Below are 57,671 nucleotides of genomic sequence, written 5' to 3'. Positions count from 1 at the left end.
CGCTGCCGCAGCGTGACGATATCCAGTTCCCCGTCAACGAGCAGCTGATTGTCGAACTTTACTCGAAATAAGCGGGGGTTCGCATGCTTATAAAACAGGGCGAACGCCTTATAAATGCACGCAACTGGTCAGAGCTCGTAAAGCCCGATCAGATCATGCGCGAAGAAGAAACCGCCAGCATCACGCATGGCAAATTCATTTGCGAACCGCTGGAACGGGGCTATGGCACCACCATCGGCAATGCAATGCGCCGGGTTCTTTTGTCGTCCCTTCAGGGTGCGGCCTTCGTATCGGTGAAGATCATCGGTGTGCAGCATGAATTCACCACGGTGCACGGTGTTCTTGAAGACATCACTGATGTCATCCTGAACATCAAGCAGGTTCGTCTGCGCATGGACACCGATGAACCGCAGCGCATTACCCTGCGCGTTGACCAGAAGGGCCCGGTGACTGCCGGACACATCATGGGCAACCAGCATGTTGAAGTGCTCAATCCTGACCAGCACATCGCCACCCTCACTGAGGATGTCGTGCTTGAGATGGAATTTGAGGCTCGCATGGGCAAAGGCTATGTGCCTGCTGACATGCACGAGGGACTGAACGAGGAAATCGGCGTTATCAAGCTGGATTCCAGTTTCTCCCCTGTGCGTAAGGTGGCCTACACCGTGGAGCAGGCTCGTGTTGGCCAGATGACCAACTATGACCGCCTGCTGCTGGAAGTATGGACCGACGGCTCCCTCACACCCGAGGATGCCATTGCCTACAGTGCCAAGATCATCAAGGACCAGATTTCTGTGTTCATCAACTTTGATGAACGCGTGTCTGGCGACATGCGGCACGGCAGCGGCGAGAGCGGCGAAATCAATGAGCATCTGTACAAGAGCATTGACGATCTTGAATTGTCGGTGCGCGCCACCAACTGCCTGCGCGGCGCCAACATTGCCCTTGTGGGTGAACTGGTGCAGCGTTCGGAAGGTGAGATGCTCAAGACCAAGAATTTTGGTCGCAAGTCGTTGGATGAAATCAAGGGTGTTCTTTTGGACATGGGCCTTGACTTCGGTATGAAGGTCGATTCCTTCGACAAGAAATATCAGGAATGGAAAAGGAAGCAGCAAAATGAGGCATAGCAATTCCGGCAGGAAACTCTCGCGTACGCCTGCGCACCGTAAGGCCCTGTTGCAAAATCTCGCTAAGGCCCTGCTGATCCACGGCAAAATCCGCACCACGGAAATTAAGGCCAAGGAGCTGCGCCGGGTGGTGGAACCCCTGATCACCCTTGCCAAGCGCAATGACCTGCACGCCCGCCGTCAGGCTTACCGTGTGTTGAACGATCACGCTTTGGTTAAGCGCCTTTTTGATGAGATCGGTCCTGTTTTCGCCGGCGTTCCCGGCGGTTACACCCGTATCCTTAAGCTGGCCATGCCCCGTAAGGGCGACAACGCCCCCATGGCCATCATTGAGCTTTCTCGCGCTCTTGAAGCTGCTCCCGCTACGGAAGCCGCCGTTGAAGAAGCGCCTGCCAAGCCCAAGCGTACCCGCAAGCCCAAGGCTGAAGAAACCGCCGAAGCGTAACCGCTTTGTTGGTTTGACGAATACTGACGAAGGGGCGCTTTGCGCCCCTTCGTCGTTTTGCGCTGCATGCATTCTAGGCTGAATGAGGATAGTTGCAGTGCAAAATCCCCTGAGCGCATTTCCAAAATACGCCGCATAGATGTCCTGCTCAGACTTTTTGCCCCATTTATCAAATCCTGATTCTGCCTATCAATAAAGTCGGCTGCTCTATCATTCGCGAATTACTGCGCAGAGTCTGCCCTTTTTCCCTATCGTTGCCCTCAAGTAAATTCAGAGATGCGCTTCATGGCCCTTAAAAGCGTCTCAATTGATCTCATTCCCCTTTTTAGGGGGCGGGGGACAATAGCCATCATCTGTTGTAAGCGTGTTCAATGGCAGTTTCAATTTGAGCATTTCTGCTCAATGAAGCCAAATCAAAAGCTCACTTCCTTACTCGCAGTGGATTGGAATATCGTAAGGAAAACTTCGATGGAGGGCCTTAATATTTGTCGCGGAAAGAGCTCGATCTCTTTGGCTGGATGCTCACCAGTGGCTCATTTTGGGGCTGTACCCAGGGATCATGTGATCTGTTCAAAAAAGTCAGAACAAGCCTGCATAAAGCGAGAAGCAGGGAGTAAAGAACAGGGACCCCCCCGCATGGGGCAGGTTGTCTGTTGAATCAGAAGGAATAGAGGATAGTTAGTGTCATTTTCCAGGCTTCTCTGTAGTTAAGGCTGTCATCAGATATTTTTTGGTAGCCACCCCAGACGTCCTTGTCCAGCCACAAGTGAATATAGCCAAGCTCCAGCACAAAATCCTGATTTTTAGCAGACTTGTAGGTGCTATTCAGATTTAGCACAAAACCGGTGTCGCTGGTGGTGAGGTACGTGCCCAGTGGTGCGTTAAAGTCCGTCATGTTGTGGTAAACGGCACGCCCAGATTGTCCGTAGTCTGGCGTCCTGTAATGTATGAGGCCATTTTGATGTTGTTGGTGCGGCTGAAATAGTTAAGCCGGATTATATGGCACAGGCCAGCAACAAAACTGATGTCTTTCAGGCGAGTGCCTGCACCCCACGTTCCAGAGGGGTTGGTGCCCAGAACTCCCTTGCCCCCTGCGTACAGCACACTGCCACGGCAACCGAATGATGATAGGGAATTAGTAGCGTTTGGTGGTGGCAATATACGGCAAGTGTTCAGAGCCGTTGTGCGGGCTATCGTCGTCACCGCTGAAAAACCAGCCATAGAAGCCTGGCACGCCCCAATCAAAGGCATATTCGGTCAGAAGCATCCCAAACCAGCCGGATCGGTTCAGGTATTCCCTACCGTGATCAACTGCGCCGTAACGGAACTTGCGCCATCCGCACCGAGTGCGCCACCCTGATTGGCCATGCCCCAGCGCTGCTCGCCGATTTCAAAAAAAGCAGTACCGGACAAATTTTCGGAAGCGACCGTATCGAGCTGTCAATGCATGCGGTTATACGCTTCAAAATAGCCTCTCGGCTGGTGTATGGATGACCATTGCTGGCCATTGACTGTCTCACCCGCGCGGCTTTTGTTCATAAAGTTGCCACCGTTGACGTGGTCAAAAGCAAAATGCCATGCCCCTTTGACTTTTACGTCGACAGCCAAGCTTTGTCCGCTCATTGCAAAAAAAACAGCAGACTTCCGCAATAAATGATACAAAACCCTTCATTAGAACCGCCGTCTATTCAGTATTCAATGTCCCTCCCTCTCCCCTCAAGAAACAATCCTTTCCGCGGTGAACCTGCTGCGTTTTTTTGTTGTGCTCCTTTTCTGGGCTTAAACGTTTCAGACATCCTTTGCTGAAGAGGGAGCATATTGATGCTCATTTATTAACGCTCGTTAACTATTTAATCACGTTTCCGAACCTGCAACGAGGCTCACCCCCGCGATTGTGATTTATATAACGTAAAAAAAGATCGTTTTTGCAATAGATTAAGTGCATCCTTTCAAATTTTTTAATCGAATTTATTGCATGGCATGTCTTTTGCTTCAATTGATACATATTTGGACTGTTGCAGAAACTGTTTGCTTGATGAATGATCACTGTTTTTCTGATTATTGTTTTTACTATTAAATCCTTATGCTCATGAAATAACATGAAATGCATGCGGATTTGATAAAAATAACAGACTAAATGGAGGATGACATGGCTACAGCAACTACAGCTCTTGAAAATGCACTCGCGCAACTGGAACAAGCGGCAGCCCTCGCCGGACTCGAACCCCATGTTCATGAATTTCTCAAGCGTCCCATGCGTGAACTTACAGTGCGCATCCCCCTTAAAATGGATAATGGTACTGTAAAAATTATCGAAGCCTACCGTTTTCATCACAATTGGGCCAACGGCCCCATCCGTGGCGGCACGCGTTTTCATAAGGATGAAACGCCCGATGACGTGCGCGCGCTGAGCATGTGGATGACCATCAAAAACGCCTGCAACAACATCCCCAACGGCGGCGGCAAAGGCGGCATTGCCGTTGACCCAACCACCTTGTCTCTCAACGAACTGGAGCGGTTGTGCCGTGGTTATATCCGCGCCATCTCTTCCATCACCGGCCCCTGGATGGACTTTCCCGGCGCTGACATCGGCACCGATGCCCGCACCCAAAGCTGGATGCTGGACGAATGGGAAGCCATGCACCAGCGGCTTGAACCGGCTGCCGTGAGCGGCAAGGCCATACCCCTTGGCGGTTCTGCCGGGCGCGCTCTGGCCACCAGCCGTGGCGTGCAGTACGCCACCCGTGCAGTTGCGGCCTCTGTGGGCAAGCCCATGTCGAGCTTGCGCGCAGTTGTGCAGGGTTTTGGCAAGGTGGGCGGAAACCTCGTGTCGCTGTACAATGAAGACAATGTGACCATCTGCGGTGTAAGCGACGTGAACGGCGGCATCTACAATGCCGATGGTCTGGATGTGAAGGACGTGTTCGCTTGGTTTGAGGAAAAGGGCACCCTGACCGGGTATCCCAAGGCCAAGGCCGTGACCAACGCGGAGCTGCTGGTGCAGGATTGCGATGTGCTGGCCCCCTGCGCCGTACAGAGCGTTATCACCCCTGAAAATGCGGCTGGCGTTAAGGCTTGGGCCATTATGGAAGGCGCCAACGGCCCTGTGACTGTTGAAGCCGAAAAAATTCTGCGCGACCGCAAGATTATCGACTGCCCCGATGTGTACGCCAACTCTGGCGGCACCCAGGTGGCGCATTTTGAGCGCATTCAGAACCTCAATAACGACTGCTGGACTGAAGAATTCGTCAACAAGAAGCTCGAAGGCGTGTTCCTCGACGTATTCAATGAAATATATGCGGTCTCCAACGAGAAAAACATTACCATGCGCATGGCCTGCTGGGTCAAGGCGTTGAACCATACAGTGGCTTCCATGAAGTGGCGCAGCTGGGTATAGGCGTTTTAGAAGCATAAGCTCAACGCCGTATCAAGGGGGGCAGCCGAGATTTGTGCCTCTGAACCAGAAATGGCGACCTCCCTGTTTTACCTCAAGCAACTGCACGTATGCAGGTTACCCAAAGTGCGCCCAACGGGGTGCGCAATGCAGGCCGCCCGCCTGAACACCAACAGGCGGGCGGCAGTCATTGCTGGGGCCTTTATGCTGGCATTACAATCATCGGGTGAGGTCATATGGAAGTCAGTTTTGTTCATTATCTGGGCATGTTTCTGGTGGTCGGCATTACCCTTGGATACTCAATTTATTCCGCGCGCAGCGTAAAATCTGCGGACGGGTTCAGCCTTGTGGGCCGCGCCGCTTCTTCTCCTCTGGTGGCGGGCGGTATCGTGGGCGTTATTATCGGCGGCGGCGCAACGGTGGGCACGGCGCAGCTGGCCTATCAGGCCGGTCTTTGCGCCTGGTCGTATTCTCTTGGTGCAGGGTTGGGGTTTTTGGTGCAGGGCATTTTTTACGCCCGCGCCCTACGGCGCACCAATCTTGAAACCGTTCCCGAATTTTTTGGCCTGCATTATGGCAAATACGCCGCCCCGGTCATCAGCATATGCGGTACCTTGAGCATGCTGTGCGGCTGCGTGGCCGGCGTTATTGCGGGCATAAATATTCTGGCCGCAATCCTTAAAATCAGCCCGCTTGCGGCAACCTTTCTGCTTGCGGCGCTTGTGCTTATGACCGTGTTTTTCAGCGGTCAGAAAGGCAGCAGCGTTACTGGCATTATAAAAATGAGCGTGCTGTGGGTGGGCCTGCTGGTAGGCAGCGCGGTGGCTGTGGTATCGCTGTACGAACTTCCTGATTTTTCCACGGTATTTCCGCATGAGCCTTGGCTGAATCTTTTCAGCACCGGTACCGGGCAGGTGCTGGGCAACATATTCTCTACCGTAGTGGGCATCTGCTGCTCGCAGAACTACATTCAGGCCCTGTACTCGGCCAGTGACGCCCGCACGGCTTCTCGCGGGGCCATCATGGCTGGCTTGGTGGTTATCCCCGTTGGGCTGCCTATTGTGGCCATTGGCATGTTCATGCATGCGCAAAATCCGGCATTGCCTCCCATTTTGGCCCTGCCTACGTTTTTCTTCACCTATTTGCCCGACTGGTTTGGCGGCATAGCCATCTCGGGGGTGCTGCTGGCCATCATCGGTTCTACCGCAGGGCAGGCTTTGGGCATTGGCACCATGATTTCGCGCGACTTTGTGGGCAACGTGTTCAAGGTTACATCGAGCGAGGGGATTCTGAAGGCCAACCGGATTACCCTTGTCATCGTGACCACGATTTTTTCGACTCTGGCCTATACGTATCTTCATTCCACCGTGCTGTACTGGAATTTCTTCTCCTTCCTGCTGCGCGGCGGCGGTGTTTTTGTGCCGCTGACACTGGCGATTTTCAAGCCCGGCTGGCTCTCGCCTTTCTGGGCTCTGACCTCCATCATTTGCAGCACCACGGCAGCTATTGTTGCCAAGCTGGCTTTCGATGTGAGCCAGCCGCTGTTCCTTGCCTTGGGCATCAGCCTTGCCATTGTGGCCTTGGGGGTTGTGGTTTCCGGCAAGAGCTACCGGGCTGCCTACATTAACGCGCAGGCCGAAAAGCAGGCAGACACTGTGTAGCAGGGCAGCGGCGAAAAGTTGCTGAGGCAGAATTTGTAGTCTGGATGCGTCATACCGCTGTGACTTGTGCCGGCAATACGGCAGGGAGTCCAACGTGCGGCTTTGGAATGCCAAGGTCCGCGTAAACAACCCGCTGTGTTTTTAAACAGATCTGCCCTCACAAGGCGGCTTGCATTCAAAGGGCATTATGCCCGAACATGCAGGCCGCTTTTTTGTATGTAGAAAACCCCCGCTAGTGGTATGCCCCCCATCATGTTTTCAAAGTTTAAGCCTAGTGGGGCTTTTTTACTTTGTCTACCTGATGGGGGGCATACCACTATGCCGGGGGATATTTATTGAACTCTCTTGGAGTTCAAGATGGTGCCGAAACGGTACACTCTGCCGCTAGAAGAACATCCCAAAAGGGCCTTCAAATCAGCAGGGTGGACATTTCATCCGCTTACATGTGCGCAATGTAGGGTTCTCTTTCAAGTGAATTCGCTCTGTTCGCTAGTGGTTCTACACCAGATTCTTCCGATGCAGAATTCATGGAGGCAGAGCGAACCGAAGCGTTGTTGGTCGTCTACCAACTCCAGTATCCGGATACGCAAGAGATGATTACGATCACCGGATGCTGGCCAACATGCCTATCGGGCTGCGATCACTTCAATTTCAACTTTTGCTCCGAGAGGTAGCTCTTTTACGGCAAAGCAGCTCCGCGCGGGATAGGGTTGGGAAAAAAAGGTGGAATACACTTCGTTAACGGCGGCAAAGTCTTTCATATCTGTCAAGAAAACCGTTGTCTTGAGCACCTTGCTCAGGGAGGAACCAGCTTCCTCGAGAATGGCCTTGACGTTTGCAAGCGAGGCCGTGGCCTGGGCCTTGATGTCATCCGGTATGGTTTTACTGCCGGGGGCGAGAGGCAACTGCCCGGAAGTGAAGATGAGAGAGCCGTTGGTGAGGGCCTGGGAATAGGGGCCGATTGCGGCGGGAGCATTGTTGGTGTTGATCATAGTAATGGTGTTCATGAGTAATCCTTAACGTTATGGTTGCTGTTGTTGCTTTGCCAATGATTGCCCTTGCCGTGGATACGGTCGGCCTATGCCAGCGGTGCTGGGGCCTTGGGGCTAACACTGTTAACAAAAAAACGCTCCGCCTCTCTGTGCGCGCGGATCTCGGTCTGCTGGGCTTCCACCGCTGCACATGCCGGGTGCAGCACAATGCCGTTCAGTCTGGCAAGGTAGAGGCAGGCTTCCAGCACCGCGCCACCAAGGGAGCGTGCCTTGTCGGAAATAGAATGCCAGTTCACAGTGTGTGGAGGCCTTGGGTCCACATCCGCGCATTTGAGTCCGGCGGTCACTTCCATGCCGTCGGCGATGAGCCCTCGCAGAATGCCGTCCAGCGGTGAAGGCACCGGGATACCGCCCACCAGAAACAATATCTCACCCTTGCGCACTTGAGCGCCGATGTGTCGCAAGTGCCTTACCATGCCGGTTGCGGGTGCGCGCACCACGCGTTCCGCGCTTTTGCCCCCCAGTTCGCCCGGCACCCCCGTATTGGGCAGGGCAGCGCCCGTGAGTATGAGGCGGCCCAGATCGTGTCCGCGCATGGTTTCAATTACTGCGTCCACGTCTTCCGGCGCGCTGAACCCTGGCCCCAGAGCCAGGGTTATAGGAGCCATACCCCGGTGGGTGCCGAGGTTGCGCTTGGCGATGGTTGCGTCCACAAGAGCTGCTGGCCTGAGCTGCGCAAGGCTGGCGCAATGGGGATCAACCAGCACGGGAACAGCATTACATTGCCATATGCTCGTGCAGGAGGCGGCGTCCACGGCCAGATGGGCGTGCAGGTCTTCAATCTGAACACTGCCCTCTGTCACGGCTGAGCAAACAGCGACATTACGGCGTATGGCCAGCGGGCGGGGCACTTCCAGCACTGCAACCCTGAAGCCTCCGCGCCAGAGTTTCTGCACAATACCGGTTGCCAGATCCCCGCCTCCACGAACGACAATGACATCTGTTGAGTATTTCATGGTTGTTCCTCTGTATTTCAGGCAACCTCTGGAGCAGATCGACATTGAAAATGTTTATCTGCGTCACGTGGCCAGTTATCGCAGGCGGGCGGCCCTGCCCAGCAGGGCGCTGCCTGCCACGACTCGATCCAGACGTTGCAAAAAAGTTTCGGGCAGGGTTCGCAACACCTCGCGGGCCAGATCAAGGGCAGCAGCGCCCTCAACCTGACTGAAAAAGAGCGTCAGCCGCCCTCTTGCCCGGGCAAATATTCCCCTGGGGCCACTGATGGCGGAAGCAACGTGTTCCGCCCGCAAAATTTGTCCCACGCTCGCACAGGTCAGTGCGCAAAATTCCTCTTGGCGATGTACATCCTCGGCTTTGAGGACTTTGCCAATCTGTCGTAGGGGTATGACCCCTATGCTGCAGGTGGCCCAGTCAGGGATCACCGGTTCATGACTTTTCCACCCTTTGAGGGGCCGCATGCGCGAGCCGTCGGCCTCAAGCAGCAACAGCCTGAAATGGCCGTCCGGCAGGCTCATCCGGGCGTACATGCCTTCGGGAAGCCCTTGCAGTTTGAACGCGGCCATGGCGGTTTCCGCTTCTTCAGCCGTCAGGGTGCTGCCTGGCTGTCCAGCCAAGGCGGACGCGAATTGCTTCAGCTCCATTGCTGACGGTGTTTTCGGCTTGGGGGATTCCTCTGCGCCAGCCCTCTGTTCCGACTGGTGGCGGTGATTCTGGCGCGTACCCGCCAGATAAATGCCGGGTCCCAAAGGCGATATTTTAGCGCCGTTTGCGGGCAACGCCCATGTGCGCAAGAGGTTTGCAGACGCTTCTTCATCCAGAAAAGCCAGATACGTCTCCGGGCTGGGAGGAAAAATTTTGGTCGTGGTGCCGCAGAGTATGGGGATATCTGGAAAACACACGGCCAGAGCGTTTATGAGGGTACTCTTGCCCCCGCTGCCCACAACGCAGACCCTGTCGCCAGGCCGCACACCCAGGGCGGAAGCCATATCTGTCCAGTGTTCGCAGGGGAGTGGCGCTGTCATGGAGTCTCCTTGAGGCTTTTGGCATACTTGCACGCCAGCTCGGCCTGTTTCATAGTAGCAGGGACACTCTGGTGCGACCCGCTCGGTTGTTTGTGCCGCAACCTTTTGCCAACCATAACTTTTTCGGTTCAGCCATATGAATATCGCCGCCGTCATTCTTGCCGCGGGGCTGTCCCGCCGCATGGGGCAAAACAAACTTCTGCTGCCTTTTCGTGGGGGCAGCATGCTGGGTCGCACCCTGCAGCTGACTGCCGCGTTGCCTTTCAGTCAGCGCATCCTTGTAACCAGCGAACAGGTACAAACTGCTTTGCAGCAGGGCGATGAACTGTCCCCGGATTTTCAGATTGTGCTTAACCACGCTGCCGAACAGGGCCAATCCGTCAGTTTGCGGCTGGGTACGGCTGCCGCGAGAGGTGATGGTTACCTGTTTTTTACGGGTGATCAGCCCTTATTGGATTCATCCGTGGTGCTCTCCGTGCTGGAACACGCCGCCCCTGATCGCATCGTGGTGCCGCGCGCCCTTGGCAGGCCAGGCAACCCTGTATTTTTTGGGGCGCACTTTCGCGACGCCCTGCTGGACTGCCGGGGCGACAGAGGCGGCAGGGGGGTGCGCGATGCCTACCCCCACTGCTGCATCTATGTGGATGTGTCCGATGCCCGCTACCTTGCGGATATCGACACTCCGGAACAGTATGCGGCCCTGCTTCAGACGGAAGCTGAACAGGCCTGAACGCCAGCCTGTTCTGGCCGCATAATCCATCTTCGGGCTATTTGCCCGCGCCGCCTCCCTTGGCGGCCTTTTTGTAAAAGGTGTTTTCCATGGGCAGCTTGGTGCGGAAAACTCCATCCAGATGAAAATAGGCTCCCTGCAAGGCTGGAGTGATGGGGATGGAGGCCAGCTCGCCCACGCCTTTGCCGCCCTTGCCGTGTGGCCCCCACTGCTTGTTGTCCACAAACTCGGCGTAGATATCCACGGGCACATCCGTGGCGCGCAATAGACCGAGGGTGCCATATTTGCTCTTGGGGTAGCCGTTTTCCAGCTTGTAATCTTCGGTAAGCGCATAGCCCATGCCCATGACAATGCCGCCTTCCAGCTGGCCCTGAGCCGCCTTGGGATTGGCCACGCGTCCGGCATCGTACGCGCCATGAACGGATACAAGCCTGCCTTCATCGTCCAGGTCAGCCACAATGGCGGCAAAGCCGTAGGCCACATGGCTCACGGGGTTGGGTTTGTCGCTGCCCATGGGGTCGGTATCGCTGGCAAATTCGCCATAAAATTCCTTCCCTTCCAGCTTTTGCAGGCCCGCGAGCCAATCGCAGCCGCAGGCGCTGCAAATTTTGTCCAGCTCTTCCTTGAGGGCAGTGGTGGCCCGCACAGTGGCCTCACCGGTAAAGACAGTCTGACGCGAGGCCGTTGTTGTGCCAGAATTGGGAGTACGGACGGTGTCTGGCGGCTCCACGACAAACATGTCTGGCGGCAGGCCGGTAGCTTCGCAGGCCATTTGCAGCATGACAGTACCCATGCCCTGACCAATGCAGGCCGCGCTGCTGCGCAAGTGGATTTTTCCCTGTTCCACCGACGCGATGCAGCGCCCGATGTCGGGAATGCCAACGCCCACGCCAGAGTTTTTAAAGCTACAGGCAATGCCAGGGTGGCGGGCCTTGTGGAATGAGTCCCTCACGGCTTCCAGGCATTGCACCACAGCGGTGCTGGGGTCTGCTATCTGACCGTTGGGCAAGGCCTGACCTGGCCGCACGGCGTTGCGGTAGCGTATTTCCCACGGTGAGATGCCGATTTTGTGGGCCATGAGCGTGAGCACGCTCTCCATGCAAAAGGCCGACTGGGTGACGCCAAAGCCTCTGAATGCCCCGGCTGGCGGATTGTTGGTATACATGGCGCGGCCGCGCACCCTGAAATTCTGGAAATTGTATGGCCCGCCGGCATGGGTGCATGCGCGCTGCAACACAGGCCCACCCAGCGAAGCAAAGGAGCCGGTGTCTGAAACGATATCGAATTCAGCGCCCTGTATGATGCCGTTCTCGTCGCAGCCCAGCGATACAGTAATCTCCATGGCGTGCCGCTTGGGATGAAAGTTCACGCTCTCCTGACGTGAAAACTTCACTTTGACAGGCTGTTTCAGCAGCCATGCCGCAAGAGCTGCGTGGTGCTGCACGCTCATATCTTCCTTGCCGCCAAAACCGCCGCCCACCAGCATGGAGTGAATGTGTACCTTTTCTGCGGGCAACCCCAGCATGTTGGCCAGCTCGTGCTGCTCGTCATAAATGCCCTGCGCGCCGGTATAGACCAGAACGCCGTCTTGACCTTCAGGCACGGCAACGGCGCATTCAGGTTCCATAAAGGCATGTTCAGTAGGCGGGAGCGAAAAATGTTGCTGTATTACATGTTTTGCATTGGCGATGGCTTGCGCGGCATTTCCTCTGTCCACAATTTCTTCCCGCAGCAAATTTCCCTTGTCGTGAACCTTGGGTGCATCGGGATGAAGCGCCTGATCAATGCTGGTAACCGCGGGCAGTTCGTCCCACGCGACCTCCACAAGCGCCGCCGCCTCACGCAGGGACTCTTTTTTGCTGGTAACCACCAGAGCAACGGCATCGCCGATGTAGTGGGTTATTTCGCCCACACCCACAAGCACGGGCTGATCCTTGACCAGATGCCCGATGATTCTGTCCCCAGGGATGTCTTGTGCCGTGATGACGCGTACCACGTCCGGGTGTTCCAGCGCCTTTGATGCGTCTATATGTACAACGCGGGCGCGGGGGTATCTGCTGCGTACGCCTGTGGCATAGAGCATGCCTGCAAGGCCGGGGTAGTCCGGCCCCAGATCATCCACATACAGCCCAGTGCCCAGTGTTTTTTCCTCCGCGTCCAGACGGGGAAAATCCTCGCCAAGTTTGCCGGTAAAGGTTTCCTGCGGCAGAGGTGTGTCTTCGCGCAGCAATCGTCCTGCAAGCAGAATGGCCTCCTCAATCTTTGCATAACCGGTGCAACGGCAGATGTTGCCCCGGATGGCTTTTTTAACGTCGGTGCGCTGCGGGTCAGGATTACCATCCAGCAAACCCTTGGCGCTCATAACCATGCCGGGAATGCAGTAGCCGCACTGAACAGCGCCCGTTTTGGCAAAGCTGTAAGCATAGACGTCCTTTTCGCGTTGTGAGAGGCCCTCAATGGTGACAACGCTCTTTCCTTCCAGCTTTGCCAGAGTGGGTACGCAGGCTCTGGTAGGCTTGCCGTCCACAAGCACGGTGCAGGCCCCGCAGGCCCCTTCGCTACAACCGTCCTTGGTGCCAGACAGGCCCAGCTCTTCCCGCAGAAAGTCCAGCAGCTTGCGGGTGGGGGAAGCTGTGGTGATTTCTTGTCCGTTGATACTGAATGAGGGCATGGTTCCTCCTCTGCAAAGGGATGTCTGATGGCGTCAGCACTGCTTCTTGTCGGCATTGCCTTCCGGGCAGGTGGGCTCGGGGATGTACAGTTCCTGCGAGGGCGAGCATTCTTCGGGTTCATCTCCTTCGTTTGCGCAGCATGGGGGTGCCGGGGGCAGGATCTGGTGCACGATCATTGCCGTGACGCCGCCGGAAACCACGGGTGAATCAAAGAAAATTTTAAAAAAGTTCGGCATCTTGTCGAATATCTCAGGGGTGAGCATGGAAACAAGTCCAACACCCATGGATGCGGCAATAACAATGCTTTCCCGGCGGTTGACTCCGTTTTCAGCCAGAATGCGGATGCCGGAGGTGGCGATGGTGCCAAAAAGCATGACCAGTGCGCCGCCCAGCACGGGCCGGGGCAGCAGTTCAAAAAACACCACTACCACCGGGAAAAGGGCAAACAGGATAAAGAGTACCCCGCAGTAGCGGCCGACCTTGCGGCTGGCTACCCCGGAAAGCTGGATGACGCCGTTGTTCTGGGCAAAGGTAATCTGGGGGAAACAGCCGAAGATAGCCGCAACAGCGCTGAACACGCCGCCGCAGAGTATGCCGCCCTTGAGCCGTGAGCGGTACAGGGGGCCACTGGTGGGCTGCTCCGAAACCGAGGCAGTCGCCGTGATGTCGCCGATGGCCTCAATAATGAGCACCAGAAAGATGAAGGACAGCAGGATAAAGGCCTGCCAGTCAAAGCCGAAAAAACCGAACTTGAAGGGCACGGGCAGCATGAACAGCTCTCTGGGCTTGTCCAGCACAGTCCAGTCCACCTTGCCCATTATAATGGCCGCCACAAAGCCCAAGGTCATGCCGATGACCAGGGAACACATGCGGAAAATGGGTATTTTGATGCGGTTGATGGCCACGATGGAAAGGATGACCACTGCGCCCAGAAACAGGTTGTCCAGATCGCCGAACGTGCCTTTGGCCTTGGCGGCAAAGCCGCCCGCAAGATCCATCGCGCCCACGCGTACAAGCGACGCGCCGATCATCAACACCGTGATGCCAGCGACCGTATGGGTAATAACCTTGCGCAAATGCTGCACAGTGTAGCTGCCAAGCACCAGCCAGAAAGATCCCAGGAAACAGACCCCAAGCAGAGTGCAGAGGGACTGATCCCAACTGTAACCGCGTTGCCGCATGAATGCGATGCCGATGGAGCATAAAGTAGCTGGAAAGGCAAAGCTGGTGGCCTGCACGTTGAGCATGCCGGAACCAATGCCCAGTGGGCGCGTAACCTGAACGATAATGCTTATGCCTGCAAAAAGCAGAGACATGCTGATAAGATAGGCAATGGCCTCCTGCGGCGCGCCGAGAGCCGTGCCCACAATGGCTGGGGGCGTCATGACGCCCAGAATCATGGCCAGGATGTGCTGAAAGGCCGCAAGAACAGTAATGGTAAAAGGCGGCTTGGAATCAAGTGCGTAAATAAGGTCGCTTTTGCCGGGCTGGTGCGGCTCATTCTTGGATGTCATTCTAGTCTTCTCCTTCGGGGTGAGTACCTTGAGAATACATTCTTGCATCTTAAGCTGTGCCGCGGCATGCGACACGTTACGCAAAGCAAAGCGGTTCTTTTATTGCGGCAATCCTCAGCAGAAAGCTCTCATTATGGATTGCAATATGATTTTTGCATTGGTTAAAACGAATATCTGAAAGACACACTGGCGCGCCATGCGTCTGTGGCGTTAAGGCCATGACTGTTGCCTTTCTTGTTATATCCCCCCCACATATCTTGGCTGTCGTCCAGCCACAGGTGGATGTAGCCAAGGTGCACCCACATATCCAAATTTTTGTAGATGTCATAATGGGTGTCAAAGTTGACTTCCATCCCTGAGTCCATGGTGGTGAGGTATGTTCCGTACGAGTTGAAATCGCTCAGGCCAGTGGCTTTGCCTTGCCCCCTGTAGCTGCGGGTGCCGGTGATGTATCCGGCCATGGTGGGGTCGTTGGTGCCCTGGAAGTAGTTGACGCGAACGTTGTGTTTCAGGTCTTCCAAAAAGGAAATATCCATCACCCTTGCGCCTAAGCCCCAGGTGCCTACGGCGTTGTAGCCCATGATGCCGTCGTTCGAGAGCCACGGCTCGCCCCACGTGCCCAGAGTGGAGATGTTGTAGCCGCCGCTGCCGATGGAAACGAAGGGCATGACTTCGGAACCATTTTTGATGTTGCCGTCATCGCCGCTGCCCCACCAGCCCACAAGGCCGGGGGTGCCCCAATCCGTCTTGTATTCGGCAATGGCGCTGAGCATCCAGCCTGAACGGTCATATTCCTGCCTGCCGGTTTTCACGCTTCCGTAGTTGAAATCCCATGAAAAGCGGAAGGGATCGGCAACAGTAACCTGGCCGGTAAGGCCAGCCCAGATGGCGCTGGAGTACGGGTCGGCCCGCTGAAGATGCCTGGCGTTGTCGTCCAGAGCGCCGGGGGGAGCCACAAGGGCGGTGGTGTTGCGGCGCACGTCAATGGGGCTCGCACCATTGTATGCTTTGGAGCCTCCGGCGATTTCAGTGGCGAAGTTCACGCTGGTTCTGTTGAAGCTCTCGCCAATGGCGCCGCCCATAACCCATGGAGTGATCTTGACTCCGCCAAAGTCGAGGGGCGCAACCAGACCGACGAAATCAACGTTGTCCAGAAAGCCGTTGGCAATGCCGCTGTGCCCGTTGGCGGCATCCGCAGTATTGCTGGTAGTGGCGTTGTCGTTATAGGCCCGCAGCCAGAAAGCAGAGAGCGATACATTGTTGCTGATCTTGTAGCTGGCGGTGATGCCCGCGCCGTCTTCCATAAGAATGGCGTTGCCAAAGGTGTAGCTGGGCAGATAGAAGCCCTGGATGCCCATGCGCAGCTTGAGGTCTGTGTTGGGTACCATCCAGTCAATATAGGCGCGTTTGAGCTCAACAATGTTGCCGTCGGCGCCAAGAGCTCCGCCGCCGCCATAGAGCGAATTGGAGGCACCCCACACGCTGTCGCCCATTTCAAAGTAAACGGTGCCGGAAAGAGATTCGGAAGCGACGGCCTCAAGTTCAAGACGCACGCGCTGGCGGGCTTCGAAATTGTCTTCGCTGCCGTGACCGACTGCGCGGTAGTTGCCCGGACTGTTGTTGCCGTCACGCCCCCGGCTCACGAATTTGCCGCCCCCGCCCAGATCAAAGTTTACAATCCATTCGCCCTTGGCCTTGAAGTCAATGGCTGAAGCACCCTCGGCCACTGCCAGCACAAGGCTGGCTGCAAGAATAAACGTAGTAAGTTTTTTCATGTATCCTTCCGACATCATTACTTGCGCATTAAATGATAATGGAAGCCAGGGCTGGATCAGCCGAGACAAGACCGCAGAAGACCGAGGCCTCCACTGCGGGCAACAGGGATGTTGGCGTCAGGCCGTCGCGCAGCGTTACCTTTGTCGCTATCAGAGTGCTGCGGTCCAGTACTGTCCGCTGCGAATCGTCTTCATACGTGAGGATTTCACCTTCCAGACGCAGGCTCCATGGTTTGCCGTGGCGCTTGCCGTAAAACAGCGTTGCGTCGGGACTCCAGAAGCCGTTGGCATCCGCGTCGAAAGAAGTACGGCTGAGGTGCAGGCGCATTTTGTCCTTGTAGGGCGCGCCGGAAGAAGGACAGAAAGCACGGCAGTTGCCGCATTCATTGCAGAAGTCGCCTATGTTCACTATCTGGGCAGGCTGCTGGATTCCGCTAAAGCCCAGAGTGCGTATGTGGGTGGTTTGACCATCGTGGAACGCTTCCTGTATGGGCCATGAAAGCGCGGTGGTGCTGAGCAGCACGTTGGCCCTGTTGGGGCACAAGGCCACGCATGCGCCGCAGTACTGGTCGCAATGCAGGCAGCGGGCCGCCTCCTTCCGTGCAGCTTCTTCTGCATCTGGTGCGGTGGGCAAAAGGGATGCCCTGGATGCGCCATTGAGGCGGAAAGCCTGCTTGCGGCGCAGCCCGGCAAGATCGGTTGGTTCAGGGTAAGCTTGCTTCTGGTTCATCCCGGCCCGCCCGGAGTTGCTGGCGGGCAGTATGCCCAGACGGGCCAGGATGGTGGAGGAGGTGCAGCTTCCTTCCCCAACGCCAGCAACAAGCGTCGAGGCAGGGCCACGGCTTCCGGAAGGGGTTGACCGGAAGATATTGCGGGCGTCGGCGGAGGCAAGTCCTTCCACGCCCGAAGAAATATATACAGCGTCCGTTTTACCAGCCAGATCGGCCAGCGCCTTGTCATCTATGGGCTTGCCCCGACGCAGTCGCACGCCAAGGGCCAGTATTGCGTCCACATCCTGCCGGACATGCTCCGCCGCCTTGCCCCCCTTTTCCAGAATGGGGGCTAACGTGCGGCCGCCTTCAGTCTGAGCGCCTTCATAAACGTCCACACTGCACCCGGCCAAAGCCAGATAATATGCGCAACTGAGTCCGGCTGGGCCTGCGCCGATAACCGCAACAGAGCGCCCGTTGGCCGTAGCTGGCGAGCGCGTCCGATTGCCAAGCCGCGCCACGCAACCCTTCACAGCCCTTATTTGCAGGCCATCGTCATACTGCCCACGCATGCATTTTTCACGGCAGGCTTGATTGCACATGGCCCCAAGAACGGCAGGGAAGGGATTGGTCGCCGTGATGGTGCTCGCCGCACCGTCCATATCCGCTGCCGCGCAGCGTTCCATGTAGGCCGGAATGTTCTGCCCCGCAGGGCACTGACTCATACAGGGCGCATCGGCGCAATCCAGAGCTGGCAACGGGCGGGATGTTTTGACATCGCTATGGCGCCCTGCCTGCTTGGCATAGCGGGAGCCGTGCGCGGCAGCGGCCCTGGCGCAGGCGGCGAGGTTATGCAGAACAGCGGCAGCCCGGTCGGCCCGGTCGGGGAGGGCGGCTACAGCAGCCGGAAAATCTGCCAGGCTGGCGGCTCCTGCTGCGCGCATGGCCGTGCGCAGGTTTTCCACATACTGGGCAAGCCTGCCGTAGCCGCCGGGTTTGAGCAGGTCTGAACAGACGGTGACAGGAGCCAGTCCACAGGCCAGGGTATCTGCCACATTAAAGGCATCCACCCCGGCGCAGAAGGAAATGTCCAGCCCGCCGTTAAAGTCTTTTTGCAGCTTTTCGGCCACTGCGATGGAAATGGGGTAGAGCGACCGGCCGCTCATGTAGACCATGTTTTCTTTTTCGGGCAGCCTCTGGCCCGAATTAATCGTTTCCAGCGTATTGGTGAGCTTGACGGAGAAGGCGAGTCCCAGATCGCTGGCGGCGCTGCAACAGTTGCGCACGATGCGCAGGGCAGTTTCGTAGGAAATGTCGTGTTCAAAGGCGATGTCTGGCACAGTGGTCTCATAGCCCAGACTTTCGTTAAGGATACCGCGCACTCGATCTGCGCCCAGCAGGGTGGGATTCATCTTGAGCGTTGTATTGAGCCTGCGCTGCTGTAAAAAGTAGAGGGATATCTTTTCCACTTCTTCTGGCGGGCAGCCGTGCATGCAGGAGATGGTCAGGCTGTTGCTCATGCAGCCGGGTATATCCAGCTGCGCCGCACGTGGGTATACGGAGGCAAGGCGGTTCTGCATGGCGCGCACATCGTCGCCGCAGTTTTGCATACGGTTCAGAAAGTTCTGCACCCCAGGGCTCAGGATGCCTTCCATGCTGTAGCCCGCGCTCATGTTGAAAATGACGCCAGGCGTACCGGCAAAGCCGAGGCGGTCATGCAGCACGTGTATCAGCATCCAGGCCTTAAGATATTCCTCATAGCTTTGCTCAAGACTCAGCTCCTGCGACCATTCGCAGTTGTAGCCTTCGTCGTGCATGTCGATGCAGGGCTTGGTCACTGAAATCTGGTCCAGCACCTGCACGGTTTTAAGTTCCATGTAGCGCGCGCCGCAAAGCCACGCGGCCACGATGTTCTGGGCCATCTGCGTGTGCGGGCCAGCAGCCACGCCCAGAGGGTTTTCAAGTGCTACGCCGTAGCGCTGCAAGCGAAAGGGGTCATCCTGCTGCGGTATGAAAAAAAGATCCTTGACGATTCCCAGGGCCGAACCCCGGTTGAGGTCTTCCAGTATCCAGCGCAGAAGCCTGACGGGGTCAAGGCCGTGCATGTGATCAGAAACCATAAATCCTCCTCGGAGATGCGGGACCTAGGCAAGCCTGTTCCAGAGCCGTTCTGCCTGTTGACGTGCGAAGGTCAGTATTTCGTTTTCGTCGCAACGGGTAAGCCGCCCGTCTTCCACAATCACCCGTCCCTGGCTGATAACCGTGTGCACATGCCCTGCCGTGAGCCCGTAAAAAAAATGCCCCAGCGCATTATTGGGGCGCAGGGGCGTGGGCGTGTCGTATTCAAGGATAACGAGGTTGTTGGGGGCGTCGCCGCAGGGGCCGTGCAGGGACGTATGGTTGTGGACGTTGCGAAGCCTCGCGTAAGCCCCGGCTGGCGAGAGGCCTTCAACCCGCACACCCGCAAAAAAGGAGCTTTGGGCAGAGCGGATCATGTCGGAATGCATGCCGTCCGTGCCCAGCATGACGCGGTTGCTGTAGCCGTATGAAGCCAGGCCCACATTGTTGTTCTGGTTGGATTCGGTGTTCTGCGCGATCCAGCAGGGGGCCTTGGAGAGGATATCCCTGTCTTCGGAGACAATGTGGACGCAATGGCCCAGAATTGTTTGCGGCAGTTCCAGCGCGCCAAAGTCCGCGAGACGCTGCACAACGGTTTTTCCATAAGTATGCAGGCAGTGCTGCTGATCTGAGGCGGCCTCGGCCACATGAATGTGCACGCCCGTGCCGTGGCGGCGGGCTATGTCCACTGCGGCCTGCAGCGTTTCGTCGCTTACAGTGAACGAGGCGTGCAGGCCCACATGCCCCTTGCCCCCGGCGGAAAGATAGCGCTCGTGTTCCTCAAGGCCCTTGAGGGCAATGTCGCGCCCGTCGCGGTCAGAGGTTTCATAACAGAGCAGATGCCCCACGCCGATGCGATCCATGGCGTCTGCAATCACCGAGAGGCTGCCCTCCACTGCATTGGGCGAGGCGTGGTGGTCTATGCAGAATGCCACGCCGTTTTTGGCAAGATACATGGCTGTGGCCAGAGCCGAGGCTTCAGTCATGTCGCGGTCGAGGCATTTGTCGAGCCGCCACCACACGAGGGCAAGCATGTCGGCAAAATCTTTCGGGCTTCGGAGGGCAGGCGGCATACCGCGCGAAAGGCAGGAATAGATGTGGTGGTGCCCGCAGCTCAGGGCGCGGGTTACAAAGCGCCCTTTACAGTCCAGCACGCGGTTGCCTGCAGTAAGCGTGGCGGCAGGAGGGATTTCTGCGATGGGCTTTACCGAACCTGCGGGCCCTTCCTCCACGGCAAAGTGGCCGCTGGCAAGCTCGAAAGTTTCAGCATCAATCATAACCGCGTTGCGTAAGTATAACATGGAATGGCTCCTTATTATCCTGCCGTTGGCCGTTGTCAGTTGTACTTCAGGCCGCATGCGCCGCCCCAGAAAATTCACCAGATCAATGCGCCTCCATGAAGCGTTGACGGCACAGCAGACTTCCATCACCGCGCTGACCCAGAAAAAATCCATTGTGAACCACGCATGTTCCACGGAGAAAAACCATTTCTACCGAACCCTTGACGGGCACGCCTTCGTAAAGGGTATAGCCCCACGGGCCGTGCAGATTGCTGGCGCTCAAGATGCCGTCCTCTTGTGGGTCAAGCATGATGATATCCGCGTCCGCGCCGGGTTGGAGCGCTCCTTTGCGTGGATAGAGGCCCATAAGTTTTGCCGGGTTGGCGGACATGACTTCCACAAAGCGTTGGAGGCTCAGCCGCCCCTTGCCGACCCCCTCGCTGAACAGAAGGGCGACGCGTTCTTCAATGCCCGGGGCGCCGCCAGGGCAGCGGGTAAAGTCGCCCAACCCCCGGTTTTTTTCGGCCAGGGAGAACGAGCAATGATCCGTGGCAACAGTCTGGATGTGCCCATCGCGCAATCCGGCCCAAAGGGCGTCCACATCTTCCTGTTTGCGCAAGGGAGGCGACAGGATGTACTGCACACCGGAAACGGGATCAGAATAACGGTCTTCTGTGAGGGTGAGGTACTGGGTGCATGTCTCCACAAAGATGTTGCGTTGCCCCGCCTCACGTGCCTTGCGTATGATTGAGAGGGCGGATGCGGTGGAAAGATGCACGATGTACACGGGAGCCTCGCCCGCATCTGCGGCAATGCGCAGCAGGCGTTGCACGGCAGCGGCTTCGCACTCCGGGGGACGGCTTCTGGCATGCCATATGGGGTCGCCGTGACCGGGCGAGGAGCAGGCCGCCAGACCATTTTGTATGCAATGATGGTCTTCGGCATGCACGGCCAGCAGGATTCCCTGTTCGGCGCAGGCTTTCAGCAGGGCAGAGAGTTGACCGTCGCAGCAGCGCTGGGCGTAGGTCATGTAGGCTTTGACCGAGGTCATGCCGCGTTCGGCAAAGGCGCGCAGCAGAGGGAAAAAATTGTTGTCCGAACTCTGGATCAGTCCGTGGAATCCGTAGTCTGCGGAGGACTGTCCGGCAGCCAGGTTTTCGTAGAGGTACATTTGTTCGGTTACGCTACGTCCCTGCGGCGTAAAGCCCATGTGCTCCACAATGCTTGTGGTGCCGCCCATCAGGGCTGCGCGCGTTGCCGTAAAGTAAATGTCGGAGCCAGTCGCGGCATCGGGATTGAGCGTAACGTGGGTATGCACATCCACACCGCCGGGCAGCAAGAGCTTGCCTGAAGCGTCTATGACGTTGGCATCGCCGCACGACAGGTTTTCGTTCACTTCCGCGATAAGGCCATCGGCAAGCAGCAGGTCAGTCTTATGAATACCTGTGGGAGTAACAACTGTTCCGTTGCGGATAAGGATTTTCAAAGCCTTACTCCTGTTGTTGCCGCGCTGGCGCTACGAAATGGTTTACAGCCCCGGGGAGTGGGGTATTCCCCCCGGGGCCGCGGGTTGTACCTAGCGGATGCGAGGGCTGCCCGATTCCAGCAGACGCATGAGGGTGTCAGAGGGATCAGCCTTGCGCGCCAACAGGATCATTGCGGCGATGATGTAGGGCTTGTAGCTGGCCTCAAGGTAAAGGGGCGCACGGTAACGATCGAACACGCTGGCTTCCACTTCGCCTTCCTTGCACGAAACACCGGTGATATCGGCGGGCAGGCAGTGCAGGTACAGGGCATTGCCCTTGTTGGTGGTAGCCATGAGTTTTTCTGTGCATTCCCAGCTCTTGTAGTTGGCATTCTGGGTCAGCAGTTCTTTTTCAAGCTTTTTGATGCCGTCGTGGTCGTTCTGCTCGTAGAGGGCCGAGCGTTTTTCCATGGCGGCAAAGGGAGCCCAGCTCTTGGGGTAGACAATGTCGGCTCCGGCAAAGGCTTCTTCCATGGAGTTGGTGCGGCTGTATGTGCAACCGGAAGCCTTGGCGTTTTCTGCGGCAATGGCTTCCACTTCGGGCATAACTTCATAGCCTTCGGGGTGCGCCAGCGTCACATCCATGCCAAAGCGGGTCATGAGGCCGATAACGCCCTGGGGAACAGAAAGGGGCTTGCCGTAGGAAGGGGAGTAGGCCCAGGTCATGGCGACTTTTTTGCCTTTGAGTTTCTCCACGCCGCCAAAGTGGTTGATGATGTGCAGCATGTCGGCCATGCACTGGGTGGGGTGGTCGATATCGCACTGCAGATCAACGATGGTGGGGCGCTGTTCCAGCACTCCCTCGTCAAAGCCTTCCTGCAGGGCCCCGGCCACTTCACGCATGTAGGTATTGCCCTTGCCGATGAACATGTCGTCGCGAATGCCCACGGTTTCTGCCATGAAGGACACCATGTTGGCGGTTTCGCGCACGGTTTCGCCGTGGGCTATCTGCGATTTGCCTTCATCAAGATCCTGTACGGTCAGGCCCAGCAGGTTGCAGGCCGAGGCAAAAGAAAAGCGGGTACGGGTGGAATTGTCGCGGAACAGGGAGATGCCCAGCCCGGAATCAAAAATGCGCGTGGAAACATTGTTGGTGCGCAGGCCACGCAGAATGTCGGCAACTGCGAAGGTGGCGGCAATTTCGTCGTCGCTCTTGTGCCATGTTTCCAGAAAGTCCTTCATGTACATGTTTTTGAAGTTCAATTTGGAAAGGCACTTGATGTGTTCGCGAATACCGGTACGGTCCATGGGATTCTCCTGCAAATCGGTAAGTGGTATCTGTGTTTGTTTGGTCTGCGGCCGAGTTACCGGGCGGCGTTAAGGCACAATGTGGGTGCCGCCCTGATTGTTGATGGCGGCCTTGAGGTGCTCTGGGCTGGTAATGATCACCCTTTCCCCGCCAGCGGCCAGGAAATCCAGAGCCGCCTTGACTTTGGGCCCCATGCTGCCAGCCGGGAACTGCCCCTGATCGTAATAGGCCTGCATTTCGGCGGCTGTTGTCTGCCCAAGGGCTTTTTGATCTGGTTTGCCAAAATTGACGCAGACCTTTTCCACACCTGTGGAAATGATCAGCGTGCCAGCCCCAAGGGCGTTGGCAAGCAGGCGCGAGGCCAGATCTTTGTCGATAACGGCGTCAACGCCGCGCAGCGCGCCGTTGCCCTGATCCACCACCGGGATGCCGCCGCCGCCCACAGTCACCAGATTGAATCCATCATTGAGCAGGGCGCGGATGGCATCCAGCTCCACAATTTCCACCGGCGCAGGACTGGGAACCACGCGCCGCCAGCCCCGGCCCGGGTCTTCCTTGAGTTCCCACTGGGGATTCTGCTCGCGCAGTGCAGGCAGGTCTTCCGCATCGTAGAATTCCCCAACGAACTTGTCGGGGTTGGTAAAGCCGGGGTCATCGGCGTTTACCCTCACCTGGGTGACAAGGCTGACAACGCGCCCCTGATGCTTGCGTGCCGCAAGCTCGTTGGTAAGGGCCTGCTGGATCTGCCAGCCAATGGCCCCCTGCGTGTCGGCAACGCACGAAACCAGCGGTACGGAATGCAATCCGTTGCTTTTGCGTGCTATTTCTGACCTCAGCAGGATAAACCCCACCTGCGGGCCGTTGCCGTGGGTAATAACCACCCTGCGGCCCGACTCGATAACGTCCGCTATATGGGCCACTGTGGTACAGATGGCATCATACTGATCCGTGACGCTTTTTTTATCGCGCGCGCTGATAAGCGAGTTGCCACCTATGGCGATGACGACAAGATCCCTTTGCGTGGCGCTCATGGGGTTATCCTTTTTGTGCGTAGGTGGCCGGAAGGGCGGCGTAGAGGGCGGCGCAGCGCACGAGATCTTCCTTCCAGGTTTTTTCATTGGGGGCGTGCGCTTCCTTTTCTTTGCCAGGGCCAAAGCCCACTACCGGGATGCCGAACATGCCCATGATGGACACGCCGTTGGTGGAGAAGGTCCACTTGTCGGTGCGGCCTTCCTTGCCAAAGAGGTTGCGGTACGCTTCTTCAGCGGATTTGCAGACAACGTGATCCTGGGGCAGTACCCAGGTGGGGAAGTAGCAGTCTGTGGGGTATACAAGGCCGGTCCATGAGGGAGCCTCGTAGGTGTACATGGACACCTTCACAAGGTCGCCAGCGGCGCGCACGGAAGGCAGGTCGCGTATCTGGCCGAGGGCAAGATCCTTGTCTTCGCCCATGGTCAGGCGGCGGTCGATGGAAATGGAGCAGCCGTCGGCCACGGCGCAGCGCGAAGGGGAGGAGTAGAAAATCTGCGAAACAGTCAGCGAACCCTTGCCGAGGAATGGGTCGTCCTGCAGCTTTTTGTGCAGCTCTTCCAGCTCGGTGAGAATATGCCCCATGCGGAAGATGGCGTTGTCGCCACGTTCGGGGGCGGAGCCGTGGCAGGAGACACCGCGCACATCCACGCGGATTTCCATGCGGCCGCGCTGACCACGGTAAATGCCGCCGTCGGTGGGTTCAGTGGAAACCACAAATTCGGGTTTGAGGCCGTGTTCCTTGATAAGGTACTGCCAGCACAGGCCATCGCAGTCTTCTTCTTGTACAGTGCCGACCATGGCCACGGTAACGTCAGCGGGGATAATGCCCAGTTCTTTCATGATCCGCGCGCCGTAAACCATTGAAGCCATACCGCCTTCCTGGTCGGAAGCGCCCCGGCCGCCGATGGTTTCGGTGTCTTCGTATCCCTGGTAGGGATCGAAGGTCCAGTTGGCGCGTTCACCAATGCCCACAGTGTCGATGTGCGCGTCAAAGGCGACAAGGCGCGGTCCGTTGCCCATGTAGCCGATGACGTTGCCCATCTTGTCGATTTCCACGCGGTCAAAGCCCACGGCTTCCATTTCCTGCTTGATGCGCTTGACGACGGCTTCTTCCTGGCAGCTTTCGGAAGGAATGGCGATCATGTCGCGCAGAAAGCGCGTCATCTGAGGTTCGTATTTTTTGCTGAGTTCAGTGATCTTGGCGAAATCCATTGGTTTTCTCCTTAGGTGAAAGCAGATTTTTGTCCTGAGCCATGCGCAAGGGTTGCACCAGCGGTGCGCTAAGCCGGATCAAGGTCGGGGTGCGCCCCGAGCCAGACAACATTTTTGTAAACTTCAGGAGCTGTATTGCCCTCGGTGCTGATGAGCAGCACGGAGGAATCCTCGCCAAGCCCAAGGGCTATGCGCTGGGCTTCGGCTGCCGGGTGCTTCATGAGCCACTGCACGATACCAGTGGTCACAGCGCCGGATTCGCCCGAAACAATGGGGGCGTCGCCGCGGAGCGGTGCGGCAAGAATGCGCATGCCGTTGGCTGCCACATAGTCGGGGCAGGAAATGTAGGCGGTGGAGTAGTCGCGCAGGATTTCCCAGCTGATGGTGTTGGGCTCGCCGCAGGCAAGGCCGGCCATCAGGGTTTGCAGGTCGCCCCCCACGGTATGGGGTTTGCCATCGCCTGCCACGGCCGACTTGTAGATGCAGTTGGCCGAGTGCGGCTCCACAATGATGAACTTGGGGGCTTTTTCGCCCAGGGCGGCAACCAGACTGCCCACAACCGCACCGGCAAACGAACCGACGCCCGCCTGGAGGAAACAGTGCGTGGGCAGGGCGTCCATGGCCTTGAGCTGCTCAAGAGCTTCGGTCGCAAGGGTCATGTAGCCCTGCATGATCCAGGTGGGGATTTCTTCATAACCTTCCCAGGCGGTGTCCTGTACCATCACATAGCCGTTTTCCTGGGCAAGGCCCCAGCTCATGCGCACGGCCTCGTCGTAATTGAGGTCGGTCACTGTGCACTGCGCGCCTTCGGCCAGAATATTGTTCTTGCGGATTTCTTCCGATCCCTTGGGCATGAAGACTATGCACTTGTAGCCCAGCTCACGGGCCGTCCAGGCGAGGCCGCGCCCGTGATTGCCGTCCGTGGTGGTGATAAAGGTGATATCGCCAGCCTTGGCCTTTGCTTCGGGAGCATCAAGGTTGGCACGCGTGAGACTTTGCAGCGGCAGGTGTATTTTGTCCGCAATGTAGCGCCCCATGGCGTAAGAGCCGCCAAGCACCTTGAAGGCGTTAAGCCCGAAGCGTTTGGATTCGTCCTTGACGAATACGTTTTTCACCCCAAGCTCGGCGGCCAGCCCCGGCAACCGGTTCAGCGGCGTGGGTTCGTATTCCTTGAAGGTGGCGTGGAAAGATCGCACGTTTTTGGCAACCGAGGGGGATAATGTCGAAAGATCGGTGCCCGTGCCGGGAGTTTTTTGGTAAGAATTCAGGTGCATCCTGATAGACATGTTGCCCTCGCGTGTAACGATTTCAGTGAAGTGCGGCCAAAGCCTTTCATCACTCTTTAGGCAAAAAGAGGGCCAAACTGTGCAAGTGAAAAAAATGTCAATTATGACTGTGGAGTGGAGGAATGCGGAGGGAGGGGAATAAAAAAAGACTGCTTCTCAAAATGAGAAAATTCTCATATTGAGATGCAGTCTTGTGTGAAAAATTCTTAATTTGAGAAAGAATGAAGCTTGCGGTAGAAGGTCGCCAGGCTCAATCCCAAGGCCTGGGCTGCCTTTTTTTTGCCCGCAGTGCTGGTGCCAAAAACATTTAATGCTGCACGGATGGCCTGTTCTTCCATTTGCGCCAAGGGAATGATCTGCTGCACGCCTGAAATTGGGGGATCTTGTTCCACTGCTGGGGGGGCAGGTGTTTTCAGACGGCGCACGTCGTCCAGCAGCTTTGCTGGCAGACAGTCAATATCAATGGTGCCGTCTTCGGGCATCATGTTGACGGCGTATTCCACCACGTGTTCCAGTTCGCGCACGTTGCCCGGCCAGGGATACTGCTCAAGCAGGTGCTGCACTGACGATCTCAGCCGGGGGCGGCGTTTTTGAAACAGGGCGCAGTATTTATCCAGAAAAAAGTTGGCAAGAATGGGCACATCCCCAACACGCTGCCGTAATGGCGGCATATCGAGGGGAATGACGTTGAGCCGATAGAAAAGATCTTCGCGAAAGGCATTGCGCGCAATGCAGTCGCGGAGGTCTTCGTTACTGGCGGCAATAACGCGCACATTGACGGAGATAAGCCTGTTGGAGCCAAGGCGGATGACAACGCGCTCCTGGAGAACTCGCAGTAGTTTAACCTGCACGTAAAGCGGCATGGCCGATATCTCGTCCAGAAAAATAACCCCGCCCTCGGCCAGTTCAAACTTTCCCATGCGCCCTTTGCTGGAGGCGCCCGTAAATGCGCCGCTGACATAGCCGAAAAGCTCGCTCTCAAGCAGCGTATCAGGAATGCCGCCGCAGTTAATGGCAATGAACGGCGCATTTTTGCGCGGCCCGGCATTGTGTATGGCCCGGGCCAAAAGCTCCTTGCCTGTGCCGGATTCGCCGGTGATCAGAACCGTTGAACCGGAATCAGCAATCTGCATGGCCTTGGTTTTCAGGCTTTCAAGGGGGCCGGAGCTGCCAATGATGGAATCAAAGCCCGAGGCCGCGCTGTGGGAGTTCAGGTCGCCAGCCAGGCGCGCCAGCCTCTTGGGCAGCTCAAAGGCGAACATGTCGGCCGAGTAGTGTTGCCCGCAATCCAGATGCACCATTCGGCCTGGCAACGTATGCACGACCCCATCCGGTGCTTTGACCTCAAATTCTTCGTAGCCGTATACAGAGCTGCCGCAGGGCTGGATATCGCCAGACTGAAGGTTTTTGCCTTGTGTTTCACCAAAAAATTCGCGAGCTGGGGTGTTGGCGTAGAGCTGGCTACCGTCCCGGTTGAACAAAATAAGCCCAAGGCCTGGAATATCCACGGCCTGAAGCATGAGGTCGAGCATACGCGTGGTCTGGCTGAGGTGCGTTTTTTCGCCGATTTTCAGGGCCAGACCGTCGGCCAGAAAAGAAATGAAGGCGGAATAGCTGTCCAGTGAGGCCATCACGCGGGCGCGGTCTTCATCGTTGAAGCAGACAAGGCCAATGACGCCGTGCAGGGTTGCGGCATCGGCAATGGGGGTCGCCAGAGAGAAACGCTCGCGGCAGTTATCCTGATTATGGCAGTTGGTGCAGATTTCATGGTGCCGTGGGGATTTAACCAGCACTGTTTGGCGGCTCCGCATGACCTCCTTGTACACTTCTCCAGCCTGCGCAAGGCTCTCGCCCACCTTGTCGGCATATATGCCTGTTCCAGCAACACGAACCATACTGCTGTCCATAATTTCAACGTCAATACCTGTAACTTTGGAAATGACGTCAGCGTATGATTGCACTGAAGGCTGAAGATCAGAAAGCATATGTGTATAGCCTTATGAAAGGTTGCATCTGATAGACTGTCACCGTTGTCAAGATTGCCTTTAATGCAATTGGGCTGTCAAGGAGTACAATCCGAACAACCATAGTCATTTTTTCAGGAACAATCTAGGAGCACAACTTTTTAAGATAGTGGGTCGTATAGCTTTCCACCGAAAACTGATGTCCTGCGCAACAAGGGACGACACCGCGAATCACTTTTCAACAGGCGGTGATGCAGAAAATGCATTTTTCGATTGTCGGCCCGAAAAGCAGTAAAAATTTTAAGATTGATCAACTAGCTAGAAGACTGCTGGATATGGTTTTCGTTCATATGCTTTAACACGTTAAAAATACATGATAATTTACAGATAAAAGCACTCACAGGATAATGTAACATCAACAAGTAGAATACCAGAGAATGGAATTATGAGATTTCCTTAAGCGCCGTCAGGCCGGAGAGCTTTTCTGAAAGGAATATGGATCACAAAAACGCTTCATTCACGTCACTAGCTAGTTGGGATGCCACAAAAAAAGCATTAAATATGCGTTCTTTTGTGGGGCATTCAAGATTCTGCTGAATGAAATAATCTTCATGACCTGCAATGGCCTGGAACCAGCAACAGCTTTTAGAATATTCGACCTATGTGCCTGGATGGGAAAATTCCAGGTCATAAGGCTGTGCTTGAATTTTTTGAATACAAACAGATCGGTTACTTCCTACGGGGGGCAGTTTATTGCGAGCGGGTAATATGGAGTGTCATAGAAAAAGGTGTGAGGCACGCATTTTTTATGTAATATTAACAATTTCAGCAACATGAACGGTATTCCTTCCGTTTCCCTTGGCCTGATACAATGCTGTGTCAGCTATTTTTATTGCATGTTGCTGAAGGATATTGCTATTCTGGTCTGCCACTTTTTTTGCTAGCAGGCCTGCAACCCCCATACTCACAGTCACGGGAATTTTTCTGCCATCTTGAAGCTGGCAAGGCTCACTTTCCACCGCTACACGAATTCTCTCCGCCGCAGCACGGCCCTGTTCCATATCGGCATCGGAAAAGAAAAAGATGAATTCCTCGCCCCCGTAACGCCCCATGATGTCAGCCCGCCGCAGGCTTTTTTGAGCTTGCTCCACAATATGCTTCAATGCCCAATCGCCTTCAACATGGCCGTATGTATCATTAAATTTTTTGAAGTGATCTACATCAAGAAGGCAATAGCAGCAGTTTCGTCGCATTGCAAAGCACCGCTCCATCTGTTCCATTGCGGAAAAGAAGAAAAATCTGCGATTAAACACGCCAGTCAGTGGATCATGCTGTGCCATATATTTAAATTTGGCTTCACTTTGCTCCAGTTGCCTCATGGCTTCATTGCGTTGCCTGGCCTCTTCCTGAAGGGACGCTTCCTTCTGCTGTAAAGCATCTATCGTGTTTGCAAGCTGGACTACCATGCTGTTGAATGAAGACGAAAAGTCTCCCATGAAGTCCATGCGTTGCGAATAGTCTCCATTTTCAACTTGCTGCACCTTCCATGTCATATGCCGAAGGTTCGCCTGTAAAGCCTTGCATGACCCTGCGACAACTCCGCTCATTGTAATCTGGGGGGAAAGGTCGCCGGAAGCAAAAGATGTCATAATATCACGCAAGGATATCATTTTTTCATGCAGCCGGATAAAGTCTTCGTTTTTTGTAAATGCAGAAGGAACTTCCGGAGGGGTTGCAGCATCGAGCAATTTTTCAACATGATGCAGTACTTTATGCACCGTGCTTATCTGCATGTCGCAATCAACAAAGAGATCCATTTTCATTAATCACCGTGCGTCTGATCTATAGCATTGGCGTTGAAACGGCAGGTGCGGGCTCCGGTGCACCAACAGTCAATCTCGCGGACTTTGAACTTTGTCCCCGTGTACGATTCAAGGATGCCCTGGATAAAGCCCTCATCATAAACGCAAATCTGTTCGTTGCTGTCCGGCAGTCCAGAGCAGTCGAGGTCTTCTTCAACATTCAGAGTGAAGCTCAGGGTGTCGAGATCGATACTTTCCACGCGAAAGATACCTATTCCCAGTTCCATGAACTTGTCTTCAATGATTTTCACCAAGCCTGAAATGTCACTGACATCTGTAATATACTTTTTATAAAATTCTTTGCCTGCAAGAGCACCGGCTCTGCGGAATATTTCATCTGTTTTTATATGTCCAAATTCATCTTCAAGAATGTCTCTCAAAGTATATTGCAGAAGTCTATATACTTCAATGCGGGTATATACTCCAAGGCTTGGGCGTGCAACAGCCATGTTATCTCCGATAGTACTCCATGAAAAAGTATACTTTCGTTCTGTGCTCATGAATTTATCTCGTTTTTATATGTTATCATTCAACTTTTATGCATGACATGCTGGATAATAGTATTCTGTGGAATTCGTAATTCTTCATTATTACAAGCCACGCGATATGTTTTTTTGTTGGCAGTGATAGATGATGTCCTGGTTAAAATTTTAATGATTTTTTACATGGTATGAGAAAAAAAACAGTGATCAATGTAAAATTGTGTAAAATCTTAAAATTCAATTTTACAATTCAATATATATTCTTGCTGTAAGATTTCTACTGGCAGGTATTCATGGTTTGATGTGTAAAATTGTGAATACATATTTATTTATAATATTAGAATCATGTAGTGTGCTGGATACGATAGATGGCAGCTCTTTATCTGATATACTTAAAAATTATAACTTGGTTTGCCAATCTCTCCATTCGCGCCAAGCTGGTTATTTCGCTTCTTCCCACGGGCACTGCGTTGATAATTATTTTTGTGCTTGCAGCTAAGGGCAGTGAAAGCGTCGACTCCTTGTATGCAGAGCTTGTGGATACAAAAATAAAAGCTGTAATTGCAGTGATAAGCTCAAATAAAGAAAGTGTTTCTGCATACCAGCAGGTATATGAACTTGCTCTGCAAGATAGTGAAGAAAAACATCTATCGAGTAGAGTAGAGCTAGAAAAAAATATTAATGCGTACTTTTCGTTGATTTCAGTTGCTAAAAATAAATCACCAAACAATGCCGAGGGCATTGATGCGCTAAGACGACAGTTTGGGGAACTGCTTGTTGAATTTGACAAGGTTCAGGATGTGGCGAGGACTCATACTCGAGTGTACGCCCTTGAATATATGCATGATAAGGTTTTGCCGTTTCTGAACACGCTCAGGCACGACACCTCTTGTCTTGCCGAATCAATGCGCAATGGGTTGATTCTGGATCGGGATGACGTCATGGCAAACACCCGGAAAACCATTTCCATGTTTGCATTGGCGATATCAATCACCGTGGTCATGTCATTGTGTATTGTGCTGACAATATTCAAAGTCAGCGTGGTTCGGCCGCTGCGCAGTTTATGCAAGGCAATAGAAAGCGTAACCCACGGGTGTTATGAGCAGGTAGTTCCTTATAGAAGGTGGAATAATGAAATAGGGCAACTTGCAAATAACCTGGACAGGCTGAGGGTATGTGCGGCTGAGCACAGCAAATTTTTGCGTGTAAAAACTGAAGTTGGCAATATTGCCGAAGCTCTGCTGTCCGCAACGACCTTTTCTGAATTTTCTTTTGCTTTGCTTTCACGGCTACGTGGCCGATGGGGTATTACGCAATGTGAACTTTATCTGGCAGACAACTCTCAGGAAAACTTTACAAGTGTTGATGGTTCTGCATTTTGCGATTTGGATCCTGCATGCTCCTCCTCCTCCTCATACTTTTTTGATGCAAAAATTGCAGGCAACGGCAATGAAGATGTCGTGCCGACTGGTACCTTCATCTGTGCACGTAATGTGTCTGGAGGCAGGTGGCTTCTATTGCCAGTAATCAGCCAGGGTAAAAAGCTGGCTGTACTTGAACTTGTTCTGGCAGAGCCGCAAGGCGAACTCGTTGAGTTTTTTATGGAAGAATTGCTGCCCGTTGTGGGGCAAAATCTGGAAATTTTGTCTAGCAGTCTTCAGGTAAAGGAACTGCTTGATAAGACATGTCTTCAGGCAAATTCTCTGGTTTTGTCCCAGGCACAGCTGGTGGCGCACAAAAACGAAATTTTGGCAGCTTTAAAGAATGTAAAGAGGTCTCAAACTCAATTGGTAGATATGGCTGAATCCCTGTCTGTAGGGGTTTTTCAGTTGTGCTGTTTTGAAGATGGAAGCAGATTATTCACATTTACTAGTCAGAGAATGTGTGAACTACTTGGAATTACTGTTGATGAAATAATTACTAGTCCTGAATCCTTATGGCGCAATGTTGATCCACAAGATGCTGCAATGGCAAGGACTGGGCTCAATAATGTGCTGACCCGTATGTTTGCCGGTCAGGAGCATGAACAGACCGAGGTGCAGCTGCGTGCTGTTGTGGGAGGATATGATTGTTATCTTAATTTTTGTAGTCACTATAAGTTGTTACCAGATGGAATTGTTCAACTGACTGCATACATTGAGGATGTTTCTGAAAAACGTCGCGCCGCACTCGCTCTTGCCGAACAAGAGCGCATGTTGCGCGTCATTATTGATAATTTGCCTTGCATGGTAACTCTCAAAGATGCCGAAGGGCGCTACCTTATGGGCAATCGTTTTTTTGAAAACGTGTACGCCCTAAAAACTGAAAACATTCTGGGCAAAACACAGGAGGAAATTTTCCTCGGCGAGACCGCCAGGGAAAACATGGAGAACAATCTCTGCGCCGGAGGAAACTGCACTACCCAGACTTTTGAGTTCATTCATGTTTTTGCCGATGGGAGCGAGCACCTGCTGCGCACGACCGAAATCCCGCTGATGGATAGCAGTAATCGCATGACTGGTGTGGTTTCTTTATCCTTGGATATTACGGAACAACATGCCGCAGCCAGTTACCTGGAGCATGCAAAACTTATTGCTGAGGAAGCAAACAAGGCAAAAAGTGAATTTTTGGCTAGGATGAGCCATGAAATAAGAACGCCAATACATGCAATTTTAGGTCTTGCCCACCTGGCATTGCATTCAGATATCACTGACAAGCAGCGTGAATATGTCAGTGATATCCAGCTTTCTGGTAATATTCTTTTGCGAATAATTGATGATATCCTGGATTTTTCTAAAATTGAAGCCGGGAAAATGGTTATAGATGAAGTTAACTTTAATCTTACGGAACTCATTGACAGAATATACAGTGTTATTTCTGTTAAAGCTGATGAATGCGATCTAGAAATTATTTTCGACATAGACGCCACGATTCCTCATAACTTGATGGGAGACCCTTTGCGTCTTTCACAAGTGCTTATAAATTATGCCACAAATGCCATCAAATTTACTGAAAAAGGTCACGTACTCCTTTCTGTGAAGGAAGTTGAGCGTCGTGTGGACCGCATACTGCTTCGTTTTGCCGTTACAGATACCGGCATCGGCCTGGATGAGTCGCAGAGTAGCGATTTGTTCAATGCTTTTACGCAAGCTGACGGTTCAATTTCGCGCAATTATGGCGGTACAGGGCTTGGCCTGGCGATTTGCAAGCGGTTGGCTGAACTGATGGGTGGTGAAGTTGGCGTTAATAGTGTGCCGGGCCAAGGTAGTTCCTTCTGGTTTACCGCGTGGGTTGGATTGGGTGAGCAAGAGGCCTGCCTAATTGACGATGTATTGATGCAGGACTTGCAGCATTTACGTTGTCTTGTTGTGTCAGAAAACAGCGAGACAAAACGCACGCTAACCTCATGTTTGGAATCTTTCTTCTGCCGTGTCGTCACTGTTACCACTGGCGCAGAAGCCCTGGATGCACTGGATAAGACAGACAGCGACGACCCCTTCTTGTTTGTTCTGCTGGATTCAAAAAAGTCTGACACGGAATGTGTCGCCGTTGCCAAGCGGATTAGGCAGAAAGCCACCCGCGATGCTTTCGTTGTCCTTTTGGTCACGGGCTACAACAATGAAGGTATTTCCCTTGAGGCCAAAAATGTTGGGGTGAATACAGTTCTTGCCAAGCCGGTGAATTCGTCAACCTTGTTTGACACCGTAATGGAGGCGTTGGGCAAGAGGGTGTCCGACAAGAAGAGTGATGTGAGCAATCGTGGAGCAAGGCTGAAAGGTCTGCCTAAAATTTATGACGCCAGAATCCTTTTGGTTGAGGATAATGAGATCAACCAGAAGGTTGCGTTGGAAATTCTGGGACAGGCCGGGCTTATTGTGCAAGTCGCCAGCAACGGATTTGAGGCGATTGAGGCAGTGAAAAATAGTGATTTTGACGCGGTGCTTATGGATATTCAGATGTCCGGACTTGACGGTTTATGCACCGCCAGACGAATCCGTGAGCTGAATAAGCCAGGTGTTGCCGACCTCCCCATTATTGCCATGACCGCTCATGCGATGGCTGGTGATAGAGAAAGAAGCCTGAATGCCGGAATGAATGATCATCTGAGCAAGCCAATCAGGCCGGACAAGTTGTTGGCTACGCTCGTTCGCTGGATAAAGCAGGGCAAGCACAAAACCTTTCTGCAGTCAGAGTTGCCCTGTGAAAGCATGGACGCTCCTCAGCCTGTCATGGCTTTGCCTGGCCTCTCCGTCACGCAGGGTGTGTTGCGTATGGGCGGTAACCGTGAGCTATACAGAAATCTGTTAGCAAAATTTGCCGTAGACTATGCTGATACCGCTACGCTTGTGCGTGCCGAGCGTGACCGGGGAAGCATGGCGGCTGTTGCTTCAATAGCGCATTCGCTGAAAGGCGTTGCGGGAAATATTGGCGCAATGGAGCTCAGCAGGGCAGCGGGAAAGCTTGAAATAGGCATCACAAGAGAATGCGTAACAGAAGATTTGTTTGAACAGTTTTTCTGCTCTCTGGAGAGCGTACTGACTTCAATCAGACTTTTTGAAGATGCTGACAGCCATTCAGACAGCGAAAGCCGTTTATTTGATTCTTCTTCTCTGAGCAGCCTGCTTTCCGAAATCAGCAAATTACTTGAATGCGACGTTGCTCAAGCCTTTGGCAAGGTCAGAGATCTGGATGGAGTGGAAATGCCCTCCGCATTGGAGGATGACCTTGCGCGTCTCCAGAAGGCCATGGGCAATTTTGACATTGAAGAGGCATCACAAGCTATTGAAAGCCTGCTTGTGGCGCTGAAGGTGCGATAGAAGGAGGCATTTATTGAATATTGAACGTCCCACAGTGCTCGTAGTTGATGACGATGTCAGCAATCTCTACGTAATTATGGAAGCACTGAAAGATCAATATGTAGTGGTGACGGCCACCAATGGAACACGGGCTCTCAACAAGGCCATCGCCGCCCCCTTGCCCGACATTATTCTGCTGGATGTCATGATGCCCGACATCAGTGGTTACGATGTGTGCACAAAGCTCAAGGGCAATGAAGCTACCCGAGGTGTTCCCGTTATTTTTGTTACCGCCCTTAGTGAAATCGGCGATGAAACAAAAGGTCTTGAACTAGGAGCCGTGGACTATATCACCAAGCCCATCAATCCTTCGCTGGTCAAAGCGCGGGTGCGCAACCAGTTGGAACTGAAACGCCACCGAGACCGGTTGGAGGCAATGGTGCGGGAACGCACCAAGGAACTTGTGCTTACCCAGCAGGCAACAATTGAAATGCTGGCCGACCTTGCTGAAACCCGTGATCCCGAAACCGGCTGCCACATCAAGCGCACTCAGGAATATGTATGCGCGCTGGCTCATGCGGCAAGGCAACTTTCTGATCTTGAACTGTTTATGGATGATGAATCTATTGACATGCTGTATCATTCCGCAGTGTTGCATGATATCGGCAAGGTCGGTGTTCCTGATGCAATATTGAATAAAGAGGGGAAGCTTAGCAAGGAAGAGTTTTCCATGATGAAGGAGCACTGTATTATTGGATATAAGGCAATGTTGGGAGCACAGAGAAAGTTAGGAGAAAATTCATTTTTGCGCCTGGCTGGAGAAATTGCATTGACACATCATGAAAGATGGAATGGAACAGGATACCCTAGAGGCCTTTCTGGTGCAGAGATTCCAATTTCAGGTCGCATCGTAGCAGTTGCAGATGTTTATGACGCACTTGTTTGTCAACGTATATATAAACCGCCGTTCACCCATAAAGAAGCGGTTAATATTATTGTTGGTGAAAGCGGAAAGCAGTTTGATCCAAGGTTTGTGAAAGCGTTTTTGGCTATTGAATCACAAATAGAAAAGATTTCAGTAGAATATGCAGATTATAAAGCCTGATATAAATTTTAAAATTAAGCAATTCAGTTTTTTACTGGTTTAATAGTTAAAATTTATATTGGCATCCTGCAAATAAGATTATTGAAACACAAAAAAATTTAATCGATACATGCAAAAACATGTGATTGGAGGGAATATGAAGCTTAGCGTTAAGCTCATGCTTATGTCTGGATTCCTTTTGCTGCTTGCAACGTTAGTTGGTGGATTCAGCCTGATTGAGATGGCAAACATCAACAAGGGGTCTACTGATATAAGTGAAAACTGGTTGCGCTCTACACGAAGTGTGATGAATTCAACTCTGCTGACTTCGGAATACAGGCTTGCTGAGGCTTTGTTTGTATATGCAAAAACAGATGAAGAAAATAGCGTTTATAAAAAACGAATGGAAACTGCTTTATCAGCGCTCGATAAAACAAAAATTGGTTATGTTAAACTAATATCTTCGCAAAAAGAGCAACAAGCATTTGACACTTTTTCGAGGCAATGGGCACAATATATTCAGGTTAGTGCTCAAATAATCCAGCTTTCAAATGACAATAAATTGGAAGCGGCGATTGATATATTCAGAGGAAAATCCAGAGCCCTTTTCGAGCAGAGCAATGCATCGCTCATGGAGCTTGTAAATATCAATACTGAAGGGGCCGACGCCGCCAGTAAGTCGTGCGATGAACTTTATGAAAGGGCGAGAATACTGGTCAGCTCATTGCTTATAGCGGCCTTGCTGGTAGGTGCCGGTGCTGTTGCGTTTATTGTTCGCGGCACTCACAAGCAGCTTGGCAAAGACCCCAGTGAACTGAACGCCATTGCGCACCGGGTTGTTGAAGGCGATTATAACGTTGATGACGGCTGCCAAAAGCTCGGCGTGTACGATTCCATCATTGCCATGGTAAACGCGCTGAAGGTGAATATAGAGCACGCTCAGGAAGAATCCGCACGTGCGCACGAGGCGGCAGAAAGTGCCCGCATTGCTCAGGGCGAGGCACTGGAGGCCCAACACCGTGCAGAGAGCGCGCGTAAAGAAGGCCTGCTTGATGCGGCGAACCAACTGGAAAACGTTGTGCACGTCATTGCCTCTGCATCAGAACAGCTTTCTGCGCAAATTGAAGAATCTTCCCGGGGTGCGGAACAGCAGGCAGACCGTATCGCAGATACGGCAACTGCTGTGGGCGAAATGAATTCTGCGGTGCTTGAGGTGGCGAAGAATGCTTCCTATGGCGCGCATCTGTCTGCTGAGATGCAGGAAAAGGCCCGCTCTGGCGATCATGTGACATCGCAATGCCAGAGTGCGATTGCTGATGTGCAAAACGATGCCGCTGCTCTCAAGGTCAGTATGGATGTGCTTTCCGGGCATGCCCAAGCCATCAACGAAATTATGACCGTTATTTCGGACATTGCTGATCAGACCAATTTGCTGGCACTCAATGCCGCCATTGAGGCCGCACGCGCAGGCGATGCTGGCCGAGGTTTTGCCGTGGTGGCTGACGAGGTGCGCAAGCTTGCTGAGAAGACCATGGCCTCGACCCTCGATGTGGGCAAAGCCATTCATGCCATTCAGGAAAGCTCGCAAGATGGCGTACATCGCATGGACGCAGCAGTGAATAAGGTAAACCTTGCCACAGAGTTGTCGTTGCAAAGCGGCGAGGCGCTGAAGGTGATTCTTGGGCTGGCAGAACAGACCGCCGATCAGGTGCAGGGAATTGCCACAGCAAGCGAAGAGCAATCAGCTTCTGCCGAGGAAATTGCCCAGTCGGTCGACCATGTAAACTCCATTTCGAGAGAAACGGCCTTGGCGATGAGTGAGGCGAGCAAGGCTGTTTCTGATCTGGCAGCACAGGCTCAAAGACTTGCCGCCATTATTACCGACCTCAAGAATGCCTAAGCTTTTTTCCCGGCATGTTTGTTGAGGCTGCCTTGTTGTTTCTCGTAATGATGCGGCCAGCTGTTTCTTCTGTAGTGTCGGCCTGATGTTGAAAATTTCTGCTCGAAAACCTCCAATCCCTTGGCATGCCCTTCCATGAAACTGAGAGGCAGCCATGAAGGGACTGTGTACACATGGCGACCAACTTCACATGGGTTGGTCGCCATGTGGGCTTAAGCTGTAAGTTGTCCTAATTGAATGTATTCCCAATATGTTGATATTAAAGATTATATTGAGCGCGTGAGCTTGATGCACTTAGAATAATTGTGACTGTAATTGGCATTTGATTAGAAGGCTCACTGATTTTTTTTATTCAAGAATTTACAATTTTTTTTAATAATATTTCAAATATCTGTAATTTTAGATAGTTGTAAAAAAATTTTCTTGATATTCATGACGATTATACAATCAATATTTTTTGTGGTTTGGTTTTATTGAACCAACGTAACTGTCTGATCTGAGAGGAATTGGTTGTACTTACTTCTCAATCGACTTTCTTAAGTTTGCTGATAGTGCATACTAGAGTTTGAGGGGTCTAAGGCGCGGACGCGCCTTGACCTTACTAATAATAGTAGTTAACTATCAATTAGCAAGCTTGCTGGATACAGACATTAACAGTCATTTATTGTCTGATTTTCAGCGGAAACCTTGAAGGTTTCCCTTGCCCTTCCATCTTTGTCCGGTGTGTGCAGCGATGCCGCCGCGACAAACTCAGGATTCCTCGTTCCCAACACACGGGAACGAGCACCCCTGAACGCTGGTACACTCTCCAGCCTTTTCTCAAAAGACAATACGCGATGCAGTCAATGTGCTTTTCACATCCTGTATCTATCTAAAATATTTTGCTTTTAAAGAGGGGATTAACCATGTCCACCATTACCCTTACCACCCCTGGGGCCCGTCAGCGTATCTCTATTCCTGCGGAACCAAAGGCCACTATACATCTGGATTTTCAGGCCGATCAGGCAACCCTTGAGCGCAGTGGCGATAACCTGGTTTTCAGCTTTGCCGATGGCGGCAGCATTGCTATTGAGGGCTTCTACGCCCAGTACGACAAGGCCAACCTGCCGGAGTTTGCTGTTGATGGAAAGATTTTGCCCGGCTCGGAATTCTTCAATGCTTTCGGGCCTGACCTTGCCCCGGCCGCAGGGCCTGCCGCGCAAGCTGCGGAAAGGGGTGGACGGTACAATGAGCATTCGGATTCATCCCTCGCGTCTGGCCTGGGGCATCTCGATGGCGCAGAAAACCCGACCCTGAATGTTTCGGCACCGGCAGAGATGGCAACTCTGAATCCTACCCTTGCAGTCACCAGGGGAACAGGATTGGGGGCCATAGCTGGGTCCGGTTCAGACATCTCTGGTCCTCAAGGCCCTTCATTTCCTTCTGGCCCCTTTGTGCGTGCCGTGCTGTACGGCAACGGCCAGAGCGGCGAGTATGTGAGCACCAACGTGTTTTTCGCCGAAAACAACGGCACTCCTTCCGCTGTTTCCGCCAGTGATCTGGATTTTACTGGTGCAGCCCCCTGGGCGCGTTTCAGCGTGACAGTGACCCTGCCCGATGGGTGGCAAAATGCCTGGGTGGATGTAGCCTTTGACTACACCACTGGACGGCTTGAATTTCGTCTGACTCCCGAGGGCATTGCTGAAATGCAGCGTCTGGGCGTGACGGGCAAGCCGCTTGTGGATTTTATCCAGATCACGGTGCTCGACCGGGGCACGGGCAATACGTTTGACTACAATGTCGAGCTGATAGCCACCAAGGATCAGGAGTTCGATTCGGCCGCCCATGACAGTCAGTATGGCGGTAATGTCGCCCTTGATAATATTGGTGAGTTTCATCAGGGGCAAAATGGGGGCGGAGCCTATTCCATTATTTCATCGACCAAGAATGATGAAATTATTCTGAACGACACCCTCGTTGGCGGCAGTTCTATCCATGCAAGTGGATCCGCCGATCCGGCACTTATGGCCGACGACTACAATACCATCAATCTCAACGCTGGTGTGTCGAATACGACGGCAGACTCGATCACTCGGGTCACCTCTACAGACGGTATTCTTAAGGTGCAGGGCGGTGTGTCTGCGCAAGGCGACAACGCTGAGAACTTCATCAGCATGGGCAAGGGGCAGGTTCATATCAACAATGCCTCTGGGCATGGCATAAATGCCGTCGCTGGTGAAAACACCATTTTGGGCCGCGAGCTGCTCGTTAATGCCAGCGATAAAGGGATATACGCAGAAGATGGCGGTTCCAACACTGTCGAGACCAAGGGCGGCGATGTCAGCATCAATGCAGAAGGAAGCGGAATGGTTGCCGAAAACAACAGCTCCAACGCTGTTTCAGCAACAGGCGGAAGCGTCAATATTACATCTTCGGGTGCAGAAGGCATTGCCGCATATGAGAACAGTGCCAACACCCTCAGTGTCAGCGGCGGCAACGTCAATATCAAATCCGCATGGGCTGGCGTTGGCGCAAGCGACTACAGCGCAAACACCATTTCCGTCACGAATGGCTCCATAAATATAGTTACTGATACCTGGGGTATCACGACTAACAACAACAGTACCGCAAATATTGACGTGACCAACGGAAGTCTGGGCATTGATGCCCTTGGCCGCGGTATCCATTCATATGGAGAAAGCACTAATAATGTTCATGTGACAAACGGCGATGTCAATGTGAATTCAGGATGGGGATGGGATGGGATCATTGCTCATTTCGGCGGCACCAACAACGTAGCCGTTGATAATGGCTCTGTTGTCATAAACTCTGGCGGAGCTGGAATGACCGCCTTCTATGACAGCAAGAATGAGCTGTCAGTCAATGACGGATCTCTTCATATAAATGCTGAGTGGACTGGAGTGAGCGCCAACAGTGGTGGCGTCAACACTATTGCCGTAACCGGAGGCGATGTTTCCATCACCAGCACAAGCAGTTATGACGCCGCTGTTGTTGCCTATGGTGGAAAAAACACAATAAGTGCAAATGGTAATGTGGAGATTTCTGCTGGCGGTTCCGGGATTTTTGCCAAGAGTGACGGTGCAAATAGTATTGAGGCCGAAAACGGCAACGTGACGGTGTCTGGCTCTGGAGCTCTGGGGTACGGCATGAATGCGGCTAGTTCTGGCAGCAACTCCATTACAACAGAAGCTGGTGATGTGCGCGTGTTTGGCTCGGGAGCCTCCGGTGCCAGCTACGCTATGGCAGCATATGATGGTGGCAACAATTCCATCCGTACCACCAACGGTGATGTGAACGTATACGGCTATTCCGCCTCTGCCTGCGGTGTGGGCATGTTTGCCCAGAATGCCGGCAGCAATAGCGTCGCATCCCAGTCCGGCGACGTGACGGTTGCTGGCTCTGGCGCTGGAGATGAGTCCAGTTATGGCATATTTGCCGGCGGAATGGACAGCAGCAATAGTATTGTTACCCAGAGCGGCTCTGTGGTCGCTTACGGCAATGCTGCCGACAGCGGTTCAGCTTATGGCATGGCTGCGTTTGCTTCTGGAAATAATCGTATCTCTACAGATTCTGGCTCCGTAGTCGTTTACGGAATTGCCGAGAGTGGAGAAAGTTACGGCATGGTCGCCAAAAATGCGGGCACCAACAGCATAGAAACAGATAGTGGTGCTGTAATGGTTGAGAGCGGGAGTCCCACAACGTCCACTGGAATGTGGGCCGATTCCGCAGGAAGTGCCAATAGAATTACCACCGACAGCGGTGATATCTTCCTTTTTGCTGACGGCCTAGGTTCAGAAGACAGTAAGGGCATGCTTGCCACTGATTCAGGAATAAATAGTATTGGCACCCAAAGCGGCGCTACGGTCATCGCTGGGGGAATGCATGCAACGACTTCCGGCAGCAACAGCGTCACAGCCAGGTCTGGCGACGTGACGATTGTGGGATCCGGCACTGGCGACAACGATGGTTTCGGCATGCTTGCCCGTGGAGCTGGCAGCAGCAACACTGTCGCAACCCAGAGTGGCTCTGTGGTTGCTTCAGTTTCTGGAACCGACAGCAGCTACGCATTCGGCATGGCCGCCATGAGTTCCGGCAAGAATCGTATTTCCACGGAAACAGGCGCAGTGGCGGTTTCCGGCACTGGCAGCGCTGGTACTGGTGATGGTTATGGCATGTTTGCCAACAATGCTGGCGGTAACATAATTGAAACGGCCAGTGGCGATGTGGCTGTTTCGTCTGACAGCGCCAGCAGAAGCTACGGGATGTGGGCTTTTTCGTCCGGCAGCAAGAATAGCATCACAACGGACAGCGGCTCAGTATCTGTAGACGCCTCCAGTTCCGCCAATGGCATCAGCAATGGCATGTTCGCCGAAAATTCCGGTAGCAATGGCATTGTTTCTCAAAGTGGTTCAGTGAACGTCATCGCGACCAGTGTTGGCGGTAACAGCTACGGCATGAATGCCCAAAATAGTGGGAACAATCACATTGCCGCAGGGGATAGTCCTGTGGTCGTTTCAGCCACAAGCACAGGCGGTGCTGGCCACGGCATGTACGCATATTCTTTTGGCAATTCTTTCAACAGCAATAACAGCATCACCACCGAGGGTGGCGCTGTGACCATCTCCGGTGCCGGTGAATCCGGATATGGTATGCACGCGTATTCTTACGACAGTTCTTCCAGTAGCAGCAACAGCATTGCTTCCGCAGCCGGCATACCGTTGACCGTGACCATCACGGCAACGGCCGATTCTGCTCAGAAGGCCATTGCCATGTGGGCGGATGGTGGCCGTGCTGTAAACTACATTACCGGACATTCCCAATCCGGTGGTGTGGGCGACAACATCACCCTCAACGGTGGCATCGCCATGCAGACCGCTAACGGCGGTAGAAATATCATTACCACCGGAGCAGGCAACGACCATGTAACCATAAATGGAGCCGTCAAGGGCAGCGGCAACCAGATCAATGTGGGCGGCGGCAGCAATACGGTTACGCTGAACGGCGCGGTTGAAACCGGCAGTCTGAATGTCATTGCTACCGGCGGCACGTACACGCTGATACTTCAGGCCACAAGCACGGAAAGCTTTGCTGAGCGTTATGGCCAGTGGCTTAACAACATTGCGTCTGATGGCCTTATTGCAGGCGGGCTGACCAGCATCAACTTTGACGGCCTGGATGTGGCGAATTTGCCCGCAGACTTTCTGACAACCTTTAATGATCTTTTGCACGATTTGCATAGCAGCGGCATTTCCATTGAGCCAGCAGGTCTTTTTGACCATTTGCACGATCCTGCGGCTGCCGCCGCCCCCATGATGTTTGTTGGGGGAGATATAGCCGAGCACAGTAATACAGACAGCATTCATGCTGGTGCATCAGATGATGGGCAGGCCGCACATGCGGCAGGTTTGGGAACGGTTCAGGGGCATGACACGCCGAATACTGCTGACATTCACACTTTGGATGAAGCGGCCAGTGTCGCCGTCATTGGGTCCGGCGGGACGGAGTCATCCAATCCTGATGACAGCACTGGCGCGCAGGACACCTCTGCCCAGGGAGACAGTACTGCTGCGGATACGCATCCGGCACAGGGACACGATGTGACTGGCGGTGTTGAACCTGCTGCGGATGACGTACCGCACGATGCCCTTCAAAGCCAGGATGCCCTGTTGGGTACTGGTGCGCATCCTCAGTTGGATACGCACATGGCTGAAAATACCGATAGTGTCATGTCGTCCACGGAGAGCGGGCATGAGGACTCACCTGTACTGGATGACTTGCTGAGCGAGCACTCGTTTTACGGCAGTGAAAATGTTGGTCTGCTGTTTAATGGGGAGAGTTTGAATCAACTCGATGGTGGGCCTGCCTCTGATGTGACATCGAACCATTCCGGCGAAGTGCATGCTGACATCGTGCTTTCTCAAGGCGATGTGTCACTTGATAGTCTCTTTGGCGAAGTGTCCATGAGCAGTGACGAGTACGGAAGCATGCATCAGGATGGGGACTCTGCCACAAACATGGCAGGCATGAGTCTTACGGACATGCATACCGCCATGACGGTGGATGCCCCGGCCGAAAGTGCCAACGTTACGCATGGTGATTACGGTACGGGTTCTTCAATGATCGATGGAGGTGCGGCTGCTCCCGCATGGGATAACGTGCAACCTTCAGTTGAAAATTCTTTGCAGGAAACTGCGAATACAGCCATGCGGCAAATTGAAGCGTGCTAGCATAACTTGTCTCCATACGAACAAAGCGGCCAGCCTCGCTTGAGGTTGGCCGCCATCCGGTGGCTGTGGTTGCTGGTAGAAGATTGCTGCATACGTATAAGACTGAATCTCACTGCAATATTTGATTCAGCAAAAAAAGTAACAGCAAGTAGTTAGCCCTTGAGCTGACCTTCACAAAAGAGTGGCAGTTTTTTGTATTGAGATTTCTGCCGTGCTAGTGCCTGTTCACTGAACGAATCCGTAAATATTCCTAAGTCCAATTTCATTGTTCATGCTTAATTGCTGTTTAAGCAGCTGAACTGTCTATTGTTATTTCAAATAATGATAATAGATGCTGTGTGGCTTTGTATAAAAACCATTTTAAACTTAACAAGGATGTGGGAATGTGTAGATCATAGAATAACTTATTTCGTTAATGATTCTGTGTAAACGTGCATATTTTATTGTTATTACGGATGGTATTCAAGACAATGAATAGAATAAATTCCTTTTTCAAGGATTGGAAATCACATGAAGGTGTGACTACAATAAAGCAAATTGAAGCACCTTTTGGAAGTGTCATATTGTCTCTTGAAAAAGCAGGAAGCGTTATTGTACAGCCGCCAGTGGACAAACTCTGGTTTTCAATAGCTCTTTTAAATACAAGCATTGATCGCAAGGTCGAAAATTGGCATTTGGAAAAAATGAGAATAGCCGCATTCAATGCATCAATAAACCCTCAGGGAAGGGCATTGTGGGCATCGTATCTTGAAGATTGCATGTCAATACATGTATTTTTTGATCAAAAATACTTGTGTGAATTTGCAGACCAGTTGGGATGCAAGTTGGATGTAAGCAAGGTGTATCCAATCCATGGCATACAGAATCCGCAGTTTTCAGCGGTTGCGAAAAGCATTTTGATGCCTCTATTTGTACCTGAAATGCAAAGCTTTCATCTTGACAGCACAATGCAGCAAGCCTTGAGACATATTTGCGATATGTATAATATAAAAGGTTGCTTTGATGGGGCAAGGATGAGCAAATCTCAGTTGCAACGTGTGTGCGAGTATATTGATGAAAATATCGCAGAAAAACTCACTGTAGAAAAGCTTGCGCGGGTGGCTCATCAAAACAGAACCGCATTTTCAACAAAATTTAAAAATACAACGGGGATGCCCCCTCACAAGTTTATAATCCAGCGGCGTATTGCGATGGCAGAAAAACTGTTGCGTGATTCAGAGCATACGATCACAGAAATAAGTGCTATTTGCGGGTTTACTGATCTCGCCCATTTTTGCCATGTATTTAAGCGCTGTCATGGTGTGTCGCCGCAGCAGTTCAATAAAACCTAAATTACCCTGTAGCTGGAGGGCAGGGAGTCCCCCCCTCCTAGATTTGGTCAGGAAATGTCGGCTCCGGCTCATCGCTGCAAATATTGTGGATGAATCTCTCCAGGCGCGCCGACCCGCAATTGGATATTTCAACCCAGTTCAAGCAGCAATCGCTATTTCTCAAATTCAATTCATGTGTGAATTGCGTTCTCAGCTTTAGAGTGCCGATAACATCGCTGCTTGTGACTCCAACTTTTTTACATAAAAAAACATACGTGGCATCTAACACGCTGAACTCGTCAGAAATTATATAAAGCATCAGCCCAGAGTCAGTAGACAAGCTTTTTAACCCACCGAAATCTGGCAGCAAGATGCATGCTCCTGCTGCAGAGATATTTATTATCTGTGACCTGAGTGCAGCAAGATGGTAGTGGTTTTGAACCAATTCCTTCAAATCGTGTTTAGTTTCTGGAATGCGGTCGATGCACATTACCCCAGATGTCTTGGAATACTCTGGGTTCCAATTAATTCTTCGGTCTCGTCGCATTCGACGCACAACACCTTGGGCTGGAAATCGCAGCAGCAGGGCCTGAATGTTGTGGCTTGAATCTCTCTTCACACCCAGTATCTTGCCAACCCCCATGTAGCCGTGGCGCACTCTTTGGGGGAAGTTTTTGTCAAGGCAGAAAAAGTATTCAAATTCGTTGGCATATAATTTACATGGCCGCGCGATAACCGTTTGCTCAACAACTCTTAGCTTTGCTTCGCGGCCAATGGCCTCGCTGAGATATCCATGGCATGTCACATCTCTAAGAATTCCGTTCAACTTTATACAACAAGTAACTTTTATGATGGTTTTGGTATCTTGTGCTGTGTAGAAAATATTATAACTGCCAGTGTGTGATGTGTTGCTATTGATTTTTGTTGATATAAACATGTAACTCCTTTTATGTGTTGTAAAATATTTTTGTATTTGTTCGTATTTTATGAAACTATTAAAATAATTAAATCTAGTTTGTGATATTTATTGTTGTTGTAATTTTAGAAATTATTTTTATTTTGTTTATGTGTTTTGCTATGCCTTGCGTGATGATTAAGTAGTTGAATTTATGTTTATGGTTGTTGGATAAAAATGATTTAATATCTAACATCTTAGTTTTGTTACTTAATTGCAATTAAATTACATAAATTGATGTTTTTAATGAAAATGCTGCTCGGGTAGTGATGGTATTCAGTAAAATATGAGGAGCGATAACATTTATCGCAAGTCGTGTTAGTATGTGCTTTTTAGTCAGATGAGTTGTGCGATAAGGGCGTGATGTAGTAAATTGATATGTTATAGCTACTGTAACATGCGCTGTAAATGTAAAGTGCTATATCATGTGACTTATGGTGTCATGTGAAATAAAAATTGAATTGTATTTTTAACATAATATTAATTATTTTTTTACAATATATGAGTCATTGCAGTCTGAAGAATGAAATTTCTTCATTCTTTTCAAAAACTACTTGGATGAAGACGTCAGCTGCTGGCGTGTAGATACTGGCCGGTTATTTTGACGCCAAACGGACTCGTCTGCTTGAGCAAGAAAAGGCAAGGTTGGAAAGGCTGGTTGTAGAACAGGCGCTGGATATCGTCATTCGGTGGGATGATCTTTCAAAAAATTTTTAGGCGACCGTTGCTTCCAAAAAGCTAGTTTAGCACGCTTTGGTAGTGATGGTTGTCCGGGGCGTCATGTCTGTCAGGGGAATTTGGCGGCTGCCGCTCCCCCCTCGTTACCTCAACGGCGGAGCAACGGCTCAAAAAAAGGCATGCCGGGCTAAGCCGGTATGCCCACAGAGCAATTTTTATTTCCAACCAAAGAAAAGCAGCGAATCCCTGTAGAGAAATTGTTAATTATCTTGAGCGAGTTAACAATCGGATGGGCAGCAAGCCGTGCGTTTTCAAGGTTTAAGGCCAGGAAAAGGCAAGAATGCTTAACCTCGTCTTTGGGCAGAGGTCAAAATACTAAGCGAATTACCCCACGTGCCTATAAAGCAGAAAGCCCGCTAAGCTAGCAGCTTGGCGGGCTTCTTTGAACTCTCTTGGAGTTCAAGATGGTGAAGGGGAGAATAGGCACAATTTGATATTTGGAATTTCAAAAGTATGAAATTGTTGTAATTTATTTTTTGTTCACGAAGGCTTGTGACCCCGTTTATGACCCCAGAGTAGCTGTGACTTACGTTAAAATCCAACGGCATAATGAGGTCGAACACACTCTGCTAATCCCTCAAATTCATCCCCAATGGTCTTTGCGGCTTTGCTGCAGGAACTTGATCTACCCCCGCATCAGGTGCTCGCGGCACACGGCCATAAAATCCCGCAAGCACGGGGAAAGCCATTTATCTTTGTGCCACAGCATGAATACGCCAGTTTCAAAAGGTCCGCCAATCAACGGCAGCCGCCGCAACGCACCCGCTGCGATGTGATCACGCACAGCCATTTCTGGAAGTATGGTCAAGCCAAGACCAGCGCGAACCATACTGATCGCTGCGGCGACGCAGTCGCATTCCACTGACGGTTGGGGCAGGTTGGCTGTTTCCGACAAAAAAATTTCAAATGTTCGGCGATAGCTACAATCCGAAGCCGCCAGCAGGAGGCTATGCTTCAGGATGTCTGCCGGTCCTACCATATTCATGCCCGCCAACGGATGCTCCGGTGCAGCCACGGCCACAAGCTCATCCGTGCCCAAAAATGCCGCATTAATATCCCGTGCAGACGGCTCGTAGGCAAACACAAAGGCCAAATCCGTCACCCCCCGGCGCAAATCTTCGGCCACGTTACCCGCGATACAAGGAAGAATGCGAACTCTGCTTGTTGGGATCTTGCGCCGAAACGCAAGCAGAACGCCGGGCATCCGGTGACATTCCAGAGATTCCGGAACCTTTATGGTCACGTTGCCGGATGCGGCATTGTCATTGACAGAAGCCCTGGCTTCCTCCTCTATTTCGAGCATTTTTCTGGCATACTGTAACAGCTTGAGCCCAGATTCCGTCAAAACAACCTTGCGTCCCAGCCGTTCGAACAGGCGAACATCAAGTTCGTCTTCAAGCGCCTTAATACGCATAGATACAGTGGATTGCGCTGCATTCAGTACCTTTCCTGTTTGGTTGAAGTTAAGCAGTGAAGCAAGAGTGACGAATGTTCGCAGGTCGCGCAGTTCCATTTTATACTCTTCATTCAGGCCGATTGTTGTAATAGAAAATTATCATTGGAAACGATTTCATAGGTGTGAAATACATTTAATTAATCAGTTCGGCTAGTGAAATGGTTGGGACAATAAACAATCAGCCACATGTGAGGCAAACGATGCACAAGATGTGCTCGCAAATAACGGTTGGCGGCGCAAACGTTGGTGGTTATCCCAGATCGGGCAGCCTTATCGAAACAGACTGGCTTGAGGCGAACATTGATAATCCGACGTTAAGAATTTTCGATTGTAGCGCGTACTTTCACGCAGAACCGGGAACAGGAATAAGCAACTGGCAGAACGGGCATATTCCTGGAAGCGCCTACGTGGATTTGCTGGAGGAGCTCTCAGATCCGGATAGTGACCTGCCCCTGATGATGCCAACGCCAGAACGGTTTTCTCAGGTGATGGGGGGATTGGGATTGGGGCGTGGAACAACGGCCGTTCTTTACGATGACACGAGCAACATTTGTGCCGCCAGACTGTGGTGGATGCTCCATGCCTACGGCTTTAACGACGCCGTGGTCCTTAACGGTGGTTGGCGGAAGTGGAGAATGGAACACCGCCGGGTCACACGGGAGCAGCCCGTTTGGTGCAAGGCCGAATTCCCCATGCGACCGGCTCCTACAGTTTTTGTTGACAAACAGGTGGTACTAAAAAACTTGCGAACCAACCGGGCCTTGCTCATCGATGCGTTGGCCCCGGAGATATTTGACGGATCGTTACAACGGTATGCAAGACCAGGGCATATTCCCGGCAGCATCAATGTTCCTGCAAAAGCGTTGGTGGATTCAAAGACCATGGCTTTTCTGCCCGCAGTGGCCCTCAGGAAAATATTCTCGGAGGCGGGTTTGAGCGTGTTAAGGCCTACTATTTCATATTGTGGAGGAGGTTTGGCCGCCTGTAGCGTTGCTTTTGCCTTACACCTGTTGGGTGCTGATAACACAACTGTTTATGATGCGTCGCTGTTCGAATGGGCCGCAGACCCGACGTTGCCTCTTGAGACAGGGAAAGTTGAGAGGTAACAGCGGACTGTGGCGGTTTGAAGAAAAAACGCCCATCTGAAAGGCTTGCCTTCAAACAGGTACGGACCTCGCGATTCTGCTTAACCAATCAGTCAGTACCAATAGGAGTCATCGGCTATACAGAGCAAAAAATGACGTCCATCCGCGTACCGTTGTCGCAGGCAATCTCAAAACCGTCAGCATACCAACTCTAGTTTTGTTGCAAGGTGGAAACGTTGCCGGGTGCGCTTGTCAGTCAGCCCGCCAGTATAACGCTGAAGTTTGGCCGCATGTTTCGGGGTAAGTGCTGGAGAGTACGAGGCGAACCATTCTCGCGCGGCAACTTCAAATGTATTTTGCCGTTCTTTTTCTGCCGCTCGTGCAGTGGCCCTGATTTCTTTTTTTACTTCGCCGGGGTCATTGCCCATGGCAAGCTGTTCTCTGGCTTCATCACGCCTTTTGCGGCCTCTTTCAAGCCCACGTCTGGGTACACCCCCAAGGCCAAGAGCTTTTCTTTCCCCTGGAAGCGGTATTTTAGCCGCCACATCTTGCCGCCAGTTGGGGCGATAAAGAGGAAGAGGCCGCCACCATCGAAGAGCTTGGCGGGTTTTTGTTGTGGCTTGGCATTGCGAACGCTGATGCCAGAAAGGGGCATGGGGTGTCGCCGCCGCTTTGTGGGGGTATTCCTCACGATGGGGGGTATCGAACCTGCAATTTGGGGTATGCACTTCCCCCGTGGGGTATCGGTGCGGTCTGCGGAGAGGTGGAAGACGGAAAATGTTGAGAAACAGGCGGTCAGCAATGCCTTGCGCTCTGGGGGTATTGAAATGGCTTCCAACCGGCTCTTTAGTCTTCGTGCCCCCAGAGCTCCCCCCCCAATACTGGGGTATGTCAAAAGGCGTAGTTGGACTTGGCTGGAGCCTTAAAAAGCAGAAAGCCCGCCAAGCTGTTAGCTTAGCGGGCTTCTTTGAACTCTCTTGGAGTTCAAGATGGTGCCGAAGGGGAGACTCGGCACCATTTGATGTGTGGAATTTCAACAGTCTGAAATTATTGCAATTTATTTTTTGTTCACGAAGGCTTGTGACCCCGTTTGTGACCCCATAGTAGCTGTGACTTACGTGAAAATCCAGAGGCAAAATGAGGTCGAACACACTCTGCTAATCCCTCAAATTAATCTCCAATGGTCTTTGCGGCGTTAAGTTATGCAATCGCTTGGGGTCTAAAACCTACTTAAGTCATTCTTCGTTCCTTTCAATAACGCGATCTGCGGCCAGGCATATATAACAGGAGTCAAGTCGGGCAGAGGGTACCTCCTAGCGGTGCGCGTTCTTAGTGAATGCCGGGACCATAAATTTCAAATCCATCCTTCCGCTGCATAAGGCATATTTCGTGGGCAGAGCGTTGCCTGCCATATCGACAATGATCATCGTAGTCATCTTAGGCTGATTTTTTCGAAGTGTCTGCGGGATTCTCTGGTGGCATGTGTGCGATCAGTACTGATCCAAGTGTCCACTTCAGTTCGTCAGGCTCTGGAGCGTGTTGCCTGGGCGTTCCACGATGACAGTCAATATGCCCATCTCTGATTTGCTCGTTTAGGTAAGCCCTAATAGGCATGATTTTCTCAAGCTGCCGAGGAAGGCACTAAGTGTCACAGTTTTGCAACTATTTTATCTTATTGAATATATTTATTTTTTTACAATTGTGAATGCCTCAGTTTGATAACTCTATGAAAACATATTTATCAAAACGATGCTGTGGGGTGCTAAGTGAAAGGTTACGAATCACTAGTTTGCATCTTGTCTCCCCCTCTTTGAGGACAGCGCCGCAAGTCAGTTTCGGTTTGTATTGCGATATTTTTCTCAACTTGATGCTGAAGTGCATCCACAAAAGGGCAAGAAAATCGAAAAACTAAAGCTATATTTTTTTAATATGCTGAAATAAAAGAAGTTAATTAAATGGAATGCCTTGGCATATGTCTTGCTTTTTCCTGCAACAGCGGTCTGCCAAGCTCTGATCTGATTCTGTCGGCAAAGTTTTTTCATGGAGTACCAATAACCTTCAAGGAGTCTTATGATGAAATTTCAGGGAATGACTATCGGGGTGCCGAAGGAGATTATGCATGGCGAACGCCGCGTGTCCGCGACTCCTGACACCGTCAAGAAGATGGTTAACGACGGTGCCACGGTGCTGATTGAAAAAGGAGCGGGCGACGGGGCTTTTTTTGCCGACAGCGCCTATGTTGAAGCCGGGGGCAAGATTATTGAGAGTGTTGAAGAACTCTTTGCCAAAGCCGATGTTATCCTGAAGGTCAAGGAGCCGCTGTTCAATGACAGGGTGAACAAGCATGAGGCAGAAATGGTGCGTGACGGCCAATATCTGATCACATTCCTGCACCCCGCGGCCCCTGTGAATCATGAGATGATTAAAAAACTGGCCGCCACTGGCGTTATCAGCATTACGCTGGACGGTATACCCCGTATTTCACGCGCTCAGAGCATGGACGCCCTGACTTCAATGAGTACTGTTGCCGGGTACAAGGGTGTACTCATGGCAGTCAACCGTATCGCCAAGTTCATGCCCATGGTGGGCACGGCCGTGGGCGTTATCAAGCCTGCCAATGTGCTGGTAATCGGCACAGGGGTAGCAGGACTCCAGGCCGTGGCCACAGCAAAGCGCCTGGGGGCAGTGGTTACTGCAGTGGACATTCGTCCTGATGCTCGTGAGCAATCCATGAGTCTTGGGGCCAAGTCGTTTGACGTGGGAGTGCCCGCCGATGTGGCCATTGGGGAGGGCGGCTACGCTCAACGTCTGAGCGACGAATGGTTGAGCAAAGAACGTGAGGCTCTGAAACCCTTGGTGAAGGATGCGGATATTATCATCCTTTCGGCTTTGATTCCCGGCAAGTTGGCTCCAATCCTGATCACCAAAGAAATGGTAGCCTCTATGGCTCCAGGCTCCAGTATCGTGGACATTTCCATTGATCAGGGAGGCAACTGCGAGCTGACAGAAGCCGGTGAAGTGGTGGTCAAACACGGTGTCACCATAGACGGCACAAAAAATATCCCCGGCATGATGCCCACAAGCTCCACCTGGATGTTCGCGAACAACATGTATCAGTTGCTTGCCTTCCTCGCACAGGACGGCAAGATCGTACTGGACAGGACCGATCCTATTATTGAATCCACGCTGACCACCATTGACAAGCAGATTGTTCATAGCGGAGCGCGTGAAGCCATTGGGCTTTAGGTATTAGAGAACGCCGGGTGCGGTTTGTTCTGCATCCGGCGTTCCGGCATACAAGTCGGAAAAAAACTATCCAAGGAAGACGTATGAATCCATTTACACTGCTGGCAGTATTTGTAGTGGCAACGCTGCTTGGCTACAAAATTATCAGCCATGTGCCGAGCCTTCTTCATACCCCCCTGATGTCGGCCATGAATGCTCTTTCGGGTGTGATCATTCTTGGCGCGGTAACTGCAACCCATCTTGCAGGTTCGGCGTTTTTTACGATTTTGGGGGCTATCGCTGTGTCTATGGCCATAATCAATGTCTTCGGCGGATTTGACATTACGCACAAAATGCTGCGTATGGTCGCCGGAAGAAAGAGATAGCCCTTATATATTTTATTAATATAAAAAGAAGCAAAGGTTGCTGTTAAATGAATGCACTAACCTACAATTTCATAGCTGTAATTCTTGTGGCAACCATACTATTCGGCCTTCGTCTGATGAATAAGGTTCCCACAGCGGTTCGAGGTAACCTTTTTTGCGCCTCTGCCATGGGAATGGCCATATTCATCACCATGTTCAAGGATGGATCTCTGACTTCGCCTTCACTGTGGCTGGCCATTGCCGCAGGTATGGCTTTGGGTCTTACCTTGTCCAACAAGGTCAAGATGATCCAGATGCCGCAGATGGTAGCCTTTCTGCATGGTATTGGTGGCGGTGCAGCGGCCATTGTGAGTTTTCTTGTGCTCACGGACACAGGCGCACCCTCAACTTTCGAACGCGGCAGTGCATGTTTGGCTCTTGCCATGGGCATGACCACTATTGCTGGTTCCTTTGTGGCGGCAGGCAAACTGCATCAGGTTTTGCCGCAAAAACCTGTTATTCTGCCTGGTCACACTAAAATAATCATGGGAATCCTTGCCGGTATGGGGTTCTCCGTGTTCATGGGCACAATATTCCCGTCTTTTCTGTTCATTTTTTTCATTTTTATGATGTTTATGACTGGGATAGCCTTTGGTGTCTGCTTCACAATCCGTGTGGGCGGAGCCGACATGCCTATCACGATTTCACTATTGAACTCTATGGGCGGCGTGTGCGCTGCCATCGCGGGGTTTGCAGTCAATGATCCTCTGCTTGTGGCCATCGGAGGCATCATTGGTTCATCCGGCTTTCTGCTGACGCGCATCATGTGCCGTGCCATGAACAGAAAATTGCTGTCTATTCTGCTTGGTGAGTCTTCGGTAGTTGCCCCAGCGGCACCTGCCCCGAAAGCGGTTGCGGCGCAAGCACCTTCCATTTCTTCCGAAAGCGACGTGGCCAGACTGGTGCAGCAGGCACAGAAAGTGATCATTGTGCCGGGCTATGGTATGGCTCTGGCGCAGGCTCAGCACCATGTCAAATCGTTAGCTGATGCGCTGGAAAACAAGGGTGTTGAGGTGCGCTACGGCATCCACCCGGTTGCCGGGCGTATGCCGGGCCACATGAACGTGCTGCTTGCCGAAGCCAATGTGGATTACGAGCACCTGCTGGAAATGGACACGGTGAACCCCATGTTTGCACAAGCTGACCTTGTTGTGATCATTGGGGCAAATGATGTTGTAAACCCTGCGGCCAATACCGCAGAAGGCACGCCCATCTATGGCATGCCCATTCTTAAGGTTGAAGAGTGCAGGAACATCATTATCTGCAATTACGACGACAAGCCCGGCTATGCGGGTGTGCCTAATCCCCTGTACGGGCGGGATGGCGTAATCCTTATGTCGGGTGATGCGGCGAAAACTGTAAACCGCTTGGTGCGGTTTGCCCAAGGTGAAAGTCCTGCAGAAGCTTCAGGTACTTCCGATAAGACGGACAGTAGGGAAGTTGAAGCGGAAAAACTTGTGCAGAATGCAAAAAATGTTGTTATCGTGCCTGGTTACGGCATGGCTCTGGCGCAGGCTCAGTACAAAGTGAAAGAGCTTGCTGATCTGTTGGAAAGTGCGGGGGCCAAGGTTAGCTACGGCATCCACCCGGTTGCCGGGCGTATGCCGGGGCACATGAACGTGCTGCTTGCCGAAGCCAATGTGGACTACGAGCACCTGCTCGAGATGGACACGGTGAACCCCATGTTTGCAGAGTCTGATCTCGTAATCGTGGTGGGTGCCAACGATGTTGTAAATCCTGCGGCCAATACCGCCGAAGGCACACCCATCTATGGCATGCCCATTCTTAAGGTCGAAGAGTGCAAGAACATCATTATCTGTAATTACGATGACAAACCCGGCTATGCTGGAGTACCCAATCCCCTCTATGAGCGTGCCGGGGTGATCCTCATGACAGGTGATGCAGCGAAATCCATGGAACAACTGATACGCTTCGCTCTGAGGGAAAGTACGACGGCATGTTTGCCTGCTTCATCCAGTACTGACAACAGGGAAATCGACGCGACAATGCTTGTACAAAATGCAAAAAATGTCGTCATTGTACCTGGTTACGGCATGGCTCTGGCTCAGGCACAGTATAAGGTCAAAGAGCTTGCTGATCTGCTGGAAAGTGCGGGGGCCAAGGTTAGCTACGGTATCCACCCTGTAGCCGGGCGTATGCCGGGGCACATGAACGTGCTGCTTGCCGAAGCCAATGTGGACTACGAGCACCTGCTCGAGATGGACACGGTGAACCCCATGTTTGCAGAGTCTGATCTCGTAATCGTGGTGGGTGCCAACGATGTTGTAAATCCTGCGGCCAATACCGCCGAAGGCACACCCATCTATGGCATGCCCATTCTTAAGGTCGAAGAGTGCAAGAACATCATTATCTGTAATTACGATGACAAACCCGGCTATGCTGGAGTACCCAATCCCCTCTATGAGCGTGCCGGGGTGATCCTCATGACTGGTGATGCATCCAATTCCTTTGACAAACTGCTAAGCTACGCACAAGAAGGGCAGACTTACGGCTAGCAGGAGTTCCTCCCCCCATGGAATAAAATGCTCTGTGCGGTCACGGAAAAGACGCATGTCTCGTTTGTCTCAAGGCCCACCCCGCTCTGGCCCTGGCACGCAGCTGAGACATCCCCTCACTAGCGTTCTTTTTCTTGCACAGCAGCTCCGGGCGCTCCTTTTCCTGAAAAGGAAGAAGAGCGCCCGGTTTTTTTATGTTCTTTAAGTAACGCATGGGTCAGCCGTTTACGCTTGCGGATTTATGTGAGTTCTTTTTGCATCGGTTTGGAATCTATCTGGGATAAAGTTATTTAATTTAGGAGTGTTATAAGTGTGGCATGCCGATTGCTTTAGTTTGCAGTATCCGGGCAAAGCTGCGCAATGCAGGCCAGCCGCCGGACAAATGGCAGCGGCCAGCAAGGAGGACATGGCAAGTTTGTTGGCAGATTGTGATTTTTGCCGTCAGGGGCCTTGCCGGAAGCACGAAATGTTTTGTTGGACTATGGGATTTTGATTTCAGAGCAATTCAAGACCGCGATCCACCATCATAAGGAGTGAATTTCCATGTCAGCAAAGAGCACGAACGAATATGTCAACAGGGATATAAAGAATGTATGGCATCACCTGATGCTGCATCAAGGCAATGCTCCCATGATCGCCGTGGAGGGCAAGGGGCTGTACCTCAAGGATGTTAACGGCAAGGAATATCTGGACGCCACTTCCGGTGGTGTTTGGTGCGTGAACGTGGGTTACGGAAGAGACAGGATTGCGGATGCCGCAGCAAATCAGATGAAAAAGCTGCCCTTTTACGCTGCAAGCTGTGGCAATCTGCCTACCATTGATTTTTCGGAAAAGCTTCTTGAGCATATGCCAGGTCTTTCTCGTGTCTATATTTCAAGCAGCGGCTCCGAAGCCAATGAAAAA

The 57,671-nt window shown here is 52.5% G+C and carries 40 protein-coding genes (2 of these 40 cut by a window edge); 16 read left to right on the top strand and 24 right to left on the bottom strand.

Translation table 11 applies throughout. From position 1 onward, the window contains the following. The 3 genes in view from rpsD to rplQ are tightly spaced (at most 12 nt apart) and all read left to right on the top strand, a layout consistent with a single transcriptional unit that may run on beyond the window. Positions 1-71 carry the 3' end of a 30S ribosomal protein S4 gene (gene rpsD / locus RDK48_RS05990; RefSeq protein ID WP_298996530.1) on the top strand. The gene continues 556 nt to the left of window position 1, outside the view, so the window shows 71 of its 627 coding nt (coding positions 557-627); the start codon falls outside the window, past its left edge; it ends in the stop codon at positions 69-71. 12 nt (positions 72-83) lie between these two features. Then, positions 84-1,127 carry a DNA-directed RNA polymerase subunit alpha gene (locus tag RDK48_RS05985; RefSeq protein WP_022658172.1) on the top strand — a complete coding sequence of 348 codons (1,044 nt, stop codon included), beginning with the start codon at positions 84-86 and terminating at the stop codon, positions 1,125-1,127. Then, positions 1,117-1,572, top strand: coding sequence for a 50S ribosomal protein L17 (rplQ, locus tag RDK48_RS05980; RefSeq protein ID WP_298996533.1), 456 nt, complete (start codon positions 1,117-1,119; stop codon positions 1,570-1,572). Before RDK48_RS05985 ends, rplQ begins: the two co-directional genes overlap by 11 nt. Before the next feature lie 658 nt (positions 1,573-2,230). Here rplQ and RDK48_RS05975 read toward each other — a convergent pair. From RDK48_RS05975 to RDK48_RS05965, 3 genes are read right to left on the bottom strand one after another with little or no spacing between them, the layout of a single operon-like run. Further along, positions 2,231-2,467: a hypothetical protein gene (locus RDK48_RS05975; RefSeq protein WP_298996536.1), complete on the bottom strand. Its 237-nt coding sequence runs from the start codon at positions 2,465-2,467 to the stop codon at positions 2,231-2,233. Then, positions 2,464-2,676 carry a hypothetical protein gene (locus RDK48_RS05970; RefSeq protein WP_298996539.1) on the bottom strand — a complete coding sequence of 71 codons (213 nt, stop codon included), beginning with the start codon at positions 2,674-2,676 and terminating at the stop codon, positions 2,464-2,466. Before RDK48_RS05970 ends, RDK48_RS05975 begins: the two co-directional genes overlap by 4 nt. Positions 2,677-2,707: 31 nt before the next feature. Then, positions 2,708-2,839 (bottom strand): hypothetical protein, encoded by a 132-nt coding sequence (locus RDK48_RS05965; RefSeq protein ID WP_298996542.1) that lies wholly within the window; start codon positions 2,837-2,839, stop codon positions 2,708-2,710. Between the two features lie 882 nt (positions 2,840-3,721). On the opposite strand from RDK48_RS05965, the gene RDK48_RS05960 reads away from it, so the two are divergent. Both RDK48_RS05960 and RDK48_RS05955 read left to right on the top strand, forming a co-directional pair. Beyond that, positions 3,722-4,969, top strand: coding sequence for a Glu/Leu/Phe/Val dehydrogenase (locus RDK48_RS05960; protein WP_298996544.1), 1,248 nt, complete (start codon positions 3,722-3,724; stop codon positions 4,967-4,969). A gap of 233 nt (positions 4,970-5,202) precedes the next feature. Further along, the gene (locus RDK48_RS05955; protein ID WP_298996546.1) at positions 5,203-6,627 is read left to right on the top strand and encodes a sodium:solute symporter; all 1,425 of its coding nucleotides are present in this window, start codon (positions 5,203-5,205) and stop codon (positions 6,625-6,627) included. Positions 6,628-7,253: 626 nt separating this feature from the next. Here the strand turns inward: RDK48_RS05955 and RDK48_RS05950 are convergent. From RDK48_RS05950 to yqeC, 3 genes are all read right to left on the bottom strand, one after another. Next, the gene (locus RDK48_RS05950; protein ID WP_298996548.1) at positions 7,254-7,634 is read right to left on the bottom strand and encodes a RidA family protein; all 381 of its coding nucleotides are present in this window, start codon (positions 7,632-7,634) and stop codon (positions 7,254-7,256) included. Positions 7,635-7,705: 71 nt separating this feature from the next. Further along, the gene (gene yqeB / locus RDK48_RS05945; RefSeq protein ID WP_298996550.1) at positions 7,706-8,635 is read right to left on the bottom strand and encodes a selenium-dependent molybdenum cofactor biosynthesis protein YqeB; all 930 of its coding nucleotides are present in this window, start codon (positions 8,633-8,635) and stop codon (positions 7,706-7,708) included. A gap of 75 nt (positions 8,636-8,710) precedes the next feature. After that, entirely contained in the window at positions 8,711-9,661 is a 951-nt protein-coding gene (gene yqeC / locus RDK48_RS05940; protein ID WP_298996552.1) for a selenium cofactor biosynthesis protein YqeC, read from the bottom strand. Positions 9,662-9,797: 136 nt separating this feature from the next. Between yqeC and RDK48_RS05935 the strand changes: the two genes are divergently transcribed. Then, a complete protein-coding gene (locus RDK48_RS05935; protein ID WP_298996557.1) occupies positions 9,798-10,391 on the top strand; it encodes an NTP transferase domain-containing protein in 594 nt (197 codons plus the stop codon). Positions 10,392-10,428: 37 nt separating this feature from the next. Here RDK48_RS05935 and xdh read toward each other — a convergent pair whose 3' ends face one another. From xdh to RDK48_RS05870, 13 genes are all read right to left on the bottom strand, one after another. After that, complete coding sequence (gene xdh, locus RDK48_RS05930) at positions 10,429-13,062, bottom strand: selenium-dependent xanthine dehydrogenase (protein ID WP_298996560.1); 2,634 nt, start codon at positions 13,060-13,062, stop codon at positions 10,429-10,431. Positions 13,063-13,095: 33 nt separating this feature from the next. Then, the gene (locus tag RDK48_RS05925; RefSeq protein ID WP_298996563.1) at positions 13,096-14,577 is read right to left on the bottom strand and encodes a uracil-xanthine permease family protein; all 1,482 of its coding nucleotides are present in this window, start codon (positions 14,575-14,577) and stop codon (positions 13,096-13,098) included. 161 nt (positions 14,578-14,738) lie between these two features. Further along, a complete protein-coding gene (locus RDK48_RS05920) occupies positions 14,739-16,352 on the bottom strand; it encodes an outer membrane homotrimeric porin (protein WP_298996565.1) in 1,614 nt (537 codons plus the stop codon). Between the two features lie 28 nt (positions 16,353-16,380). Continuing rightward, on the bottom strand, positions 16,381-19,182 hold the full coding sequence (locus RDK48_RS05915; protein ID WP_298996567.1) for an NAD(P)-binding protein: 2,802 nt from the start codon (positions 19,180-19,182) through the stop codon (positions 16,381-16,383). Positions 19,183-19,206: 24 nt separating this feature from the next. Further along, positions 19,207-20,481 (bottom strand): amidohydrolase family protein, encoded by a 1,275-nt coding sequence (locus RDK48_RS05910; RefSeq protein ID WP_298996570.1) that lies wholly within the window; start codon positions 20,479-20,481, stop codon positions 19,207-19,209. A gap of 82 nt (positions 20,482-20,563) precedes the next feature. Then, a complete protein-coding gene (gene hydA / locus RDK48_RS05905; protein WP_298996572.1) occupies positions 20,564-21,946 on the bottom strand; it encodes a dihydropyrimidinase in 1,383 nt (460 codons plus the stop codon). Positions 21,947-22,036: 90 nt separating this feature from the next. Next, entirely contained in the window at positions 22,037-23,233 is a 1,197-nt protein-coding gene (gene ygeW, locus RDK48_RS05900; RefSeq protein ID WP_298996574.1) for a knotted carbamoyltransferase YgeW, read from the bottom strand. 69 nt (positions 23,234-23,302) lie between these two features. Further along, complete coding sequence (locus RDK48_RS05895; protein WP_298996576.1) at positions 23,303-24,265, bottom strand: carbamate kinase; 963 nt, start codon at positions 24,263-24,265, stop codon at positions 23,303-23,305. Positions 24,266-24,269: 4 nt separating this feature from the next. Next, positions 24,270-25,478, bottom strand: coding sequence for a YgeY family selenium metabolism-linked hydrolase (locus tag RDK48_RS05890; RefSeq protein WP_298996579.1), 1,209 nt, complete (start codon positions 25,476-25,478; stop codon positions 24,270-24,272). 68 nt (positions 25,479-25,546) lie between these two features. Next, complete coding sequence (gene dpaL / locus RDK48_RS05885; protein WP_298996581.1) at positions 25,547-26,764, bottom strand: diaminopropionate ammonia-lyase; 1,218 nt, start codon at positions 26,762-26,764, stop codon at positions 25,547-25,549. A gap of 206 nt (positions 26,765-26,970) precedes the next feature. Further along, positions 26,971-28,749 carry a sigma-54-dependent Fis family transcriptional regulator gene (locus RDK48_RS05880; RefSeq protein ID WP_298996583.1) on the bottom strand — a complete coding sequence of 593 codons (1,779 nt, stop codon included), beginning with the start codon at positions 28,747-28,749 and terminating at the stop codon, positions 26,971-26,973. A gap of 785 nt (positions 28,750-29,534) precedes the next feature. Next, positions 29,535-30,551, bottom strand: coding sequence for a diguanylate cyclase (locus RDK48_RS05875; RefSeq protein WP_298996586.1), 1,017 nt, complete (start codon positions 30,549-30,551; stop codon positions 29,535-29,537). Further along, entirely contained in the window at positions 30,551-31,039 is a 489-nt protein-coding gene (locus tag RDK48_RS05870; protein ID WP_298996589.1) for a V4R domain-containing protein, read from the bottom strand. Before RDK48_RS05870 ends, RDK48_RS05875 begins: the two co-directional genes overlap by 1 nt. 401 nt (positions 31,040-31,440) lie before the next feature. Between RDK48_RS05870 and RDK48_RS05865 the strand changes: the two genes are divergently transcribed. The 3 genes from RDK48_RS05865 (at position 31,441) to RDK48_RS05855 (ending at position 38,831) form a co-directional block, all read left to right on the top strand. Then, positions 31,441-35,868, top strand: a complete 4,428-nt coding sequence (locus tag RDK48_RS05865) for a response regulator (protein WP_298996592.1) — start codon at positions 31,441-31,443, stop codon at positions 35,866-35,868. Positions 35,869-35,881: 13 nt separating this feature from the next. Then, positions 35,882-36,952 carry an HD domain-containing phosphohydrolase gene (locus RDK48_RS05860; protein ID WP_298996594.1) on the top strand — a complete coding sequence of 357 codons (1,071 nt, stop codon included), beginning with the start codon at positions 35,882-35,884 and terminating at the stop codon, positions 36,950-36,952. A gap of 136 nt (positions 36,953-37,088) precedes the next feature. Continuing rightward, entirely contained in the window at positions 37,089-38,831 is a 1,743-nt protein-coding gene (locus tag RDK48_RS05855) for a methyl-accepting chemotaxis protein (RefSeq protein WP_298996597.1), read from the top strand. An 899-nt stretch (positions 38,832-39,730) separates the two neighbouring features. Here the strand turns inward: RDK48_RS05855 and RDK48_RS05850 are convergent. Beyond that, the gene (locus tag RDK48_RS05850; RefSeq protein WP_298996599.1) at positions 39,731-40,066 is read right to left on the bottom strand and encodes a hypothetical protein; all 336 of its coding nucleotides are present in this window, start codon (positions 40,064-40,066) and stop codon (positions 39,731-39,733) included. Positions 40,067-40,306: 240 nt separating this feature from the next. Between RDK48_RS05850 and RDK48_RS05845 the strand changes: the two genes are divergently transcribed. Both RDK48_RS05845 and RDK48_RS05840 read left to right on the top strand, forming a co-directional pair. After that, the gene (locus RDK48_RS05845; protein ID WP_298996601.1) at positions 40,307-45,058 is read left to right on the top strand and encodes a hypothetical protein; all 4,752 of its coding nucleotides are present in this window, start codon (positions 40,307-40,309) and stop codon (positions 45,056-45,058) included. A 470-nt stretch (positions 45,059-45,528) separates the two neighbouring features. Further along, positions 45,529-46,389, top strand: a complete 861-nt coding sequence (locus tag RDK48_RS05840; RefSeq protein ID WP_298996603.1) for a helix-turn-helix domain-containing protein — start codon at positions 45,529-45,531, stop codon at positions 46,387-46,389. A gap of 37 nt (positions 46,390-46,426) precedes the next feature. Here RDK48_RS05840 and RDK48_RS05835 read toward each other — a convergent pair whose 3' ends face one another. Together RDK48_RS05835 and RDK48_RS05830 are read right to left on the bottom strand one after the other, a co-directional pair. Beyond that, the gene (locus tag RDK48_RS05835; RefSeq protein ID WP_298996605.1) at positions 46,427-47,305 is read right to left on the bottom strand and encodes a hypothetical protein; all 879 of its coding nucleotides are present in this window, start codon (positions 47,303-47,305) and stop codon (positions 46,427-46,429) included. Positions 47,306-48,686: 1,381 nt separating this feature from the next. Then, complete coding sequence (locus tag RDK48_RS05830; RefSeq protein ID WP_298996609.1) at positions 48,687-49,574, bottom strand: LysR family transcriptional regulator; 888 nt, start codon at positions 49,572-49,574, stop codon at positions 48,687-48,689. Between the two features lie 143 nt (positions 49,575-49,717). On the opposite strand from RDK48_RS05830, the gene RDK48_RS05825 reads away from it, so the two are divergent. Next, positions 49,718-50,623: a sulfurtransferase gene (locus tag RDK48_RS05825; RefSeq protein WP_298996611.1), complete on the top strand. Its 906-nt coding sequence runs from the start codon at positions 49,718-49,720 to the stop codon at positions 50,621-50,623. Between the two features lie 176 nt (positions 50,624-50,799). On the opposite strand, the gene RDK48_RS05820 is transcribed toward RDK48_RS05825, so the two are convergent. Continuing rightward, entirely contained in the window at positions 50,800-51,030 is a 231-nt protein-coding gene (locus tag RDK48_RS05820; RefSeq protein ID WP_298996613.1) for a hypothetical protein, read from the bottom strand. Then, positions 51,006-51,257: an Arm DNA-binding domain-containing protein gene (locus RDK48_RS05815; RefSeq protein ID WP_298996615.1), complete on the bottom strand. Its 252-nt coding sequence runs from the start codon at positions 51,255-51,257 to the stop codon at positions 51,006-51,008. The genes RDK48_RS05820 and RDK48_RS05815 overlap by 25 nt, the downstream gene beginning before the upstream one ends. A gap of 1,418 nt (positions 51,258-52,675) precedes the next feature. Here RDK48_RS05815 and RDK48_RS05810 point away from each other — a divergent pair. The 4 genes from RDK48_RS05810 to RDK48_RS05795 all read left to right on the top strand — a co-directional run. Next, complete coding sequence (locus RDK48_RS05810) at positions 52,676-53,848, top strand: NAD(P) transhydrogenase subunit alpha (protein ID WP_298996617.1); 1,173 nt, start codon at positions 52,676-52,678, stop codon at positions 53,846-53,848. Positions 53,849-53,931: 83 nt separating this feature from the next. Then, positions 53,932-54,213: an NAD(P) transhydrogenase subunit alpha gene (locus RDK48_RS05805; RefSeq protein WP_298996619.1), complete on the top strand. Its 282-nt coding sequence runs from the start codon at positions 53,932-53,934 to the stop codon at positions 54,211-54,213. Positions 54,214-54,260: 47 nt separating this feature from the next. Continuing rightward, positions 54,261-56,768: an NAD(P)(+) transhydrogenase (Re/Si-specific) subunit beta gene (locus RDK48_RS05800; protein WP_308587827.1), complete on the top strand. Its 2,508-nt coding sequence runs from the start codon at positions 54,261-54,263 to the stop codon at positions 56,766-56,768. Between the two features lie 543 nt (positions 56,769-57,311). Further along, positions 57,312-57,671, top strand: the start of a protein-coding gene (locus RDK48_RS05795; RefSeq protein ID WP_298996623.1) for an aspartate aminotransferase family protein. 999 nt of this gene lie beyond the right edge of the window; only the first 360 of its 1,359 coding nucleotides appear in the window; its start codon is at positions 57,312-57,314; its stop codon lies off the right edge, out of view.

It is taken from the genome of uncultured Desulfovibrio sp. (assembly GCF_902477725.1).
Taxonomy (GTDB): Bacteria; Desulfobacterota; Desulfovibrionia; order Desulfovibrionales; family Desulfovibrionaceae; genus Desulfovibrio.
Note: the sequence above shows the minus strand (reverse complement) of the source record. Positions and strands in the feature narration are given on the sequence as shown.

Coding starts and splice junctions, on each gene's coding strand:
- RDK48_RS05985 (WP_022658172.1), top strand. CDS start 84: ATGCTTATAAAACAGGGCGAACGCCTTATAAATGCACGCAACTGGTCA.
- rplQ (WP_298996533.1), top strand. CDS start 1,117: ATGAGGCATAGCAATTCCGGCAGGAAACTCTCGCGTACGCCTGCGCAC.
- RDK48_RS05975 (WP_298996536.1), bottom strand. CDS start 2,467: ATGACGGACTTTAACGCACCACTGGGCACGTACCTCACCACCAGCGAC.
- RDK48_RS05965 (WP_298996542.1), bottom strand. CDS start 2,839: ATGCTTCTGACCGAATATGCCTTTGATTGGGGCGTGCCAGGCTTCTAT.
- RDK48_RS05960 (WP_298996544.1), top strand. CDS start 3,722: ATGGCTACAGCAACTACAGCTCTTGAAAATGCACTCGCGCAACTGGAA.
- RDK48_RS05955 (WP_298996546.1), top strand. CDS start 5,203: ATGGAAGTCAGTTTTGTTCATTATCTGGGCATGTTTCTGGTGGTCGGC.
- RDK48_RS05950 (WP_298996548.1), bottom strand. CDS start 7,634: ATGAACACCATTACTATGATCAACACCAACAATGCTCCCGCCGCAATC.
- yqeB (WP_298996550.1), bottom strand. CDS start 8,635: ATGAAATACTCAACAGATGTCATTGTCGTTCGTGGAGGCGGGGATCTG.
- yqeC (WP_298996552.1), bottom strand. CDS start 9,661: ATGACAGCGCCACTCCCCTGCGAACACTGGACAGATATGGCTTCCGCC.
- RDK48_RS05935 (WP_298996557.1), top strand. CDS start 9,798: ATGAATATCGCCGCCGTCATTCTTGCCGCGGGGCTGTCCCGCCGCATG.
- xdh (WP_298996560.1), bottom strand. CDS start 13,062: ATGCCCTCATTCAGTATCAACGGACAAGAAATCACCACAGCTTCCCCC.
- RDK48_RS05925 (WP_298996563.1), bottom strand. CDS start 14,577: ATGACATCCAAGAATGAGCCGCACCAGCCCGGCAAAAGCGACCTTATT.
- RDK48_RS05920 (WP_298996565.1), bottom strand. CDS start 16,352: ATGAAAAAACTTACTACGTTTATTCTTGCAGCCAGCCTTGTGCTGGCA.
- RDK48_RS05915 (WP_298996567.1), bottom strand. CDS start 19,182: ATGGTTTCTGATCACATGCACGGCCTTGACCCCGTCAGGCTTCTGCGC.
- RDK48_RS05910 (WP_298996570.1), bottom strand. CDS start 20,481: ATGTTATACTTACGCAACGCGGTTATGATTGATGCTGAAACTTTCGAG.
- ygeW (WP_298996574.1), bottom strand. CDS start 23,233: ATGGACCGTACCGGTATTCGCGAACACATCAAGTGCCTTTCCAAATTG.
- RDK48_RS05895 (WP_298996576.1), bottom strand. CDS start 24,265: ATGAGCGCCACGCAAAGGGATCTTGTCGTCATCGCCATAGGTGGCAAC.
- RDK48_RS05890 (WP_298996579.1), bottom strand. CDS start 25,478: ATGGATTTCGCCAAGATCACTGAACTCAGCAAAAAATACGAACCTCAG.
- dpaL (WP_298996581.1), bottom strand. CDS start 26,764: ATGTCTATCAGGATGCACCTGAATTCTTACCAAAAAACTCCCGGCACG.
- RDK48_RS05880 (WP_298996583.1), bottom strand. CDS start 28,749: ATGCTTTCTGATCTTCAGCCTTCAGTGCAATCATACGCTGACGTCATT.
- RDK48_RS05875 (WP_298996586.1), bottom strand. CDS start 30,551: ATGAAAATGGATCTCTTTGTTGATTGCGACATGCAGATAAGCACGGTG.
- RDK48_RS05870 (WP_298996589.1), bottom strand. CDS start 31,039: ATGGCTGTTGCACGCCCAAGCCTTGGAGTATATACCCGCATTGAAGTA.
- RDK48_RS05865 (WP_298996592.1), top strand. CDS start 31,441: ATGGCAGCTCTTTATCTGATATACTTAAAAATTATAACTTGGTTTGCC.
- RDK48_RS05855 (WP_298996597.1), top strand. CDS start 37,089: ATGAAGCTTAGCGTTAAGCTCATGCTTATGTCTGGATTCCTTTTGCTG.
- RDK48_RS05850 (WP_298996599.1), bottom strand. CDS start 40,066: ATGCTCATTGTACCGTCCACCCCTTTCCGCAGCTTGCGCGGCAGGCCC.
- RDK48_RS05840 (WP_298996603.1), top strand. CDS start 45,529: ATGAATAGAATAAATTCCTTTTTCAAGGATTGGAAATCACATGAAGGT.
- RDK48_RS05835 (WP_298996605.1), bottom strand. CDS start 47,305: ATGTTTATATCAACAAAAATCAATAGCAACACATCACACACTGGCAGT.
- RDK48_RS05830 (WP_298996609.1), bottom strand. CDS start 49,574: ATGGAACTGCGCGACCTGCGAACATTCGTCACTCTTGCTTCACTGCTT.
- RDK48_RS05825 (WP_298996611.1), top strand. CDS start 49,718: ATGCACAAGATGTGCTCGCAAATAACGGTTGGCGGCGCAAACGTTGGT.
- RDK48_RS05820 (WP_298996613.1), bottom strand. CDS start 51,030: ATGGGCAATGACCCCGGCGAAGTAAAAAAAGAAATCAGGGCCACTGCA.
- RDK48_RS05815 (WP_298996615.1), bottom strand. CDS start 51,257: ATGCCCCTTTCTGGCATCAGCGTTCGCAATGCCAAGCCACAACAAAAA.
- RDK48_RS05810 (WP_298996617.1), top strand. CDS start 52,676: ATGAAATTTCAGGGAATGACTATCGGGGTGCCGAAGGAGATTATGCAT.
- RDK48_RS05805 (WP_298996619.1), top strand. CDS start 53,932: ATGAATCCATTTACACTGCTGGCAGTATTTGTAGTGGCAACGCTGCTT.
- RDK48_RS05800 (WP_308587827.1), top strand. CDS start 54,261: ATGAATGCACTAACCTACAATTTCATAGCTGTAATTCTTGTGGCAACC.